Origin of the sequence: Tenacibaculum sp. AHE14PA (assembly GCF_019278465.1) — a bacterium.
GTDB lineage: Bacteria > Bacteroidota > Bacteroidia > Flavobacteriales > Flavobacteriaceae > Polaribacter > Polaribacter bernardetii.
This window is the reverse complement of the sequence record NZ_CP058983.1, coordinates 576,714-634,384: the sequence shown is the minus strand read 5'-3', so window position 1 is coordinate 634,384 and position 57,671 is coordinate 576,714. Positions and strand designations below refer to the sequence as shown.

Sequence of the window (57,671 nt, the reverse complement as noted above, 5' to 3'; positions counted from 1 at the left end):
GTATACGGAATTGCAATTTCAGGTTTTGGTACTTGTGCTTTGTTAAATTATCAACAAGAAAAATCATTAGCAAATTTATGGTTATGGCTAGGTGCTATCTTGTTTATAGTATCCGATAGTTTAATTGCTTTAAATAACTTTTACAGTCCAATGTATTTCTTAGATTTTTTAATAGTTGTTTTGTATATTGTATCTCAATATTTTATATGTAAAGCGTTAATTTTAAAATAGATGTAAATGTCTCCCAGAGTTATTGAGCTTATATTAAGAACATTTTTTTTTGTTGTTTCCGCAATATATTTATATGTAGTTTTTATGGGGATAGATATTTTATAGCCATTTTTAATATCGTTACCAGTAATTTTTCTAGGTTCTCTCTATGTGTTAAAAGTTAAAAAGAAAGATATTTTAGTAGTAATAGCTTTTGTTTTAACGATATTAGGAAGTGTTTTTAGCACTTTTAAAGAGTTTTACTTGTTAGCAGTAGTTTTATTCTTTATAGAGCACTTGCTATTTATAAAGCTAATAATAAGTTATATAAAACCTAAAGAAAGAGGTTTAGTGCCTTTGTATATCTTGTTGTTTTTAGCTTTTTTTATACTACTATTTTTAATGATTTATGGAGAGGCAGAAAGAGATATAGGTTATATAGTAGTTCTTGTTTATGGTTTTACAGCGTTTTCTTTAGGCGCATTAGCTTTTGCTAATTTTTTATACAAAATGAACAAAGCTAATTTTTTACTTCTTTTAGGTTTTTTTATGAGTATTGCTTCAGATTCGGTGTATGCAATTGATTTACTCGATGAAAAAAATTCATATTATTTGTTTTTAGCGGAGTTGCTGTATTGGTTTTCTTATTATGTTATTTATACAGGATTTACTAATAAAAATAAAAAAGCAATAAAACAATAATTGTTAAAAATTAGATGTCTTCTTTTTTAAGGTTTGAGTATGTATAAGTTATGAGAAATCCCTTATTAAAGGATTTTTTTTCTGTTTACAAATATTAGTATAATTGCAGAAAAAAGAGTTACTGTAGCGCTTATAAATAAAATCCCGCCATCATTATTATGTTCAATACCTAGCTTTGTTAAATGAGCAGTAATTGCTCCGCTCATTAAACCTATTGTTAATACAGCACCTAACCATAAGTGTTTAGGTGTAAATAGTAATACAACGGCGACAAACTCTAATATGCCAGTTATTATTCTCATAAAAGCTTCATTTTTACCAGCTAACTTGGTAAATAACTCAATACTCTCTTGTGCACCGGTAAACTTAAAAAACAATGTTTGTATCATAATAATACTAATAAGTAGTTTTAATAAAAAAGGAAAATATTTTTTCATTTATATTAAGTTTATGTTATAGACGGTCAGTATTTTAACGCCTTACATTTATATAAAAACTCTTTTTTTTGAAGTTATTATACCCTTAGTATTTGAGTTTGATTTGTAGTAAAAATTAATAATAATATTCTAGAGAGACTATATCATAGGGAGTTAATTAAATTGAATATAGGAGCTATAAAAAGTGTATTAACAAGAAAAAACTTCTTATTTTTGCCGTCTTTTTAAAGAAAATCAATGTATACTGTTATTGATAAAAAGTGAAATTTAGAGTTGTTTTTTTATAAAATTCTATAAAACATGATAAGAAAAAGGATACTGTTAGTATTGTTGATATTGTTTTTTATTGTTTCAGTTACAGATATATTTGCTGTGATAACTCAAAATAAAACAATGGAAATTATATTTAAGCCATTGTTGATGCTTTCACTTATAGCTATATACTTTCTTTCTACTAGAAAAGTTAATTTATGGTTAGTGGCAGGTTTGTTTTTTGCATTTTTAGGTGATGTTCTTTTATTAGATCAAAAAAAATATTTTGTATTTGGTATTGCATGTTTTTTAGTTACACATGTGCTGTATATAAAACTGACAATAGATTTGATAAAGAATATATCCTTTACAAGAATAGTATTTTCGTTAATACCATATATATTATATTTTCTAGCTATAATGTATGTTGTTTATGATAATTTAAAAGATATGTTGGTTCCGGTAGTAGAGTTCGGATTAGTAATATCAATCTTCGGATCAGTTGCTTTTATAAATTATCAAAAACAAAAAACAAAAGCCAATTTTCTTTTGCTATTAAGTGCAACTTTTTTTGTAATTTCAGATGGTTTTATTGTTTTAAATATTTATAATGAGTACAGTAAAATACTTGACTTTTTTGTAATCCTGTTATATATAACAGCTCAATATTTAATAGTAAGAGCAATTATATTAAAAGATAAATATGTAGAGGCTATAAAGTGATATTTTATAAAAATGAGAAAAATAATAATTTTACTTGTTGTATTTTGTAGTGCAGCATGTAAGCCAGAAAGAGTGTCGTTAAAATTTTTAAATGAATTTGTAGTTAAAGACTCATTGAGGTTTAAAAATACAATAATAGGCGGTATTTCAGGAATTGACTTTAATAATAACCAATATTACATGGTTGTTGATGATGCTAAGAATCCTAGAGTTTTAATAGGGAACATATTTGTGAAAAACGATTCAATAAAATCAGTAGATTTTAAGAATGTAATTCAAATAGACACTACAAGTCAGTTTTATAAAAATAACATATTAGATATAGAATCTGTTTTCGTTGAAAACCATCAAATTAATTTGGTAAGCGAAGGGTCAATAAATAAGGGTAAAAATCCTAGTGTTTTTAAGATAGATAGTTTAGGTAAGTTTATAGAAAGTGCTAAAATTCCGGCATATTTCTATGCTGGTTCTAAAGCAAAACCAAAGCACAACGGAACTTTTGAAGGTTCTTCGAAAAGTTACGATAAAAAAGGTTTTTGGGTAGCTATGGAAGCCCCACTTGAAGCAGACGGAGAGGAGTCAACATTTTACGAAACACAATCGCCCATAAGAATTACTTATTTTGATAAGAAAACAACATCAGCAACAAAGCAATTTACTTATCAATTAGAAAAAATAGACAAACCAGCAAAAGGAAAGGTGAACCTAAATGGTGTAACAGCTATTTTAGAATATACCGAAAATAGTTTTTTCGTTGTAGAAAGAATTTATCAAAGTGGTTATGGGTCTTTTGGTAATACGGTTAGGATTTTTAAAGCAACCATTAACGAAAAAACAACAAATACATTAACACTTCAATCTTTAAAAGAAGAAAAGTATATTACTCTTAAAAAAGAATTATTATTCGATTTTACAGATATTAAAGAAGTATTAACAGATAAAATTATTGATAATATTGAAGGAATTACTTTTGGTCCGGTACTATCAAACGGAAACCGATCTTTAATTTTGGTATCGGATGATAATTTTCAAATATATGGCAAGCAACTCAATCAGTTTTTATTACTAGAAATTGAAGAGAAATAATGTACTTTAGCAGTAGTAATTATTAAAGATGATAAGTAAACTTAAACAAAAATCTATTCAGAAAATTTACGATAATAGTATTGTAAAAAATACAACAAAGATTTATAATGCCAACAAAGTAAGTAAGGTGGTAATTTTACTAGATAATGAATCTTTAGAAAATGTAATGGTGGCTAATTTGATAAATAAATTACCATTTAAGAAAGAGAATATTGTTGTATTAATTTTTAGAGAATATTCAAAGAAACAAGAAACATCTTCTAAATTTTTTACAGATAATGATTTTGGCTATAAAGCGAGTTTAAAATCAGACAATTTAAAAAACTTCGTTAAAAACGATTATGATTTACTTATTAACTACGTAAAAACGCCAAATTTATATACCAATATAATAACTTTGTTATCTAAAGCATCTCTAAAAACAGGTTTTGCAGGAATTGATGATAGGTTGTATGATCTTGTTATTTCTGATAAAGGATTAAATGAGGCTGTTTTAAATCAGGAATTAAAAAAATATTTAACAATATTAAATAAAATATAATGCAAAAATTTGTTGGTACAGGAGTCGCTTTAGTAACCCCTTTTAACGAAGATTTAAGTGTAGATTTTAACGCACTTAAAAAGTTAGTGAAATTTAATATCGATAACGGTACAAATTACTTAGTTATTAATGGAACCACGGCAGAAAGTGGAACTATTACAGTAAAAGAAAAAGAAGAGATAATTAAAGTAATTGTAAGTGAAAACAACGGTGTGTTACCTTTAGTTTTAGGTGTTGGTAGTAATAACACACAAACAGTTATAGACGAATTAAATTCTTTAGATTTATCTAATATCGATGCTATTTTATCGGTAGCGCCATATTACAGTAAACCAACACAAGAAGGTTTTTATCAGCATTTTAAAGCTATTTCTGCAGTAAGCACTAAGCCAATTATTTTATATAATGTGCCTGGTAGAACTGCTAAAAATATGGAACCGGCTACTATTTTAAGATTAGCAAATGATTTTAAAAATATAATAGGTGTTAAAGAAGCAGCAGGAAGTCAGCAACAATATTTAGAATTATTAAAAGATAAACCAGAAGATTTTTTAATTATTTCGGGTGATGATGATTTAGCTTTAGGAGTTGTTTTAGCTGGTGGAGCAGGAGTAATATCTGTTATAGGACAAGGATTGCCAAAAGAGTTTTCAAAGATGATTCAGTTAGGTTTGGTAGGAGAAAATAAAAAAGCATACAAAATTCATTATCAATTAATGGATATTGTAAACTATATCTTCGAAGAGAATAACCCTGCAGGAATTAAATCAGTATTAATGAAACAAGGAATTTGTTTAGATGAGGTTCGTTTACCATTAGTAAAAGCAACGGAAGAATTACAAACAAAAATATCTGATTTTATAGACAATCTATAATTTGTCTAAACAAAAATATCATTTATAAGAGGCTACAGTGTTTTAATTGTAGTCTTTTTTTAGCATCTTTGTTTAATAGTTTTCTTATCTAAATTAAGTTCTGGTAAGAAATATAATTTCAAAAAAGTAAAAATATGTTATCAAAGTCAATAGAAGCTGCTTTAAATAAGCAAATAAAAGTAGAAGCAGAGTCATCACAAATATATTTATCAATGGCATGTTGGGCAGAAACTCAAGGTTTTGAAGGAGTTTCTCAATTTATGTATGCACATTCAGACGAAGAGCGTATGCACATGTTAAAGATGGTAAAGTTTGTAAATGAAAGAGGCGGGCATGCACGAGTTTCTGACTTAGCAGCGCCACCAGCAGAATTTGGTTCTTTTAAAGATATGTTTCAAACCTTATTTGATCACGAAGTAATGGTTTCAGAATCTATTAATGATTTGGTGCATATTACGTTACAAGAAAGAGATTATGCAACACATAACTTCTTGCAATGGTATGTATCTGAACAAATAGAAGAAGAAGCCTTGGCAAGAAATATTTTAGATAAAATTAATTTAATTGGCGATGATAAAGGAGGTTTATATTTATTTGATAATGATATAAAGCAAATAGTGGCGCAAGGTGCTGCTAACACTGCTGAATAAGATTAACAAACATTTAGGTATTTATACCTGTTATTATAACAGATTTTATGGTTTATTGCAATACTCTACTTAGAGTTAAAAAACGTTTTAATAATCCATAATTAATCACTAATTTTGCCAAATGCAAAAAATTAAAAATTTAGCGTATTTAGTTGTAGCACTAATAATGTTACAATCTTGTAGTTCATATCACAAAACCTTAAATAAGGGAAGTGTTGAGGAGCAATACAAAATGGCCGTAAAAATGTACGAAACACAAAAGTACAGTAAAGCCTTACGTTTGTTCGAGAAAGTAACACCTTCATTTCGTGGTAAACCACAAATGGAACGTATACAATTTATGGTTTCTCAATCTAATTTTAATGAGAAAAACTATAGTATAGCAGGATATTACTTTAATAGATTTACAAGAAATTATCCTAAAAGTTCTAAAAGAGAAGAAGCAGCTTTTTTATCAGCATTAAGCTATTATAAAGCAGCGCCAAGTTTTAGTTTAGATCCAACAGATACAAATAAAGCCTTAGAATCTTTTCAAGGATTTATTGATAGGTATCCAGATTCTGATAAATTAGACGAAGCAAATAAGTATTATGCTGAGTTGCGTAATAAATTAGAGAAAAAAGCATTTGAAATTGCAAAAACATATTACAAAACAGCTGCTTATGATTCTAGAAATTATAGAGCAGCAATTGTTGCTTTCGATAACTTATTATCAGACTATTTAGGAACTAAATATAAAGAAGAGGCATTATATTTTCGTTTAAAAGCAGCACATGATTTTGTGTTAAAAAGTACGCAACGTAGAAAAGCTGAAAGAATTAAAGCTGCTATAAAAGCGTATGATAAGTTAAAGAGAAGCTTCCCTAAATCTAAATTTATGGGAGATTCAAATGAAATGTTAGCAACATTAAACAAGGAACAAGAACAATTAGTTAAAAGTTAAAAAATGGATTATAAAGAAACGAAAGCGGCATTAAGTACTATTACTTATAACAAAGAAGCTATCGAAGCTCCAACAGAAAACATTTACGAAGCTATTTCTATCATAGCAAAAAGAGCGAATCAAATTAATTCTGATTTAAAGAAAGAATTAGTTGATAAGTTAGATGAGTTTGCTACTTATAACGATAGCTTAGAAGAAGTGTTTGAAAACAAAGAACAAATTGAAGTTTCTAAATTTTACGAGCGTTTGCCAAAGCCTCATGCTATAGCATTAGACGAATGGCTAAACGGTAAAGTATATCACAGAACTCCAGACGTAGAATAATATGTCTGTATTAAGCGGTAAAAAAGTATTACTTGGTGTTACCGCTGGTATTGCCGCGTACAAAACAGCGAACTTAGTTCGTTTATTTATAAAATCTGGCGCAGAAGTTACGGTAGTAATGACTCCTGCGTCTAAAGATTTTATTACTCCACTTACACTTTCCACATTATCTAAAAACCCGGTTCATTCTACTTTTTACGAAAAAGAAGATGAAAACGAGTTATGGAACAATCATGTTGATTTAGGTCTTTGGGCAGATATTATGATTGTTGCTCCTGCCACCGCAAATACCTTGTCTAAAATGACAAACGGTACTTGTGATAACTTATTGTTAGCAACATATTTATCAGCAAAATGTCCAGTTTATTTTGCACCAGCAATGGATTTAGATATGTATCAACACCCATCAACTAAAAAGAGTCTAGATAGTTTACAAGACTTTGGAAATATATTAATTCCAGCTACTTCAGGTGAATTAGCAAGCGGATTGGTTGGAGAAGGTCGTATGGCAGAGCCAGAAGATATTGTTTCTTTTATAGAAAAAGATATTGTTTCTAAATTACCACTTCGAGGAAAAAAAATATTACTCACTGCAGGTCCAACTTATGAGGCAATTGATCCTGTTCGTTTTATAGGAAATCATTCTTCAGGTAAAATGGGATTTGAAATAGCAAAAGCAGCTGCTAATTTAGGAGCCGAAGTTTTTTTAATTTCAGGGCCATCACATCAAAAAGTAAATCATTCTTTTATTCATAGAGTTGATGTAAAATCTGCAGAAGAAATGTATAATGCTTGTCATAAATATTACGGTGAAGCAGATATTGCTATTTTATCGGCAGCTGTAGCAGATTATCGACCAAAAAATGTGGCTACACAGAAAATAAAAAAGAAAGATTCATCGTTAGTAATAGAGTTAGAACCTACAAAAGACATTTTAAAATCTTTAGGCGAAACTAAAAAGAATCAGTTATTAGTAGGTTTTGCTTTAGAAACAGAAAATGAAGTAGAAAATGCTAAAGGCAAAATAGTAAAAAAGAATTTAGATTTAATTATCTTAAATTCACTGCAAGATAAAGGGGCAGGTTTTGCAACTGATACAAATAAAATTACAGTTATTGATGCAGAATTTAATGAGAAATCATTCGAGTTAAAATCTAAAAAAGCAGTAGCGGTAGATATTATAAACGAGATTATAAGCAAAGTTAGTTAAAATAACGATCGTCTTCTCGAGTATTATTGAAAAGTAGAATGTTTTACTTTGAAGATATAAACGCAGTTTATCGAAAGATTTAATAGATATCTACTGTACTCGAACTGACAAATAAAATTATATTAAATGCGTAAGTTTTTCTTTTTAGTTTTTATTTTATCATCAGTTTTTACAATACAGTCGCAAGAGCTTAATGCTTTAGTTACTATAAATACAGATAAAGTTCAGAGTAGTAATAAGCAGGTTTATGAAACCCTTGAAAAATCATTAACTGAATTTATTAATGAAAAACAGTGGACAAACAAAAGTTTTAAACAACAAGAACGTATTAATTGCGCTTTTACAATTATTGTAAACGAGCAAAATGGCAATAATTTTAGAGCAAGTATTCAGGTACAATCTACAAGACCTGTTTACGGTTCTAGCTATGCAACACCTGTATTAAACCTTAATGATACTAATTTTAATTTTCGTTACAACGAATTTGATCCGTTAAATTTTAACCCTAATACTTACGAATCAAATTTAATATCAGTCATTGCTTTTTATGCATATACAATTATTGGTGTAGATGCAGATACGTTTGCTTTAAAAGGAGGAACAGATTACCTGAAAGCAGCAGAAAATGTAATCTTACAAGCACAATCTAATGGCGAATTAGGTTGGCAAAATCAAGTAGGAAAACAAAACCGTTTTGCGTTGATAGATAATTTATTGTCATCTAAATTTAGTTCGTTGCGTTCTATTTATTACGATTATCATAGAAACGGATTTGATAACTTCTTAAATACTAAAGAAGTTGCTAAAGAAACTATAGAGAAAAATGTAATAGCGTTAGATAAGCTATACAATATAGCAATAGGCAATTATATGGTACGTGTTTTTTTAGATGCAAAAAGTGATGAAATAGCAAGTGTTTTTTCTGACGGGAAGCCTACTAAAAACACACAGCAAATGTTAAGTGTTTTATCGAAAATAGCACCTACCTATAAAGGTAAGTGGAAGAAAATTAAGTAGGTAAAAAACTAGAATAGTTTCTATAACAGTTCTTTCAATTAGTATGTTATATGTGATTTCAACTGGAATTATAAATAATGGCTTGGGTAAAACAAGAAGTTTTTTACTAGCTTTTGTGCTTTTATCAATTATAATTGATAACGTATTCTCAAGAAGAAAAAAACAATAAACTTCCGTTCTTTTTAAAGTGCTATAATTCAATCAAAATTTGTATTTTTATTCTTTTAAAGAATAGAATTTGCTTATACAATTATCCATACATAATTACGCGTTAATCAATCAGTTATCGATTGATTTTACAAAAGGTTTATCAATCATAACAGGTGAAACCGGAGCAGGGAAATCCATTTTATTAGGAGCCTTGGGCTTGGTAATGGGAAACCGTGCAGATTTATCATCTTTAAAAAACACTGAAAAAAAGTGTGTTATTGAAGCTAAATTTGCTGTTGAAGGTTATGATTTACAACGTTTATTCGAAAAACTAGATGTAGATTATGAAACCGAAACGATTATTCGAAGAGAAATTCTTCCTTCTGGTAAGTCGAGAGCTTTTGTAAATGATACACCTGTAAACTTATCGGTTTTAACAGCTTTAAAAACAAAACTGATTGATATTCACTCTCAACATCAAACATCACAACTTTCCGATGTTAGTTTTCAGTTTTCTGTGCTAGACGCCTTGGCTAAAAACCAACCAAAAATAGCATCTTATAAAAGAGGGTTAAAAAAGTATTCAGCATTAAATAAAGAGCTTAAAATTCTTCAGCAAGAAACTGAAAAATCCAACGAACAGCATGAGTATAATTTGCATTTATTTAACGAGTTAGAAGAAGCAAATTTAAAAAGTGATGAGCAAGAAGCCTTAGAAGAAAAATTAGAGCGATTAAATAACATAGAAGAAATAAAACTGAGTTTATCAGAATCTTTAGAGATATCAGTAAATGAAGAAATAGGATTACAAAATTTATTGTATTCGCTAGAAAATAGTTTGCAAAAAATAAAAGGATATTCTAAAAAATATGAAGAAATTTCTAACAGAGTTACAAGTATTAAATTAGAGTTAGATGATGTTGTTTCTGAACTAGAAAATGAGAATGAAGCGGTAGATTTTAATCCGAATGAAATAGAAGAATTAAATGATAGATTGCAATTAATTTACAACCTTCAGAAAAAACACTCGGTAGATTCGATTAAAGATTTACAGGCTATCCACGAAACATTATCAGAAAAAGTATCGCAAGTAGCCAATGCAGGAACGTTAATTGAAGCAAAAAATGCTGAGATAAATGAAGTTTCTAAAAAGTTAGATGAAGTTGCAGTGATGATAACAAAATCTAGAAACAAGGCAATTCCGAAATTACAAAAAGCCTTAGAGTTTTTGTTAACAGAATTAGGGATGCCAAATGCACGTTTTTCTATAAAAATAACAGCATCAAAAGAGTATTTTACAAACGGAAAAGATGTATTAGATTTTTTATTCTCTGCAAATAAAGGTGGTAATTTCGGAGAGCTTAAAAAAGTAGCTTCTGGTGGAGAATTATCTAGAATAATGTTATCAATCAAAAAAATATTATCAGAAAACATACAATTACCAACCATTATTTTTGACGAAATAGATACTGGAGTTTCAGGTGAAGTTTCAAACAAAATAGCAAAAATAATGCAAGATATGAGTACAAGTATGCAGGTAATTACTATTACACATTTACCACAAATAGCAGCGAAAGGATTACAGCATTATAAAGTTTATAAAGGCGAAGAAAAAGGCGTTACAACATCTAATTTAAAGTTGTTGTCTAATGATGAAAGAGTAATAGAAATAGCAGAAATGTTAAGCGGAAAAGACATTTCTGAAAGCGCTTTAACACACGCCAAAGAGTTATTGAATTAAAATTATGAGCGAAAACAATGCAGAAAACTTATTTTTTGAAGCAGATCAATTAATAGAAGAAAATAAAATTATTGAGGCAAAAGAAGTTTTAAGAGATTTATTAAATGAATATCCAGATTACGGTAGGGCACATAATCATTTAGGTTGGTTGTACAGTGTGAAATTTAACAATCATCCAAAAGCCAAAAACCACTTAGAATTGGCTATAAAATTCGCTCCAAATCATCAAGGAGTTTATACGAATTATGCCTATTTACTTATAGAAATGAATCTTTTTGATCAAATGCTAGTTTTCGGGAAAAAAGCAATTGATAATAATATTGCAGACAAGGGAACTATTTATAATAAAATGGGACAAGCATATGAGTTAAAAGGGGAATTAATGAATGCTTTTAAACAATATAAACTATCTGTAAAATCAGCTATTAATAACCAGTTTATAGATGAAGTATATGCATCTGTAAATAGGGTTAAAAGTAAAATGAGTATTTTACAAAAGTTAAAACTTATTAACGATTAAACATATAATTATGTACAATTTATTAAAAGGTAAAAAAGGAATTATTTTTGGCGCATTAGATGAAAACTCTATTGCTTGGAAAGTAGCTGAACGTGCACATGAAGAAGGAGCAGAGTTTGTATTAACCAATGCACCGATTGCAATGCGTATGGGGAATATTAAAGAATTAGCAGCCAAAACAGGATCAGAAATTATACCTGCTGATGCTACTTCTATGGAAGATTTAACAAATTTAGTTGAAAAGTCTATGGAAATTTTAGGAGGTAAAATCGATTTCGTTTTACACTCAATCGGTATGTCGGTAAATGTTCGTAAAGGACGTCATTATACCGATTCTAAATATGATTTTACTAGCAAAGGTTGGGATGTTTCTGCGGTGTCTTTTCACAAAGTAATGAATGTTTTATACAACAAAGAAGCTATGAATGAATGGGGAAGCATTGTTGCGTTAACCTACATGGCGGCGCAAAGAGTTTTTCCTGATTATAACGATATGGCCGATAATAAAGCCTATTTAGAGTCGATTGCCCGTAGTTTTGGATACTTCTTTGGTCGTGACCAAAAAGTTCGTGTTAATACGATTTCTCAATCACCAACACCAACTACTGCTGGACAAGGAGTAAAAGGGTTTGACGGATTTATTTCATACGCCGAAAAAATGTCTCCACTAGGTAATGCAACCGCATTAGAATGTGCAGATTATACGATTTCGATGTTTTCTGATTTAACTAAAAAAGTAACTTTACAGAATTTATTTCATGATGGCGGATTCTCTAATATGGGAGTGAGTGAAGCCGTAATGGAAAAATTCGAGTAATATTAGGTAAAGTGATAAAGAATAAAAAATGCAAGTCGTTAGATTTGCATTTTTTATTGATAAAATTATTAAAATGAATACAATTTTAGATATTGAAAAAGAGTTGGCTCCTTTAAGAAAACAGTTAAAAGAGCATACTTTATATACATCCTTAAAAACGATAGAGGATGTAAAGATATTTATGGAGTCACATGTTTTTGCGGTATGGGATTTTATGTCGTTGTTAAAAGCTTTACAAGAAAAATTAACATGTACTACCTTGCCTTGGCTTCCTGTAGTAAATCCTAAAACAGCAAGATTTATTAATGAAATAGTTTTAGGGGAAGAAACAGATGTAAATGAATTAGGAGAACCTAAAAGTCATTTCGAAATGTATATTGATGCTATGAAGCAAGCAGAAGCAAGTACAGTTGAAATAGCTAGTTTTATAAATAGCATTATAGAGCATAATACTATTGATGAATCTTTAAACAAGTGTTTAGTTTTAAAAGAAGTAAAGGAGTTTGTGTCATTTTCTTTTAACGTAATTAACACTCAAGAACCTCATATTATAGCGGCTAGTTTTACTTTTGGAAGAGAAGATGTGATTCCGGATATGTTTTTAGAAATTATTAAGAATACAGAAGATAACTCAACTTTAAACTACAATAAACTAACCTATTATTTAAAAAGACATATAGAGTTAGATGGAGACGAACATGGGCCATTATCTTTAAGGATGATAGAAGAATTATGCGGTAATGATGCACAAAAGTGGAATGATGTTTTATATTATGCTAAAGAATCTTTAAGGAAAAGAATTAATCTTTGGGACGGAATATCAAGGCAAATAATAAACAATACTGTGAACTAATGAAACTAAATTTCTCCATAATAATTCCGGTTTACAATCGTCCGCAAGAAATAGATGAATTGTTAGAAAGTCTTACAAAACAAGATTTTTCTGATGATTTTGAAGTTGTTATTATAGAAGATGGCTCAGAAGATTCGTCGGAGAATATTGTAGAGAAATATAAAAATCAACTTGATTTAAAATATTTTTTTAAAGAAAATAGCGGAGCAGGAGCAAGTAGGAATTACGGAATGCAACAAGCTACCGGAAACTACTTTATAATTTTAGATAGTGACGTTATCGTTCCGCCTCAATATGTATCAGAAGTAAAAAAAGCCTTAGAAAATAATTTTACAGATGCTTTTGGTGGTCCAGATGCCGCGCATAAAAGTTTTACCGATTTACAGAAAGCAATTAATTATTCGATGACGTCGGTTTTAACTACAGGCGGAATTAGAGGTAAGAAAAAAGGTGTTGGTAAGTTTCAGCCACGAAGTTTTAATTTAGGTTTATCGCGGAAAGCTTTCGGAAAAACAAATGGGTTCTCTAAAATGAAAACCGGTGAAGATATCGATTTAACATTTCGTTTATGGGAAAACGGATTAGAAACACAGTTAATTGAAAAAGCCTTTGTATATCATAAACGTAGAAGCACGATACTTCAGTTTTTTAAACAAATTTATTCATTCGGAACAGCAAGGCCAATTTTAAATAAAAAGTATCCAGAAACAGCTAAAATCACGTATTGGTTTCCGAGTTTATTTATTATCGGATTTGATATGAGTGCTCTTTTTGCAATTTTTGGCTATTGGTATTTTATTGCTTTCTACGGATTTTACTTTACGCTACTGTTTATAGATGCATTAATTGAGAATAAAAATATAAAAGTAGCTTTTTTAAGTATTATCACTTCTTTTACACAGTTTATTGGTTACGGTTTGGGTTTTTTAGAATCGAAGTTTTTTCCTGAAAAATAAAATTACATCATTCCGAATTTATTTCGGAATCCCATAAAGGTTGACAATTAATCATGATGTCAAGCTGAAACAAGTTTAGCTTGACGGGAAATGTATCGTCATTACGAGGAAGAATGACGAAGTAATCTTACCTCTCAAAAAGAGATTGCTTCACTTCGTTCGCAATGACGATCAGAATTTACTACATCATTTTGAGTTTATCTGGGGTAACTATAAAGCTAGATAAAAAGTTCAGACAGACGATGATTACTTCGTCATTACGAGGAAGAATGACGAAGTAATCTTACCTCTCAAAAAGAGATTGCTTCACTTCGTTCGCAATGACGATCAGAATTTACTACATCATTTTGAGTTTATCTGGGGTAACTATAAAGCTAGATAAAAAGTTCAGACAGACGATGATTACTTCGTCATTACAAGAAAGAATGACGAAGTAATTTTGCTTCATAAAAAAGAGACTACTTCGCTTGGTTCACAATGAAGCTGATATTAAATAATATCTAAAATACTTTCTGGTGGGCGCCCAATAACAGCTTTATCTCCATTAATAACAATAGGACGTTCTATTAGTTTAGGATTAGCAATCATGGCTTGTATAATTTCAGCATCAGACAATTCTTTTCCTTTAAACTCTTCTTTCCAAACTTTTTCATTCTTACGAACTAATTGAATAGGAGTGATGTTTAATAAGTTAATAATCGTTTTTAATTCGGTCTCTGTAGGAATATTCTCTAAGTATTTTATAACTTCAAATTCCTTACCTGAATTTTCTAAAATTTCTAATCCGCAACGCGATTTACTACACCTGTTATTGTGAAATATTTTTATCATTTTGTTTTAAGTTTTATCAGTTCGAGTAATTTTCGATTTCAAGAGAAAATTATATCGAGAACTATTTTATGAATTATCTTTTTGTCCGTTTAACATTAAATACGATTTTAAAAACGGATTTATGTTTCCGTCCATCACCGCATCTACATTTCCCGTTTCGTGTCCTGTACGCACATCTTTTACTAATTTATAAGGATGCATTACGTAATTACGAATCTGACTTCCCCATTCGGTTTTAAGCTTACCAGCTTCAATATTTTCTCTTGTAGCCAAACGTTTTTGCAATTCAATTTCATACAATTGCGACTTTAGCATCTTTAAAGCGGTGGCTCTATTATCATGTTGCGAACGCGAGTTAGAACACTGAATTTGAATTCCGCTTGGTTTATGAGTCAACTGAACCTTGGTTTCCACTTTGTTTACATTTTGCCCACCAGCACCACTAGAACGAGCGGTAACAATTTCGATATCAGCAGGATTTATTTCTATTTCAATGGTATCATCAGCAACAGGAAACACATATACAGAGCCGAATGTGGTGTGTCGTTTTCCGTTACTATCAAAAGGAGAAATACGAACCAATCGATGTACGCCATTTTCACCTTTTAACCATCCGAAGGCATAATCACCATCAATCTCAATAGTAACTGTTTTTACGCCCGCAACATCACCAGCCTGGTAATTAAGTGTTTTTAATTTAAAACCTTGCTTTTCTGCCCACATGGTGTACATACGCATTAACATTTCTACCCAATCACAACTTTCGGTACCACCAGCACCAGCAGTAATTTGAATGGTTGCACTTAAATTATCACCTTCTTCAGAAAGCATATTTTTAAACTCAATATCTTCTAAAAATGCAGCCGTTTTTTCAAACTGTTCTATTACTTCGGTTTCATCAACAGCATCTTCTTTATAAAAATCATATAAAACAGTAAGATCATCATTCATTGAAATAACCGAATTGTAATCGCTTACCCATTTCTTTTTAAAACGGAGCGATTTCATTAAAACTTCGGCTTCTTTAGGATTGTTCCAAAAATCAGGATTAACAGTTTTTTCTTCTTCATTATTAATTTCAATCAACTTCTTGTCAATCTCTAAATATCCTTTTAACTTGCCAATTCGTTCAGTAATATTTTTAAGCTGTTCGTGTGTAATCATACAACAAAAATACATTTTAAAATCGTAGATAAAAATGGAAATAAACTTAATAAGCGATACTGTTACCAAGCCAGCAAAATTAATGATGAAGGCAATGATGAATGCAGAAGTTGGTGATGATGTTTTTGGTGCTGACCCGACGGTAAACGCATTGCAAGAAAAGGTAGCTAAACTTTTTAATATGGAGGCTGCTTTGTTTTTTCCTTCGGGAACAATGGCAAATCAAACAGCTATTAAAATTCATACACAACCTGGCGATAGAATGTTTTGTGATAAATGGGCACATGTGTATAATTATGAAGGTGGTGGAGCCGCTTTTAACTCAGGAGTAACCTCTCATTTAATCGATGGGCATAGAGGTATGTTTACCGCAAACCAATTAAAAGAAGCCGTATCAGGAAGAGCAGATATTCATGCACCATACAGTCGTTTGGTTTGTATAGAAAACACCACAAATAAAGGAGGAGGTGCTTGTTGGGATTTTGAAGAATTAAAAAAGATTCAGAAAGTAGCTAAAAAGAATGAATTAGCTTTTCATTTAGATGGCGCGCGTTTATTTAATGCTTTAGTGGCTAAAAACGAAACTCCTGCTCAGTATGGCGAATTATTTGATACGATTTCTATTTGTTTGTCTAAAGGATTAGGAGCTCCTGTAGGTTCTATTTTAATAGGAAGTAAAAAGGATATGGAAAAAGCTTTACGTGTGCGTAAATTATTTGGTGGGGGAATGCGACAAGCTGGTTTTTTAGCAGCTGCAGCAATTTATGCGTTAGATAATAATGTAAATCGTTTAGCAGAGGATCATCAAAAAGCGCAACAGATAGGAACTGTTTTAGAAGGATGTTCTTATGTTACAAAAGTAGAACCTATTGAAACTAATATTATTATCTTTTATGTAGATGACAAGATTGATCCGATGGATTTTATCAATAAAATGGCATCAAAAGGTATTCTATTAATCTCTATGGGGGAAGGGAAAATACGAGTTGTTACGCATTTAAATTTAACAAATGAAATGCTGACTATTTTACTAAAAGAACTTAAAAGTTTTTAGAAAAAGATTCTAATAAAAGGAGAGAAAGCATTTGCATAAATGCTTTTATCTTCTTTATATAATACATCGTACTGAATACCAAAAGTAACTTTACCGGTAATGTAAGCTGCCCCAATATTTAAAGAAGGATAGCTGTAGTTATCTTTAACGGTACCAATTTTTTTACTAACATAAGATTGTAAAAGCTCACCAGAAAATTCTATTTGAGGTATTGGTCTATATAAAGCAATAACACTTGCAGAATACATATTTGCACTATAGTCACTACTTTTATTATATAGGTAACCAATACTACCACCAAAAGAGAACTCTTCGTTAAAATCATAAACCGCACTTGGCGATATAGAAAGTGTAGTCGTATTGCTACCAAAACTAAAACCAAAACTACCACCAAAACGTGTGTTGTTCCAAAAATCAGATTCTTGAGAGAATAAACTTATTGATAATAAAAATAAAGAAAGAGTAATAAATTTTTTCATGAAAGTATTTAATATAGTTCGCGTAAAAATAAGAAATTTAATTGGTTAAAATGAAAAAGAGATTGTAATGAAACAATCTCTTTTTTAAGTACTTAATTCAAGTCTTCTAGTTTAGATAACTCTTTATGATTTTTGTTTAATTTACGTAATAGAATACCGTAAATTAACTGGTAAAACAACCAAAGTAATACTAACATTATTAAAGACATAATAGCTGTAACTGCAATAAAAACTAGCATTTTTGAATTGGTAAACTCTGGATGAGATTTAACAGTTGCAACAGCAACAGCAACAGCAATTACAAATAAATACGATAAGTTAAACAAAACGTAATACTTAACTGTTTTTCTCGTATTTACAATTTTTGTCATTAATTCTTTGGTAGAGTCTGTAACTGATATACGTTTATAATTTAAGTAAAACTTCATCAAAAAATAAAACAATATGATGTAAGCTACTATTTGAGAATAAAAAACAAATTGACCTAAACCTATTTTTTCATATTCCTTATTGGCTTCATCCATATCAACGAAAAAATACATGGAGTTTAAGAGTATAAACTCTAATACTCCAATAATAAAAATCCATTTTACGATTGATGATGATCTTGAATGTGCCATTTTATAGATATCAACTTTAGAAACCGTATCTGTTTCTTGAGGCTGGTTATCCCATGCTTTTTTATATTTATCTAAATCCATTATTATGGGTTTAATACTTTTTTTAACTTATCCTTTGCTCTGTTCATCTTCACACGAGCATTTACTTCACTAATACCTAAAGTTACAGATATCTCTTTGTAAGGTTTATCTTCTAGATATAAAAATATTAGTGCTTTGTCAATGTCATTTAATTTTCTAATGGCATTGTAAAGTGCTTTTAATTGTAATTCTTCTGTTTCATCATAGTCAACGGCTTTAATTTTAAAAGCATAGTCGGTAATATCTTGTGTTTTTACAGTTCTAGTAGATTTTCTGTATAAAGAAATTGCGGTGTTTAAAGCCACTCTATACATCCATGTACTAAATTTAGCATCTCCTCTAAACTTACTGTAGTTTTTCCATAGTTGAATTGTTACCTCCTGAAACAAATCGTTATGAGCATCTTGGTTTGTAGTATAAAGCCTACAAATTTTATGCACAATGTTTTGATTGGCTTCAAAATCAGATAAAAATTTATTTTCTAACTCTTTATTCACTAAGTTTAGTATGGTTGATTGGTTATAAGTAGCTCAAAAATACGAATTGTTACAGTTCATCCTAAAAAAAATACAGTTCAGTTGTTTTTAGTTTTAAAAACGATAGATCAGCAGCATATTTGTAGTGTAATTAACCAATAAAAAAGAAGAATCATGAAATTCTTAACTACAACATTAATATTAATTCAACTCTTTATAGTGGCCGAATTAACAGCTCAGAATAAAGAAATACAAGTAACAGTTGTAAATGCGACTTCAGACTTAGGTAAAATAAGTTATGCTTTATATACTAAAGACAATTTCAGGAAAAAACCAATAAAAGCAGCATCAACGATAATAAAAGAAGGTAAAAGTACGGTTGTTTTTAAAGACGTACCATTAGGAGAATATGCTGTTATTTGTTTTCACGATAAAAATAATAATGGTAAAATGGATTTTAAATCGAACGGAATGCCATTAGAAGATTACGGTTCATCAAACAATGTAATTAATCCATATGGGCCGCCACAATATGAACAAGCAAAATTTACGGTTGCTGATAAAAATGTATCTTTAAAAATTAAATTTTAGTAATAAGATAGCAATGGAAAAATATACATCCAATACATTTATAAGTTTGAAAAAAGATTTTTTAGTTTGTTTAAAACTTACGATCATTTTTGGTGTAATTTTTACAATTATAAATCAGCAATTTACTATTAAAGGAGCTGCAGTTGTATTTTTGTTTTCAGCAATGTATTCTTTTATATTGGGCTTAGGAAACGGAATAATTAATAATTATTTAAATACTAGATGGAACTGGGCTACACAAACGAACGAAAGAGTTTGGGCTGGAGTAATTGCAACCATTTGTTACACTATTATAGCGGTTTTATTAATTCATTACATACAATATGTACTAATTTTTAAGCATGATTTTTCTGGTTTTTTTGATGGGAAGTTATTTTGGTCTCATTTATTTGCTATTATAATTTCTTTAGGAATTGCAAGCTTTTTTCATGCACGTAGCTTTATGATTAATTGGAAAGCTTCGTTAAAACAAGAAACTACTCAACACGAAATTGTAGCGAAAACAGAAAGCGCAAAGTTTGAAACTTTAAAAAGTCAGTTAGATCCACATTTTTTATTTAATAGTTTAAACGTTTTAACCTCTTTAATAGACGAAAATCCAAAGCAAGCAGAAAGGTTTACCACCAAATTATCAAAAGTATATCGTTATGTTTTAGAGCAGCGAAATAAAGAATTAATTCCGTTAGAAGAAGAATTAAGGTTTGCAAAAACATATATGGAGTTGTTACAAATGCGATTTGAAGATGCTGTGCAATTTAATATTCCAACCACGGTAAGTAACTCAGATTTAAAAATAGTGCCATTGTCTTTACAATTATTACTCGAAAATGCAGTAAAGCACAATGTAGTTTCATCAAAAAAACCTTTACAAATTCACATTTTTGAAGAAGATGGTTTTTTACAAATTCAAAATACGGTTAATCCTAAAGAAGCAATAGGTAAAAGCACAAAAGTAGGGTTAAGAAATATTGCAGATCGTTATGGTTTAATAACTGATGAACGGGTAGAAATTAAAAATAATAATAAAACATTTACAGTGAGTTTACCGCTGTTAACAAAAACAAATAATATGTCATACAATTCAAAAAATATAGAAAACAGCAAGTATGTAAGAGCTGTAGAAAAGGTAGAGAAATTAAAAGAATTTTATCAAAACTTAGCCTCTTACTGTATTGTAATTCCTTTTTTAATATTTATAAATTTAAGATTTTCACCAGGTTTTCATTGGTTTTGGTTTCCGATTTTTGGATGGGGAGTAGGCTTAACGTTTCATTTTTTAGAAGTAAATAATTACAATATTTTCTTAGGAAAAAATTGGGAAGAGCGTAAGATTAAAGAAATGATGAAGGACGATAAAAATTATAAGTAAGATGGAAGATAAATATATAGCAGAGCAAAAGTATACACAAGCAAAAAAAAGAGTAAAAAAAATTAAAGGGTTTTATACACACTTAGCAATATACTGTATTATTATACCTGTAATAATTTTTGTAAACTTAAAATTCGAACCACATTTTCATTGGTTTTGGTTTTCTGCATTAGGGTGGGGAACAGGTCTTTTTTGCCATTGGTTAAATGTTTTTGGGTTTAACAAAACAGGTTTAACAAAAAACTGGGAAGAACGAAAGATTAAAGAATTAATGAACGAAGATAAAAACTATAAATAAGATGGAAAGAGATTATTCTGAAGAGCAAAAATACATACTTGCAAAAAAGCGAGTAGAAAAAATTAAAGGATTTTATATTCATCTAGCAGTTTTTATTGTTATAAATATTTTCATATCAGCAGTTATTGTATTCGGCTTAATGAACGATGGTACCTATAATTTTATAGAAGCGGTTACGCATTTTGGCACGTATTCTACTTGGTTGTTTTGGGGAATAGGACTGTTTTTTCATTGGTTAGGAGTTTTTGGTTCTAATTTATTCTTCGGAAAAGATTGGGAGAAAAAAAAGATAGAACAATATATGGACGATAATAAATTTTAATTATGGAATCGGAAACAAATTATTTACAAGCAGAAAAAAAAGTAAAAAGGATCAAGAATTTTTATAACCATTTGCAAATATTTGTAATTATGATGGTTGTATTAGCGGTTTTTTCGAATACAATATTTAGTTTTTTTGAAAACCATATTCATAATGCAGGAACTTTAAAGTGGATACGAGCTAATATGTGGATAAACTCTTTATTATGGGCTTTTGGTGTTTTAATTCACGGTTTGTATGTTTTTAAAAGTAAAATAACTTTTCTCGATACCTGGGAAAACAAAAAAGTAAAGGAGTTTATGAATGAAAAAAAATAAAATTATGGAAACTAATAATTACTCAGAAAAATACCTAGTAGCTCAAAAAAAAGTTGAAGAACTTAAACAATTTTACAAACATTTATCTGTATATATACTTGTAAATTTGTTTTTTATAGCACGCCGAATTTATAAAGATATTAAATTAGGTGATTCATTTAAAGAAGCTTTTTTTGATATAGATAATTATCGTTTTTTCTTGTGGTGGGGAATTATTTTGGTACTACACGGTGTAAAAGTGTATAGCAAACAAAACCTGTTTAGTAAAAACTGGGAAGAGCGAAAAATAAAAGAATACATGGATGAAAAATAATAAATAAGAACTATGAATGTTATTATTATTGAAGATGAAAAGCCAGCAGCAAGACGTTTAAACAGAATGTTGTCTGTATTAGAAATAGAAGTAAAAACGATGTTGCATTCTGTAGAAGAATCTATTAATTGGTTTCAGAATAACGAGCATCCAGATTTAATTTTTTTAGATATTCAATTATCAGACGGGTTATCTTTTGAGATTTTTGAAGAAGTTGAAGTTAAATCGGCCATTATTTTTACAACAGCTTACGATGAATATGCATTAAAAGCATTTAAATTAAATTCAATTGATTATTTGTTAAAACCACTCGATGAAGACGAACTAAAGGTTGCAGTAGATAAATTTAAAGAAAATCAAACCCAAAAATCTGAAGTAAAAGTTAATATTGATGATATTCGTAAACTCCTGATAAATCCGGTTGATAGAAAATTTAAAAAACGATTTACAATTAAGGTTGGCCAGCATATAAAGATCATACATATTGATGAAATTGAGTGTTTTTATTCAGAAAATAAAGCAACTTATATACACACAAACTCTAATCGAAATTATTTAATAGACGATTCATTAGAGCATTGGCAAGAGCAATTAAATCCAGAACATTTTTTTAGAGTAAATAGAACTTTTATTGTGCATATAAATGCCATAAAAGATATTGTTTCATATACAAACTCACGCTTGCAATTAGTATTACATTCTTATACTGATGCCGAAATAATAGTAAGCAGAGAGCGTGTAAAGGAATTTAAAAATTGGATTGATTAAAAAATTAGTTATAAAAAGTAACTCACATTAGCTAAGAGTTAAGCATAATGTGAGCTACTGTATTTATTAAAAAGAGGTTGTTTTTATTTTAAGTCAAACCTATCAGCATTCATTACTTTAGTCCAAGCTTTTATAAAGTCGTTAACAAATTTTTCTTTATTATCATCTTGTGCATAAACCTCAGCATATGATCTAAGAATAGAATTAGAACCAAAAACTAGATCCATACGAGTGGCTGTCCAAATAGTTTTACCTGTTTTACGATCACAAATTTCATACAAATTATCGTTTACAGGTTTCCATGTATAATTCATATCAGTTAAATTAACAAAAAAGTCATTAGTTAATCTACCAATAGTATTTGTAAATACACCATGTTTGGTATTGTTGTAATTTGTATCTAACATTCTCATACCTCCAACAAGCACTGTCATTTCAGGAGCTGTTAGTCCCATCAGTTGTGTTCTGTCTAACATCAATTCTTCAGGCGAAACCACATAATCTTTTTTACTCCAGTTTCTGTAACCATCAGCTAAAGGTTCTAAAGGTTTAAAAGAATCTATATCTGTCATTTCATTTGTTGCATCTCCACGACCAGGCGAAAAAGGAACAGTTTTATTAAAACCTGCAGCTTTGGCAGCTTTTTCTATCCCAAGATTACCTGCTAAAACAATTGTATCAGCGATGCTAATATTAAACTGAGAAGCAATAGGTTCTAAAACAGCTAATACACGAGCCAAACGTTTTGGCTCATTTCCTTCCCAATCTTTTTGAGGAGCTAAACGAATACGTGCACCGTTAGCACCACCTCTTTTATCTGATTGTCTAAATGTACGAGCGCTATCCCAAGCAGTCGTTACCATTTCTGAAATAGTTAAACCTGATTCTTCAATTTTTTTCTTTACAGCATTTACATCATAATTAGTATTTCCTGCGGGAATTGGGTCTTGCCAAAGCATGTCTTCTTTAGGTAAGTCTGTACCAAAATAATTTGCGCTAGGCCCCATATCTCTGTGTGTTAGTTTAAACCAAGCACGTGCAAATGTTTCGGAAAAGTATTTTTGATCTTTCTTGAATTTCAAAGAGATCTCCTTGTAAATAGGATCTACTTTCATAGCCATATCTGCATCGGTCATCATTGGATTATGACGAATAGTAGCATCATCAATATCTTTTGGTTTATCTTCTTTTTTAATAGTTACAGGTTCCCATTGCCAAGCACCAGCAGGACTTTTAACAGATTCCCATTCATGATTAAACAGCATTTGAAAAAAACCATCATCCCATTTTGTAGGGTGTGTAGTCCAGGCTCCTTCCAAACCACTTGTTACCGTATAACGACCTTTTCCTGATTTGTTTGGGTTGTGCCAACCAAAACCTTGTTCTTCTACATTTGCACTTTCAGGATCTGGGCCTAAAATACTAGCATCACCATTACCATGTGTTTTACCAACAGTATGCCCCCCAGCTGTTAAAGCAACTGTTTCTTCATCATTCATTGCCATACGTGCGAATGTTTCACGTACGTGGGCGGCTGTTTTTAAAGGATCTGGTTTTCCATTAACACCTTCAGGGTTTACATAAATTAATCCCATTTGTACAGCAGCTAAAGGATTTTCCATCGTTTTGGGTTCATCTACATTTTCATAGCGTTCATCACTTGGTGCTAGCCATTCTTTTTCTGCTCCCCAATAGGTATCTTTTTCTGGTTGCCAAATGTCTTCACGGCCAAAACTAAAACCAAAAGTTTTTAACCCCATGTTTTCATAAGCAATAGTACCTGCCAAAATAATTAAATCGGCCCAGCTAATTTTATTACCATATTTTTTCTTGATAGGCCATAACAATCGTCTTGCTTTGTCTAAACTAGCATTATCTGGCCAAGAATTTAAAGGAGCAAAACGTTGGTTACCAGATCCACCGCCACCACGACCATCAGATATTCGGTAAGAACCAGCAGAGTGCCAAGATAAGCGGATAAATAAACCTCCGTAATGCCCCCAATCTGCAGGCCACCATTCTTGACTGTCTGTCATTAAAATATGCATATCTTTTTTTAAAGACTCAATATCTAGTTTTTTTAGTTCTTCATGATAGTTAAAATCTTCTCCTAAAGGATTTGTCTTTGTATCATGTTGATGTAAAATATCAAGATTTAGTGCGTTAGGCCACCAATCGGTAACAGCTGATTTTGTAGTTGTATTACCTCCATGCATTATTGGGCATTTACCAGAAGATGTAACTTTAACACTTTCTTTTTGTTCTTTATGCATGGGGCATTTGCTTTCATTATTTAATGAGTTTGAATCGTTTTCTTTTTCCATCTATGAAAGTATTTATGAAGTTAATATATTATTGATACCCAAATTTAATAAACTATTATTTATAAAGCTTTATTAGTCAGTGTAATAATTTATTTAATTATAGAGTTATTTTATAGGAAAGTTTATTTTTATTAGTATAAGCTTTTGTTAGAGATTTTAAAAAAATAAAAAAAACAAAGAAAGTGTGTACGAAGATGTAAAGATTAAACAGATAAATATAAAATACTGTTTGTTATTTAGAGAAATTATAAGAAAATAAACTCTAATTATTTAACAAGCAACGACTGCTTTGCTTTTATAAAATCAAAAATCAGATAACTAATAAATTTACCAACTTGATTTATAGCAGAAGGATCTTGAACAATAGTAGGCGAACCTTCACAAATATGAATATAACTTGCATTGGTGTTTTTAGCAAAATAATAAACAAACTCTCTTGCTTGTTGCGATGTGAATCCAGAGGGAGTCATAGCACTACTAGGAAAATTTTGGATACAATCTAAGTCAATCTCAATACCAAAAGACTTTTCTTTAATAAAGTTTTTAGCACGCAACAACTCATTTTCAAACGGAATTGATTTGTAAACTTGTAATTCTTCATAAGTATTATAATCAATACTTATGTTGCTATGAATATAATCGAAAACATATTGTGGAGTGTAGTTTTCATGCAAGCCAAACATAAAATATTTTTCTAAATATTGATGTTCTATAGCATACGAAAACCCGTTACCGCTATGACGTTCTTCTAAACGACGTAAATCGGTATGTGCATCTAAATTAATAACATTTATAGGTTGATTTTTTCCTTCGGATAAACCTTTTAAATTTCCGTAAGCGTTATTATGCCCGCCACCAATTACAATCGGAATTTTATCAACTTCAATAATTATCTTAATAACAGATGATAATTCTTTATCAATCGCTTTTACAAGCAAATCTCCTTTTTCTCTATCAGATCCATCAAAATTTAAAACTTCATTTAAAAAGTCTAAATAGCCTAAAACAAGAATATCTTTTCCGTTAATAAATTGATTCTCTTGCGTATTTAAGAACGATTTTAAAGCTGGTTTAAAAGCAGTATGCGCGCCACCTTTTCCGTAATTCATTTTTACACCAATATCTTCTGGTACGCCAATAATAACAAATTTAGCAGTAACCTTTTTAAGGTTTTCAAGAGTAGAAATTACTTTTACAGATTGCCCTATTTTTGTTTCTCCTTCACGAGGATTTACAAAATCATTAATGTTTTTTTGCGTAAATAACTGTAACATATTAAATTGATTTACCGTTAATAAATACCGTATCAATTAATACAGAACCAAAGTTATAAGGAATAGCACCGTAACTTAAAATTTCTTTTGTAACGATAAAATTAGCTTTCTTACCTTTTGTAATACTTCCAACTTTATCAGATAAATTCATAGCATAAGCACCATTTATAGTACCTGCATTTATAGCTTCTTCGGGTGTCATTTTCATTTTAATACAAGCAGTAGCAACTACAAAATTCATATTACCAGAAGGTGTAGAACCTGGATTGAAATCAGTTGCCAAAGCTAGTGGTAATCCTGCATTTATAATATCTCTAGCTGGAGTGTACGGAATACTTAAAAAATAAGAACAAGACGGTAATGCTACAGGCATTGTACTTGTTCCTTTTAAGGCATAAATATCATCTGTACTCATAACCTCTAAATGATCTACAGATAAAGCATTGTGTTTTACACTTACCTGAACTCCGCCTATAGTTGTAAACTGGTTCACGTGTACTTTTGGTATTAATCCATGTTTTTTACCTGCTTCTAAAATTCTATCTGTATCTTTTACAGAGAAATAACCAGTTTCACAAAAAGCATCTATAAAATCAGCCAATTTTTCTTTAGCTATTTTGGGTAACATTTCATTAATAATTAAATCGATGTAGCCATTTTTATCATCTTTGTATTCTTTTGGAAAAGCGTGTGCTCCTAAAAATGTAGCTTTGATGGGTAAGTTGTAGTTTTCGCGTAACCTTTTAATAACGCGTAACATTTTTAATTCAGCATTAACAGTTAATCCGTAGCCTGATTTAATTTCAACAGCGCCAGTACCAAGTTTCATAACCTCTTCTAATCGAACTGCTGATTGCTCATACAAATCTTCTATTGAAGTTTCTTGAAGTTTCTTGGCTGAATTTAAAATTCCGCCACCATTATTAGCTATTTCCTCATAGGTTAATCCGTTAATTCTGTCAACAAATTCTTGTTCTCTATTACCAGCATATACGATATGAGTATGAGAGTCACACCAAGTAGGAAGAATCATTTTACCCGTGCAATCGATAGTTTTGTCTGCTTTAGCAGATAAATTAGTCATCATACCAAAATCCAGAATTCTATCATCTTTAATTAATAGAAAAGCATTTTTTAAAGTAGGTAAAATACTCATTTCTTTTCCAGAAACTTTCTTAATATTAGCTTCTCTAACCTGAATTAATTCTTTGATGTTTATGAATAATGTTGTCATTATCGTTTTATGAAATTTGTTACACAAACTTACGGTAAAAACAATAAAAGCTATAGTTTTTAAATGAGAATACTTTTAAACAACCGTAAAAATTTGATGTTTTTAGTTTTTTAAAAGGTGTGTTTTTTCTTTTAATAAACGAATAAATACGGTAGTAAAAAAGATGAAAAATAACCAATCATTTACTCCGTAAATAGCAAAGAAAGCACCTGCCATTAGGTCTTTTTCAAAAACATTAGAAATGGTATTGTTAAGTATCCAATTTATCCAAATACAACCATAAATAAATTTTTCAATAGCAAAAACACCTACTAACCATTTTACTTTGGTGTAATTTTTTGCGATACTCATATATGCCAATCCCCAAATAAGTATCATTAAAAGTCCAAAATTAGACATTACAACCGGATCAGCTTCGTTAATAACAGTATTCGTGAAAAATTTCGAAAAAATAAGGACTGTTGCGTTCATTAATCCTGCAACAATAAATCCCTTTTTAATTGTAGTATTGTTTATTGTCATAATGTGTAGTTTATGGAAAGTAAATATCTATAATAATTTATACAAAACACCTAAATCTACCCAATTCGTGTTCCGTTTTTAATTTTCCTATCCGGAGAAATAAGCGTTATTTCATGCTGTTCGCCAACAGCACCTAATACCAAACATTCGCTCATTATGTTGGCAATTTGTTTTTTAGGAAAGTTAATAACAGCTACTATTTGGTTGCCTATTAATTCTTCTGGAGCGTATAGTTTTGTAATTTGAGCAGAAGTTTTTTTTATACCAAATTCGCCAAAATCTATTTGCATTTTATAAGCAGGATTTTTTACTTCTTTAAAAACTTCGGCAGAAAGTATTGTTCCTACACGCATTTCTACTTTTGTAAAATCATCCCAAGTTAAAGTATTGTCTTTCATAAATATTTATTATTACAGGTAGCATTTTAACCAAACATCCATTATGGGTTTTCATAGTTTTTATTTAGTAATCTATTGGCAGCAGTAAATGGCGTTGTTTTTCCGTTTTCTAACTTTTTAAACTCTTCTTTTAGTAAAATTTTTATTTCAGAATTGTTATAAAAATTACTTTTTAACTGCTGATTGATTGTTTCTAATAACCAGTATTTATTTTGATCAATTCTTTTTTGTTGAAAATAAAAAGTATTAATTGCTGAGGTTATATATTCGTTAATCATTTTATAAACGTCAGCAATACCTTTATTATGTAGCGCACTTGCTAATAAAACTTTAGGTTGCCAACCACTATTTTTTGGTGGATATAAATGTAGTGCTCTGTTGAACTCAACTTTTGCGATTTTTGCATTTTTCTCGTTACCACTATCTGCTTTATTAATAACAATGGCATCAGCCATTTCTATAATTCCTCGTTTAATACCTTGTAATTCGTCACCTGCACCGGCAAGTTTTAATAATAAAAAGAAATCGGTCATAGAATGTACGGCAGTTTCAGACTGCCCAACGCCAACGGTTTCTATAATAATAGTATCAAAACCAGCAGCTTCACACAAAATAATAGATTCACGTGTTTTTTGAGCAACACCACCTAATGAAGTTCCTGACGGAGAAGGTCTTATAAATGCATTTTTATCGGTAACCAATTCTTCCATTCTAGTTTTATCACCTAAAATACTACCTCTATTAATAGAGCTACTTGGGTCTACAGCTAAAACAGCTACTTTTTTACCTAGCGAAGTTAAGTGCTTACCAAAAGCCTCAATAAATGTACTTTTTCCAACTCCAGGAACACCCGTAATACCAATTCTTACCGATTTGTTTGCATGTGGTAAACAAGCTTCTAAAATTTCATTAGCCTGTTGTTGGTGTTTAGTATTGGTGCTTTCAACCAAAGTAATTGCTCTGCTTAAAAAAGGAATACTTCCTGCTAGTATTTCACGAATATATTTAGGAGTGTCAGCCTTTTTTCTTCTACTTATTTTTATTTTTTCAGCAGCTGATTTACTAGTCGTTTCTGGTTGAGAAACGCCATCTTTTTCAGAAAGAGCAGATTTGTTGATATTAGCCATATTTTAGTAAAAACGAAATAATAAGGTAAATTTAGAAATAAAAATTCAGCAAAATGCAACGAAGCTTAAAAAGTATCGTCTTTAGTATAAGAAATCAATAATGAAGTCGACCAAACAGTTACATCAATCAATTATAAATGCGTGTAAAAACAACGATGCAAAAGCACAAATGCAGTTGTATGATTTGTATTGCGAAGCGATGCTTACTATTGCAAATCGTTATGTAAAAGATACATTTATAGCAGAAGATATTATGCAAGAAGCTTTTATAAAGGCTTTTAAAAATATGAAAATGTATAAAGAGGAAGTTGCATTCGGAGCTTGGTTAAAACGTATTGTAATTAATCAAAGTATTGATTGGTTAAAAAAGAAAAAGCTTGAGTTTGTCGCTATAAATGAAGAAGCAACAAAAATAACAGCAGATGATAATTGGGAAGTAGAAACCGTTATTTCATACCAAGAAATTATAAACTGCATTCAAAAATTAAAAGATAAATACAGCGTAGTACTAACCTTGTTTTTGCTAGAAGGTTATGATCATGGTGAAATTTCCGAAATATTAGGAATTTCAGAATCAACATCTAGAACTCATTTGTTAAGAGGTAAAAAGAAAGTGCAAGAACAATTAAAAGCAGTATATAATGTCTAAAGATATTAGAGAAATATTAAAAAATAATAGTGAAGATAACGCAAAGTTATCAACAAATCATAGGCAACGTTTTCAACAAAAAATGATGGACGAATTGCATGATAAATCATCAGGAAAAAAATCATTTCAATGGTTATATGCAGCGGCATCAATTGTAATATTGTTAGGGATAGGAATAACATTTTATCCATCAGAAAATATAAATACACCAATTAATAGCACCCCAAATACTATTAGTTTAGGTACTATTTCACCAGAATTAAAAACAATAGAATCGTATTATATAAATACGATAAATTACGAACTAAGTCAGTTAGAATTAACTGATGATACTAAAGACTTTTTTGATGGTTATTTTGCTAAAATAGGCGAGCTAACCAACGAATATAAATCGTTAACCGAAGAGCTCAATAAAAAAGGAATTAACGATAATACGATCAATGCATTGATTGGGAACCTGCAATTGCGTTTACAGCTGTTAAAACGTATGCAAAAACAATTAAATGAACTTAAAAATCCAATTCAAAATGACATTCAAACAATTTAAAATAAGTACTTTTTTATTACTCGCAACAAGTGTTGTGTTTGCTCAGAAATACGATAAGAAATTTAGCGAAAACTTTAAAACAAATAAAGATGTAATCGTTAATATTAATGCATCTAATGCGGATGTAAATGTAACTACGTGGAATAAAAATGAAGTTTCTGTAGAGGCTGTTATAGAAATAGAAGGATTAGATAAAGCTGAAGCTAAAAAGTATTTTGAAAACTGGAAATTTGAAGCTTTAGGTAATAAAAGTAAAGTGCAAATTAATGCTAAAAGCAATAGTTTTCATTCTTTAAATACGGATGATATAATATTTTTTAATTCGTCAAAAAACAATAACATTTATCATTATAATACTAATGGATCGAATGTTATTGTATTGCCAGAGATGCCTGAATTACCAGAAATGCCCGATATGTCGGAGATTGAAATCCCTGAAATCAACTTTGAAGAAATAGTATCTGATTTAGATTATATGGAGTTCGATTTTGATAAGTATGCCAAAGATGGTGAAAATTATTTTTTTCAGTGGAAAGATGGTGTTAACGGTATTACTATAAAGTCAAAAAAAGAATGGGAGAAGTTTAAGAAAAGTGAAAAATATAAGAAGTTTAAAGAGAGTATTAAAAAAAGTAAAGAAACAATGAGAAAAAGTCGTTTAACGATGCTGAAAAGCAGAGAAACGTCGAGTAAACACAGAGCTATAGCTGAGAAATCTAGAAATAAAGCTCGTAAAAATGCTATAGAGATGTTACAGAAATCTCGTTTATCAGAAAAAGAATACTCGAAAGAAATTAAAGAAGCATTAAGGAAAGCTAAGGAATCACTTAAAAACACCAAATTAGATTTTGTTTTTTTAAATAAATCAGGAGCAGTTACAGTAAACGGAAAAAAAGTAAAAGTCACTAAGAAGATTACTATAAAAGTACCTAAAAATGCAACTTTCGATTTAAATACACGCCATTGTAAAGTGAAATTACCAAAAACAAAAGCTTCAGGAAAAGTAAGTTATGGTACTTTTAACGCAGATGTTTTAAGCGGAGGTGAATTAAATATATCATATTCACCAGTAACAATAAATTCACTAAATACTACTAAATTATTTTTAAATAATGTAACCGATGCTCATATAGTATCGGTTGCTAACGCTACATTAAATACTAATTCATCAAAATTAATTATAGATCACGTTTATGAAGAAGTTTCAATAAAAAATGAATTTGGAGAATTATTGATAAATAAAATTGATTCAAAAATGAATAACTTAATGGTCTTCTTAAATTATTCAAACAGTACAATAAATATATCAGACATAGATACCACAATAGATGTTAGCACTAAAAACGGGAAATTTGAATTTGATGAAAAGTTAGGGAAGTTAAATAAAGCAACTAAAGATTCAGAGGGATTTATTAGATATAAACGAGCATCAACAACGTCTATTAATAAATTTATTGTAGTATCTAATTACGGCGATATTAAACTGAAATAAGTTTTATATTTTAACTAAAACTTCACTAAAATTCCATTTCATTATTCCTTATAAAGTGCCTATCTTTAGCATCTGTAAATAGCCACTTTTTCGATGAAATTATATAAAGAAAATCAATTAAAAGTATACAACTCTTTATCAAAAACTAAAGAGCCTTTTAAAACTGTAAACGACGGATATGTAGGTATGTACGTTTGTGGTCCTACCGTATATAGCAATGCCCATTTAGGAAACGTACGTACATTTATGTTTTTTGATGTGGTATATCGTTATTTATTACATTTAGGTTATAAAGTGCGTTATGTGCGTAATATTACCGATGCTGGGCATTTAGAAAATGATGCAGATGAAGGAGAAGATAGAATTTCTAAAAAAGCACGTTTAGAAGAAATCGAACCAATGGAAGTGGTGCAGAAGTATACTGTAGACTTTCATGATGTTTTAAAAAATTACAATTTTTTACCGCCAAGTATCGAGCCTACGGCAACAGGTCATATTGTTGAACAAATTGAAATGATTAAAGAAATCATGGAAAAAGGGTTGGCGTACGAAGTAAACGGATCAGTGTATTTTGATGTTTTAAAGTACAACGAAACTGGTAATTACGGAATCCTTTCTGGTAGAAAAATAGAAGATGCTATTCATAATACAAGAACCTTAGACGGACAGTCAGATAAGAAAAACCCACAAGATTTTGCCCTTTGGAAAAAAGCCGATGAGCGCCATATTATGCGTTGGCCTTCTCCTTGGAGTGATGGTTTTCCTGGTTGGCATTTAGAATGTTCGGTAATGAGTACAAAATACTTAGGAGAGCAATTTGATATTCATGGTGGAGGAATGGATTTAAAATTTCCACATCACGAATGTGAAATAGCACAATCACAAACTTGTAGTGGTGTCACTCCAGTAAATTACTGGATGCATACCAATATGTTGTTGTTAAATAGCCAGAAAATGGCAAAATCAACAGGTAATTTTATTTTACCAAACGAAATTTTATCTGGTGAAAATGAAATATTACCAAAAGCATTTTCAGCAAGTGTGGTACGTTTCTTTAATATGCAAGCGAACTACAGAAGTATTCTTGATTTTTCTGGCGAAGCTTTAGAAGCATCAGAAAAAGGACATACCAAATTAATGGATGCTGTAAATTTCTTAGATAAGATTGAAGCAGGAAACACTTCAACTTTCGATGTTCAGAAATGGAAGCAAGAATGTTATGCAGCCATGAACGACGATTTTAACACGCCTGTATTAATTTCTCATTTATTTGAAGCCGTTAAAACTGTAAATCAGATAAAAGAACAAAACGCTAGTTTAACTTCGGATGATTTAGAAGAGCTAATAGTAACAATGAAAGCGTTTGTTTTTGATGTTTTAGGATTGATGAACGAAGTTTCTGAAGGAAATAATTCTGATAAATTAAACGGAGTAGTAGAGATGCTTATTCAAATGCGAAAAGAAGCACGAGAAGATAAAAATTGGGCACTTTCTGATGAAATTCGCGATAGATTATTAGCATTAGGAATTCAGCTAAAAGACGGAAAAGAAGGAACGAGTTTTTCTGTTAATTAATTGAAAAAAATACTCACATATCCGTTTATACTATTGGTGCGATTTTATCAAACAGCCATTTCACCATTTACACCAGCAACATGTAGGTATTCACCAACATGCTCTAGTTACACAATTGAAGCATTGCAAAAACACGGATTGTTTTATGGCGGTTGGTTGGCAACAAAAAGAATCTTTAGCTGTCATCCATGGGGTGGAAGTGGTTACGATCCAGTGCCTGAAAAAAAGAAATAATAATTGTTACCTCGAGTATTATTTTTAATAAAAATATTTTTTGTTGAAAAAAGAAACGTAGTTTACAAGAGGTTTTAGTAAGAATATATTAATAAATAGGTCTCGACTGCGCTCGACCTGACATATAATAATAATAAATGAATTTTTTATCTATAGTATGGGATTTAGATCCTGAAATTATAAAAATTGGTAGTCTAGGTATTCGTTGGTACAGTTTAATGTTTATCGCAGCCTTTGTATTGGGACTTCGTTTAATGAAGAAAATTTATATAAATGATAAAATTCCTGTTGAAAAACTAGATCCTTTATTTATGTATGTATTCATTTCTATGTTAGTAGGAATGCGTTTAGGAGATGTTTTCTTTTATAGCTGGGATTATTACCAGAATCATTTATTAGAAATATTTTTACCAATAAAAGAAAGTGTAAATAGTACGTTGTTCGGATTTATTGAAGGATGGAAATTTACAGGATTTACTGGGTTTGCAAGTCACGGAGCAGCAATTGGTATTCCTTTAGCATTATATTTTTATGCAAAAAAACATTTAAATAAACCATGGTTATTTATTTTAGATAGAGTAGGTATTATTGTTGCCTTAGCAGGATTTTTTATCCGTTTAGGAAACTTTTTTAATTCAGAGATCTATGGAAAACCAACAGGAAGCAGTTTCGGAGTTATTTTTAAAAGAGTTGGAGAAACCGTGCCGTGTCATCCAACACAATTATATGAAGCATTTAGTTATTTAGCATTGTTTTTTGCATTGTGGCATTTCTATTGGAAAACAGATAAGAAGAACCAATCAGGGTTTTTATTCGGATTGTTTATGGTGGTTTTGTGGTCGTTACGTTTCTTTATAGAATTTTTAAAGAAAGCACAAGTAGATGGAAGAGAAGACTGGGTATTTAACTCATTAAACACAGGGCAGGTATTAAGTATACCGCTTGTTTTAATAGGTTTTTGGTTGATGTTTAGAAAAACGAAATAAGTTAGATTTTAGATACAAAAAAGCTCCAAGTTTAAACTTGGAGCTTTTTTATTTATATTTTTTTTGATTTAAAGAGGTATATTACTTGTAAGCTTATCAGTTGATTTTTTTAAGTTTTAAATACTCATTAAACTTCAATGTGTATACTAAAATTTTATCATTGAAATAACTATATTTATTTTCAGATATTTTTTTCTCATTGTATTGAGGCATATCCAAATACTGAAAAAGAGTTAAAATCAATTTTTCTTTTATTTTATCTTTGATAAAATTAGGGCTTACAATTTCAACTTTAAGTTTTTGGTTATACCTTAAAGCAATCTTTAGACATTCGTTAAGGTGTTCGTCTCCAAATGAGTAACCTATTATGTAAATTTTATTACCGTTCAAGCAATCGCGGTCAAATGAAGAATGTAGTTGCTTGAATGGAGTAACCATTGATTTTTGGGCCTTTTGATAACCAGTAATAATGTTTGTTAGGTAAACAGGTTTTCCTTTTTCGATTTCTACATTAGATATTTCGTCATTATCAGGTAATTCAGGGCATCCTGTAAATACAATTTCAGGGTTGGGTAACTGACCATTGTCATATGGTAAAACTTTCCAGAAAATTGAACCATGGAGGTTGTAATGTACGTTGCTTTCAGAGTCATTAGTAATTCTAAGGACATCTGCTCTAATTCCATTCATGTCCTCAATTGTATCAGTTGTATCAAAGCCTTCGAAGCAATCAATACCAATATCATCTAATAATACTTTGAAAACCCTGTCATAATTTAGAGTATAAAGCCTTAAAGTGTTCTCTTTTGCATTTTCTTTCATCCAATTCTTAAAAAGTTGACTTTCATCTGATTTTGTGTCAATTACAGAATGTGATTTTGTATGATAAGAATAATTTGATATTCTAGAAGTTATATTGGTTAATATTGATGATAGTAAATGAAGTAAAAAGAACTGGTTCGGGTTTTCATCTTTATAGGAGGGGTGCGAGAAATCATAGTTTATTCCATCTGGAATTTGGATTTTATAACCATGTTGCCTCTTTCCATTGGTTATAGCAAAATTTAATATAGTTTTAATACTATCATCATTTTTAATGAAGCATCTAATTAGTGATGGAGTCTGTTTTTTGCGATTGTATTCAGAAAAGTAAATCGCTAGTTCTTCAATAACATTTATTATGGTCTCGAAATTGACTTCTGTTTGAGAATAACCATTTTCCAATAATTTTTGATTAATATATTCCGTTATAGTTGTTTCAGAACCTCGAATCGGAAATGAATATTTTTTAATTAATTTTGAGAGTTCAGAAGTAAGAGGACCACCCCAGTCAATTGCAGCACCTGCACCAAATAGGAATATTTCTTTATTTTTTTTCATTTTATGATAAAGCTAATTGTAATGATATAACGTTAGCGAAATTTAATGCATAATAAGTAGAGAAGCAAGTTTACACTTAGCCCATAAAAAAATCCCAAAGATTAGTTTGGGATTTTTTATTTCTAGTATTCTATTTTGTCATTCTTTTCGCTCCATTTTTCAAAAGGCTCTAAGGCAATTTTTCTTCCTACTTGTTCAAACGGAATGCTACGTTTTTCGTATGGTAACGGAATTTCTTTATAAATAAATTCGTCATCAAAACCAATATTAGCAGCATCTTGTTGGTTACTTCCGTAGTATACCTTATCTGGTCTAGCCCAATAAATTGCACCTAAACACATAGGGCAAGGTTCGCAAGAAGTATATACGATACAACCATCTAATTGAAAAGAACCTAAATTTTTACAGGCATCTCTAATAGCGGTAACTTCAGCATGTGCTGTAGGATCGTTTGTAGAAGTAACTTTATTATTACCACGACCAACAATTTCTCCGTCTTTTACAACGATACAACCAAATGGTCCGCCTTCGTTATTACTCATTCCTTTTAAAGCTGCTTTTACAGCTTCACTCATATATTCTTCGTGTTTGTTCATCTATTTTATTTTTAAAAAAAGGATTACAAAATTAGGTTTTTCTTTTGTGTGGTTCGTTAAATAAATTAAAAATTATTAAGAATAATGATTGTTATAAACGCTTGTGATTAATATTTACTTTTATATGACTCTAGAATAGGCTGTCATGACATTTTTTTTGAATGGCTTTATTTAAGATGATAACTTTGTTAAGATATTATTAAAAACTATCAAACCATGAAGAAATCATTTAAATTTACTTTAAAAACGTTACTCTTACTAAGTATAGTGTTTTTAAATTCTTGTGATAAGAAAAAACAAGAATCAGAAAAAAAAGCAACAGCTGTTGCTTATAATAAAATTGTATTAGAAAACTTATGTGAAAGCGATTGGTTTCCACATTCACAAACTCCTGCACCAGAAGAAGGAAAAGGAAGCCCGTTTGATGTAGATACGAGTACCAATGCTATTTTTCATCAATGGTCTTGGCAAAAATTTTTATGGTTGACAAAGCCAGAATATCAAATAGAAAAACTTTTGGTTAAAGTAGATGGAAAAGATGTGCCTTTATATATAGGGGAAACATTACCACTGTTTTTAAATCCCAAAAAAATGCATCAGGTAGACTCTCATTTAGGAAGTGTAAAGTCAATTCCAGGAGCATCCGTAGTTTTAGAAGATACAGCACAAGCAGGTTCTTCGGGTATTTTAAGAACTAATCCAGCATATAATCCTGCAAATAATAAAGAGGAAACAGTATTTTATTCAATCCATATTTCACCAACGTTTAAAATAGCTGCAGAAAAATTTAAAGACTCAATTTTAAATGGTTCGTTGGCGAAAGATAACTTAGCATCTTTTCCTGTAGGTTCCTTAGAGTTAAAAGTTTCATGGACTACAGTAACAGCCATTCCTAAAAATAAACGTGTCAATTATTTTACTACGGTAGGAGCTGTTGATGACGGCAAAGGAAATTTTGTTAATACAGAAGTTGCTTTGTTAGGAATGCATGTTGTTGGCGTGGTAGAAAATCACCCGGAATTTATTTGGGCAACTTTCGAACAAGATGATTTAGCTCCGTTTTATAATAGAAAAGATAATGAAGCAAGTTCTTCTTCAGATAAACTATTATTTGCAAAAGGAAACACTACTGGTATTGGAGGTATTTATTGGGATACAATTACACAACAGCCATCAAAATTGTATAAAGCATACGATTTATTTAAATACGGTGTACCAAGAGATAGTGAAGGTAACTTTATGAAAACTTGCCAACAAGAACCTATTAATTTTAAAAATATTAAAAATATAAACACATGTGTTAAAAAGAGCTTAAACGACGTTTGGGGTAATTATTTCTATAACGGCTCTATTTGGGTAGATACTGATGGTTTGAATACACAAGCTCAAGCACAATTGTTAGTTGACTTAGGAGGGGTAATAGGTAATGCAACTCCAGGTTCATCAGCAAGAGGTTCTTTAAATAATGCAAATGTAACTATGGAAACTTTTACGCAAACATTTAATAGTAGTCTTAAAAGCATTAAAGTAGATAATTTAGCAAATTGTTTTAGCTGCCATAATGCTGTGAGTTATACAAATAATAAGTCGCCAATATATATAAGTCATGCATTTGATGCTTATATAAAGAGAGCTGAAGGAAAAACACATGATGAAGTAGAAATGTTAAAAGCGAAGCAAGAAGTACAAGAATTTATAAATAATAGGCTGAATTAATTTAAAAAATTAACTATAAAAAAACCGAAACTGTTAGGTTTCGGTTTTTTTATGATTACAAAAGTAAGTTTTTATTTTAATCCACCAGTCATGTTTTCAGGTTTTACCCATTCATCATATTCTTCAGGTGTTACGTAGCCTAAACGTACTGCTTCAATTTTTAAAGTTGTGCCGTTTGCGTGTGCTGTATTTGCTATTTCTGCAGCTTTATAATATCCTATTTTAGTATTTAAAGCAGTAACTAGCATTAAAGAATTGTTTACCAACTCCGTAATTCTATCGTGATTTGGCTCAATACCAGCAGCACAATTTACATCGAAAGATACACAAGCATCTCCAATTAACTGAGCAGACTGTAATACGTTAGCTGCCATCATTGGTTTAAATACATTTAATTCGTAATGTCCTTGCGTACCACCAACAGTTACAGCAACATCGTTACCCATAACTTGTGCACAAACCATTGTGATTGCTTCTGCTTGGGTTGGATTTACTTTTCCTGGCATAATAGAAGAACCTGGTTCGTTTGCAGGAATAATTAATTCACCAATTCCAGAACGTGGCCCTGAAGCCATCATACGAATATCGTTTGCTATTTTATTAATAGAAACCGCTAATTGCTTTAAAGATCCGTGTGTTTCAACAAATGCATCATGAGCAGCTAAAGCTTCAAATTTATTTTCAGCAGTAATAAATGGTAAACCTGTAAATTCAGCAATATATTTTGCCACTAATACGTCGTAACCAGCAGGTGTGTTTAAACCCGTTCCTACTGCAGTTCCTCCTAAAGCCAATTGCGATAAATGCTCTAAAGAGTTTCTTAATGCTTTTAAACCAAAGTTTAATTGTGCAACATAACCAGAAAATTCTTGCCCTAAGGTTAAGGGAGTAGCATCCATTAAGTGCGTACGTCCAATTTTTACAACATCCTTAAAAGCTTCTGATTTTGCTTGTAAAGTATCACGTAATTGTTCTACACCAGGAATGGTTACTTCTACAATTTTCTTGTAAGCAGCAATGTGCATACCTGTAGGAAAGGTGTCGTTTGATGATTGTGATTTGTTTACATCATCATTTGGTTGAATAGTTTTTTCGCCTTCACCAATTATTTTTCCAGCAATTTCATGAGCCCTGTTAGCGATTACCTCGTTACAGTTCATGTTAGATTGCGTACCAGAACCTGTTTGCCAGATTACTAACGGAAATTGATTGTCGTGTTTACCTGTTAAGATTTCGTCACAAACTTGTGCAATTAAATCTCTTTTTTCATCAGTTAAAACACCTAATTCAGCATTTGTATAGGCAGCAGCTTTTTTAAGATAAGCAAAACCATATACTATTTCTAATGGCATAGAGCCAGCAGCACCTATTTTAAAGTTGTTACGAGAGCGTTCTGTTTGTGCTCCCCAATATTTATCAGCAGGAACTTCAACATTTCCCATTGTGTCTTTTTCGATTCTGTACTTTGTCATTTTAAAATGATTTAAAAGAATATAAATTAACGATAGTCAAAATTACAAATTCTAATAGTTTTAGTAGGTGATTTTTATCAGATTTTATTGCTTTCAAAGAAAAATAGTTATAATTTTGTCGCACAACAATTATTAATAGGAAACAAATGTTAGATTTTTCAGAATTTTCAGGATTGGTATTATTCATGTTTATTTTTACAACCGGATTTTGGTTGTTAATTTTCTTATTAACATTTGTAGTTCCTTATTGGATTGGTGGAACAATCTGGGAAAATATAAAGTTAAAGAGAGAAGCAAAAAAAGCTGCTGAAGGTAAGTAGTTTTTAAATTGATATAAAATAAGCTCGTTCATGTATTTGAACGAGCTTTTTTTGTTTCTGGGCGTTTAAACAGGCTTTTCGTTATATCTTTTTTATAGTTACAAAAAACAAGGTTTACTTTTTAATTAACTATGGCAGTCTAAGAATTTGATTAGTTTGCTTCGTTCCTTGCAATGACGCATATTCTATTAAGCTTTAAAAAAGGATACCACTGCAATCCTTAACGCGTGTACTTTTTATGAGGAAGAGATTGCTTCGTTCCTCGCAATGACGGATATATATTAAGCTTTAAAAAAGGATGCCACTGCAATCCTTAACGCGTGTACTTTTTATGAGGAAGAGTTTGCTTCGTTCCTTGCAATGACGCATATTTATTAAGCTTTAAAAAAGGTTGCCACTGCAATCCTTAACTCGTGTACTTTTTATGAGGAAGAGATTGCTTCGTTCCTCGCATTGACGGATATTTATTAAGCTTTAAAAAAGGATGCCACTGCAATCCTTATCGCGTGTGTGCTTTTTGTGTGAAAGAGATTGCTTCGTTCCTCGCATTGACGGATATTTATTAAGCTTTAAAAAAGGATGCCACTGCAATCCTTAACGCGTGTGTATTTTTTATGAGGAAGAGATTGCCTCGTTCCTCGCAATGACGGAGATTTATAAAGTTTTTAAAAAGGATGTCTCTGCAATCCTTAACACATTTATGCTTTTTGTATGGGAGATATTGCTTCGTTTCTCGCAATGACGTGTAGCCATTATATGTATGTTTTTTTAAAAAAATATAGGAAATAAAAAAGCTCGTTGAATAAGAACGAGCTTTTTGGTATATATTAGATAATCGCGTTAGGGATTGAATGGTTTGCTTGAGCTCTTTTAGTTTGTGTGTTTATAGAACATACTAACTAAAAAGCGAGTAATGAAAGCCCGCTCGAACGCCCAAATTTTAGCCGTTAAAATCTCCTCCACCATTTTCTTGACCACCACCTTCAGGTCTTTCTCTTTTTTTCTTCTGATTAAAACGATATGTAAAACTTAATGAAATTTGACGCTCTCTCCACTGAAATTCTCCATTTGAAATTGTTGAAGGATTTTCTCTACCACCATAATATGTAGTACTTTCTCGTTTACGAGAGTTAAATAAATCACTTACATTTAAAACAACCGATGCTTTGTCTTTTAAGATGTCTTTACTAAATGCTAGGTTTGCCATAAACATACCTTCTCTGTCGCTTTGTGCATTTGTTTGTGGGCCACGGTACATAATACGTGTTTGCCAATCTATCTTAGCAGGTAACGTTATACGTGCATTAAAACGGGCAAACCAACTGTCTTGGTTTACTTCTGCTAGATTGGTAGTAACTTGCGAATTGTCTTGCGCTGTGTAAGTGTATGAAAAAGCATCTGTGTTAAACTTAAAGTAGTTGAAACTAGCAGATAAACGCACCTTTTTTGTTGGATTGTAATTACTTGTAAATTCAAACCCGTAACGATCTTCGCTATTTAAATTTAAAGGCTGACTAACAAATACATTGGTTCCGTTTCTTTCTTCGATTATTGAAACTCTCTCAATTTTATCGGTAGAAATTTGATAATATATAGAAGCTCCTAAATTAAATTTTCTGATTTTAGTGTTATAACCTAAATCGAAAGAACTGGTAAATGTTGGGTTTAAATCAGGATTTCCTCTAAACACACTTGTCGCAGAACTTCGGCTTTCAAAAGGGTTTAAAAACCAGTGACGTGGTCTTCTTAAACGCCTGCTATACCCTAAAGTTACATTTTCATTGTCGTTTAATTCGTAACCAAGGTTTACAGTAGGAAACCATTCTGTATAATTTTTGTCTGAATTTTTATTTTGTGTGTCTGATTGTAAATCGATATCGATATCTGTAATTTCAGCACGTAAACCTAAAAGGTATGAAAACTTATTTATTTTACTACCATACTGAGTGTAAAAGGCATATACGTTTTGCTTAAAAGTTAAATCGTTAGAAGGGTTAAAATCTATATTAGGGTCTAAAATATTTACTCTAAAATCTGAATTTAAATCTTGATAAGTAGCTTTGTGTCCAGCTTCAAACTGACTGTTTTCTCCGATTGGTAACACATAATCTACCTGAACTAACTTTTCTTTAGAGCTAGTGATTTGTGAATTGTCTTCAGACGGAATTCCGTTTACACTAATAGGTGAATTTTCGGTTTCATTACTGTCTCCGTATTGTAAATCGATCGTTAATTTCTCACCATTATCATTTAACCTGTTAGTATAATTTATAGAGTATTGCTTGTCTACTCCATCTTCATCTTCGTTTTCGACTCTAATTTCTTCAAGTAAAACCTGATTAGGGTCGTTAAATAAAAACCTGTCTGTTAGGTTGGTTGCAATATCATTTCCTTCAGATTTTCTATATACAAAATTACCTGTAATAGAGCTGTTATCGTTAATGTAATATTCTAAACCAATTGAAGCATTGAAGTTTTTGCTTTTTCTATCAAAGGTTCTGTCCTCGGTTTGTGTGCTGTCTAAAACGCCGTTTGTTAAATAAGAAAACTCGGTTTGTGAATTACCAGGACCTTTTCTGTACGAATAACCAAGATTAGAAAATAAGTTAATTTTCTTTGTTCGGTAATTCAGGTTTGGAGCAACTCGTAACATATCTGGATTACCAGCGGTAAGGTTTACAGAACCATTAAAACCGGTTATTTTACCTTTTCTTAGAATAATATTTAAAATACCTGCAGTTCCTTCAGCATCATAACGTGCCGATGGCGAGGTAATTACTTCTACCTTTTCAATAGCATCAGCAGGAAGATTTCTTAAAGCATCTGTACCTGTTAAACCAACAAGTGCCGAAGGTTTTCCGTCAATTAAAATACGTACGTTTTCACTACCACGTAAACTAACCGCTCCTTGTGCATCTACATTAACAGAGGGAACATTGTCTAATACATCAGAAGCTGAACCACCTTTTACAGTCATATCTTTACCAACATTGTATATTTTTTTATCTAAACGTATTTCTACGGTAGATTTTTCGGCAATAATTTCTACTTCATCTAAGGTTTCTGCATCTTCAGAAAGCGTAATTGTACCTAAGTTGATGTTTTCTGTTATTTGTCTTTGTTGAAGGTTTTTAGTTTTAAACCCTATAAACTCCACTTTTAAAGCATACTCCCCAGAAGGAACTGTAATAGAAAAATTTCCGTTTAAATCTGTAATTCCTCCAGAAACTTGTTTGTTTTGAAGATGAGTTAATACTAAAGTAGCATACTCTAAAGGTTGTTTAGAACTGGCTTCTATAACTTTACCTGTTAAGGTAACTTTAGAATTTTTTTTACGAGTAGGTTTTTGTGCAAATGCAGAAACAGCGATTAGTAATGCAAAAAGAAATGTTATTTTTTTCATTGAGTAGTTTATTGTTTAAAGAGATAAGACTGCGAAGTTCTTTAAAGGTTTAATCTTGCTTAGTTAAAGGATTGTTAAATAAAACCTAAAGTTAAAATCAAGGTAAAATGTAAAATTTGTAGATTAGGAGCAAGAAAAAATAAGGCTTATTTTAATTGGAGACATTGTAATTAATTTATAAGGTTTAATTATAATAATCAATTTTAATTTTTTAATAAAAGAGTAATGAAGCGTAGAAAGTTTATAGAACGATTATCTGTTACTAGTTTAGGTTTAGTAGCGGTATCATCAACCATAATGGCATGTAATAAAACGGTTAAAGAAGAAAGAGGTTCTACAACGGTTTTACAGCCTATACGACCAGTAGTAATTGCAACATGGAATACGCCATTGGCGGTTGAAACTGCAGCCAAAATTTTGCAAAACGGAGGGGCAGCATTAGACGCTGTTGAACAAGGTTGTAGAATTGAAGAAGCAAATGAAAAAGGACAATCTGTAGGGAAAGGTGGGCTACCTGATAGAGAAGGAAATGTAACTTTAGATGCCTGCATTATGGATGAAAAAGGGAATTACGGAGCAGTTTTAGGTGTTAAAAATATAAAGCATGTAATTTCTGTAGCAAGAAAAGTAATGGAAGATACGCCACATGTAATGTTAGTGGCAGAAGGAGCAGAGCAGTTTGCCGTTTCTAAAGGATTTGAAAGAGAAGACTTGTTAACAGATTCTTCTAAGAAAGCTTGGGAACAATGGAAAGTGAAATCGGAATACAAGCCGATTATCAATATAGAAAATCACGATACTATTGGTCTGTTAGCGATTGATAAAAACGGAGATATTTCTGGTGCTTGTACCACAAGTGGATTGGCATATAAAATGGCTGGTAGAGTGGGAGATTCTCCAATTATTGGTGGTGGATTGTTTGTTGATAATGAAATAGGAGGAGCTTCGGCTACTGGTTTAGGAGAGGAAGTATTAAAAACGGTAGGTAGTTTTTTAATAGTTGAATTAATGCGACAAGGAAAATCGCCACAAGAAGCCTGCGAAATTGCTATTGGTAGAATTGTAAATAAACCAGGGAAAGATTTTAAGAATTTTCAGGTAGGTTATATTGCTGTGAATAAACAAGGAGAAACGGGTGCTTACTCAATTCACGAATGGTTTAGTTATAACTTGTATAAGGAGGGTGAAAATAAAAATATTAAATCAGATTATTTTAATAAACAGAAAGCATAAAAAAAACCGAAACTGTTAAGTTTCGGTTTTTTTTATTTCTAAACAATACTTTTTGCTTATTTTTTCTTTTTTGCTTTTTGCTGAGCAGCTTGTTGTTCTTGTGCTTGTTTCATAGCATTATCTAAACGCTCACGGAACTTACTTTTAGCTTTTTCAGGCTTCTTTTTGTTTTCTTCAATCTTTGCATGAATCTTATCTTCATCAATTACGTAATGCTTAATAATTAACATAATAATGATGGTTAATAAGTTAGATATAAAGTAGTATAAACTTAATCCACTTGCATAGTTGTTAAAGAAAAACAACATCATAATAGGAGAGAAGTAAATCATATACTTCATCATTTTTTGCATATCAGGCATTCCTTCTTGCGTAGGAGCTTGCATATTTGCTTGCTGACTTTGGTTCATTCTCATGTAAAAGAAAATAGCAACCGAAGCTAATATTGGAAATAAACTTATATGGTTTCCGTAAAAAGGAATATTAAAAGGTAATTGATAAATTAAATCATATGATGATAAATCATTCGCCCATAAGAAGCTTTTTTGTCTGAACTCTATATTGGTAGGGAAAAACTTAAATAAAGCAAAGAATACAGGCATTTGCATTAATGCAGGAATACAACCCGACATCATGTTTACACCAGCTTTTCGTTGCACCGCCATTGTTTCTTGCTGACGTTTCATTGCATTTTCTTTACCAGGATATTTTTTGTTGATTTCTTCCATTTCTGGACGAATCACTTTCATTTTTGCACTCGATAAATACGATTTATAAAGTACTGGAGACATGATAATACGAACAACAATTGTCATTAATATAATAATCAATCCGAAGTTACCAATAAATCCTTTTAACAGGTTAAATACAGGGTAGAATACAGTACGGTTTAAGAATCCGAAAATTCCCCAACCTAAATCTGAAATCTCATCTAAACCAGTACCTTCATAAGACTCTAATAAATTATAATCTGTTGGTCCGTAAAACCATTGCATATTATAATTTAACTCTCCGTTAGTTAATGCTAAAGGCGTTTTTAAACCATATGATTTTGTGAAAACACTATCTTTTTCTTCGCCATCAAAATCAACAGATTTTAAACTAGCTTCGTTAAAAGGTGTATCAGAAGATAAAATTGAAGAAAAGAAATGTTGTTTATAAGCAACCCAATTTACATCACTAACCGTTTCATCGTCGTTCATTTGTAAATAATCAACTTCATCATCAGCTTTATAATAATAGTAAGAGTACATGTTTTCGGTTTTTAAACTTTTTTCATGTCTAAAACCTTTTAAACTCCAATCTAAATTAATTGCTTGGGAGCTGTTTATTACTGAATTTAACCCTTGAGAACGAACAGCAAAATCTACACGGTAATCGTCTTTTTTAATTTCATAACGATATTCTAAAAATTTAGTTTCAGACACTTTCAGTTTCATAGAAAGTATTTGAGTATCTCCGTTTTTAGTTAAAGTAGGCGTAAATAATAAATCTTTTGTATTTAAAATACGGTTATCGGTTGTTCCGAAATTAATATTAAAAGATGCATTATTATCTTTTACTAAATATAAAGGAAGCGAATCGTATGTTTTAAAGTTTTTAATTAAAGCTTCAGTAATTTGTCCACCTTTATTATCAATAGTTAATTTAATAAGGTCGTTCTCTATAGAAGTACTTCCCTTTTTACTAGTTGAAGCTCCGTATGCAAAAGCACCTAATTTGTTTTTTAAAGCAACTTGCTGTAAAGAGTCATTTAAGACAGTTGTTTCTGCTAAATTGTTTTGAGTAGTTGCTGTTTCAGAAACTTGTTCTGTTTTCGTTGTTTCAGGAGTTACTTCTGGCTCACGAGTGTTCATCCACCATAGTAATATTCCTCCTAATAAAAGCATTCCTATAAAGGAATTTAAATCAAATTTTTTTTGTTCCATTGATATGAATTATAATGTCAACTTGTCATTTTTTGTTTTTCTCATTATTGAAAAACCCGACAAATGTAGCGAAACCTTATATATTTTATGAGGTTTTACTGTGATTAATTTTGATAAGATTAATAGTTCAAATAGTATTCCGTTTTGATAAAAAAAATCCTGTAACTAAAAATTACAGGATTTTAAATTTATTTTTTTGATTGCTGTAAAGCCGCTTTTATAAAACTCACAAATAGTGGGTGTGGATTTAACACCGTACTTTTATATTCTGGATGATATTGTACACCAACAAACCAAGGGTGTGTAGGGATTTCAACTATTTCTACCAAGCCTGTTTTAGGGTTGGTTCCTGTAGCTTTCATTCCTGCATTTTCTAGTTGCTCCTTATAATCGTTGTTATATTCAAATCTATGACGATGGCGCTCACTAATTAATTTCGATTTATAGGCTTTAAATACTTTAGAATCTTCGATGATTTCACAATCCCAAGCACCTAAACGCATGGTTCCTCCTTTTTGAGTAACGTCTTTTTGAGTTTCCATTAAGTTAATAACAGGATGTGTAGTATCTTTATTCATTTCTGTAGATTCTGCATCTTTTAAACCTAAAACATTACGAGAATATTCAATAACAGCCATTTGCATCCCTAAACAAATTCCTAAAAAAGGAATATTATTTTCACGAACATATTGTACAGCAGCTATTTTACCTTCAGTTCCTCGATCTCCAAAACCAGGCGCTACTAAAACACCATTTAATCCGGCTAACTTTAAAGGCGCATTTTCAGGAGTCAATTCTTCAGAATGAACCCAACGTACATTTACTTTTGTTTTGTTGGTAGCACCGGCATGAATAAAAGACTCGGTAATCGATTTATAAGAATCGTGTAATTCAACATATTTACCTACCAAACCAATTTCTATGGTAGAAGTAGGGTTCTTATGACGTTCTAAAAACTGATTCCATGCTTTTAATTTAGGTTGCTTACGAGTAGATAAGTTTAATTTATCTAAAACCACATAATCTAAACCTTCTTTAAACATTAGGTTTGGAACATCATAAATAGTTTCAGCATCTAAAGACTGAATTACATCTTGTTTTTTGACATTACAAAATAAAGCTAGCTTATTTTTAATAGTATCGCTAATCTCGTGTTCAGAACGGCATACCAATATATCTGGACTAATACCACTCTGCATTAATGTTTTTACAGAGTGTTGTGTAGGTTTTGTTTTTAATTCACCCGCAGCAGCTAAGTAAGGCACTAGTGTTAAGTGAACAACAATAACGTTGTCATTTCCTAATTCCCATTGTAATTGGCGAACAGCTTCTATATAAGGTAGTGATTCAATATCACCCACGGTTCCACCAATTTCAGTAATCACAATATCATAATCTCCTGTATTTCCTAAAATTTGGACTCGGTGCTTAATTTCATCTGTAATATGCGGAATTATTTGAACAGTTTTTCCTAAAAATTCTCCTTTACGCTCTTTATTTATTACTGATTGATATATTCTACCAGTAGTAACATTGTTAGCCTGTGAAGTTGGTATGTTTAAAAATCGCTCGTAGTGGCCAAGATCTAAATCTGTTTCAGCACCATCATCAGTAACATAACATTCACCGTGTTCATACGGGTTTAATGTTCCTGGGTCGATATTTATATATGGGTCTAATTTTTGGATGGTTACAGAGAAACCTCTTTGCTGTAATAGCTTAGCTAAAGATGCGGCAATAATTCCTTTTCCTAGTGATGAAGTTACGCCTCCTGTTACAAAAACGTATTTAGTGTTGTTCATGGTGTTGTTAGGTTTAGGCAAAAGTAAGAAGTCTAACTATTCGAACAAATAAAAAAGTGATAAAAGATATATAAAAATTCACTATTTTTGCCAAGTGAAAAAATATTAGAAAAAAGTAAAACTAGTATTTGTTAAACAAAAAAACTGTTGTATATTTGCCCACGCTTTTAGCAGACGGAATTTCATAAAAGCAACGTATAATTAAAGACCATTTTTAAAAATATAAATAATGCCGAAAAGAACTTACCAACCATCGAAAAGAAAAAGAAGAAACAAACACGGTTTCAGAGAAAGAATGGCATCTGCTAACGGACGTAAAGTACTAGCAAGAAGAAGAGCAAAGGGAAGAAAGAACTTAAGTGTATCTTCAGCTCCAAGACCAAAAAAATAATGATTAATTATCATTAATATATTAGGTGTTACTATTTTTTAGTAACACCTTTTTTTGTATATAAACATTTTTTATTTTTGTCAACAACACAACACAACAAACAAAATGCCTAAAAATCAAAACCTTAAATCTATTTTAATAATCGGATCGGGACCAATTGTTATTGGACAAGCCTGTGAGTTTGATTATTCTGGAACACAAGCTTTACGTTCTTTACGTGAAGACGGAATTGAAACTGTTTTAATCAATTCAAATCCTGCAACAATCATGACCGACCCAACAATGGCCGATCATGTATATCTCTTGCCTTTAAACACAAAGTCAATAATAAAAATTTTAAAAGAGCATCCGCAAATTGATGCCGTTTTACCAACAATGGGTGGTCAAACAGCGTTGAATTTATGTATTGAAGCTGATGAAAAAGGAATTTGGGAAGATTTTGGTGTAGAGATTATAGGAGTTAATATTGATGCTATTAATATTACCGAAGATCGTGAGAAGTTTAGAAACTTAATGCTAGATATTGGAGTTCCGATGGCACCACAAGCTACAGCAACCTCTTTCTTAAAAGGAAAAGAGATAGCACAAGAGTTTGGTTTTCCTTTAATTATTAGAGCATCTTTTACTTTAGGTGGTGAAGGAGCGTCTTTTGTATATAAAGAAGAAGATTTTGATGCTTTGTTAACCCGAGGATTAGAAGTTTCTCCTATTCATGAGGTAATGATTGATAAAGCACTTATCGGTTGGAAAGAATATGAGTTAGAGTTATTAAGAGATGCAAATGATAATGTAGTTATTATATGTTCTATTGAAAATATGGATCCTATTGGAATTCATACAGGAGATTCTATTACCGTAGCTCCTGCAATGACACTTTCTGATAAAACTTTTCAAAAAATGCGTGATATGGCAATTCATATGATGCGTAATATTGGTGATTTTGCAGGTGGATGTAATGTGCAGTTTGCGATTTCTCCTGATGAAAAGGAAGATATAATAGCAATTGAAATTAACCCACGTGTATCACGTTCATCCGCTTTAGCGAGTAAAGCAACTGGTTACCCAATTGCAAAAATTGCAGCGAAGTTAGCATTAGGATATCATTTAGATGAGTTAGATAATCAAATTACAAAATCTACTTCTGCTTTATTTGAGCCAACATTAGATTATGTAATCGTAAAGATTCCACGTTGGAATTTCGATAAATTCGAAGGTTCTGACAGAACTTTAGGGTTACAAATGAAATCTGTAGGTGAAGTAATGGGAATTGGGCGTTCGTTTCAAGAAGCATTGCACAAAGCAACTCAATCATTAGAGATTAAACGTAATGGTTTAGGTGCTGATGGAAAAGAAAATAAAAATTACGAAGAAATTATAGAGAAGTTAACACATGCTTCTTGGGATCGTGTTTTTATTATTTATGATGCCATTAAAATGGGAATTCCGTTGAGTAAAATCCACGAAATTACGCAGATTGATATGTGGTTCTTAAAGCAATATGAAGAATTATACGAAATAGAAAAAGAAATTTCTAAATACAGTGTTGATACGCTTGATAGAGATTTGTTATTAGAAGCAAAGCAGAAAGGATATGGAGATCGTCAGATTGCACATATGCTACGATGTTTAGAAAGTGAAGTATATAAAAAGAGAGAAGAGTTAAATATTAATAGAGTTTATAAGTTAGTAGATACTTGTGCTGCTGAATTCAAAGCAAAAACTCCGTATTATTATTCAACTTTCGAAAGTGATATTGTAACCAAAGAAGGCGTTACGATAATCGCAAATGAAAGTGAAGTTACACCAAAAAAGAAAATTATAGTTTTAGGTTCAGGACCAAACCGAATAGGGCAAGGAATTGAATTTGATTACTGTTGTGTGCACGGAATTTTAGCTGCAGCCGAATGTGGTTACGAAACGATTATGATTAACTGTAATCCAGAAACGGTTTCTACCGATTTTGATACGGCAGATAAATTATACTTCGAGCCTGTTTTTTGGGAGCATATTTATGATATCATTAAACATGAAAAACCAGAAGGAGTTATTGTTCAGTTAGGTGGGCAAACTGCTTTAAAGTTAGCAGAGAAATTAACCAAATATGGTGTTAAAATACTAGGAACTTCTTTCGAAGCTTTAGATTTAGCAGAAGATAGGGGGAGTTTTTCTGACTTATTAAAAAATAATAATATTCCGTATCCAGAATTCGGAATAGCAGAAACTGCAGATGAGGCCTTAGCTTTAGCAGATAAATTGGACTTTCCAATCCTAGTAAGACCATCTTATGTTTTAGGTGGGCAAGGAATGAAAATTGTTATCAACAAAGAAGAATTAATAGAGCATGTTGTAGATTTATTAAGAAGAATGCCTGGTAATAAATTATTATTAGATCATTATTTAGATGGAGCAATTGAAGCAGAAGCAGATGCAATTTGTGACGGTGAAAACGTGCAGATTATCGGAATAATGGAGCATATTGAGCCTTGTGGAGTGCACTCTGGAGATTCTAATGCAACTTTGCCAGTGTTTAACTTGGGTGATTTAGTATTACAACAAATAAAAGATCACACAAAAACAATTGCTTTAGAGCTTAAAACAGTTGGTTTAATAAACGTTCAGTTTGCAATTAAAAACGATATTGTTTATATTATAGAGGCAAATCCGCGTGCATCTCGTACAGTTCCTTTTATTGCGAAAGCCTATAAAGAACCGTATGTAAACTATGCAACCAAGGTAATGTTAGGAGAGAAAAAAGTAACGGACTTTACTTTTAATCCGCAGTTAGAAGGTTATGCGATAAAGCAACCTGTATTTTCATTTAATAAGTTTCCGAATGTTAATAAGCAGTTAGGACCAGAAATGAAATCAACAGGAGAAAGTATTTTATTTATTGATGATTTAAAAGACGATCAATTTTACGATTTATATTCAAGACGTAAAATGTATTTGACAAAGTAGATTTTAAAAATATTTATTAAGGGCCTATCAATATTTATTGATAGGCTTTTTTTTTAACAAAAAATTAACCTGTTGTATATGCAACTAAAATACTTGTTTCTAGTAATTTCGCAGCAATTAAAGAATATGTATGGGTATTGAAAATACATTAGCTCCTTGGTTAGGAAAAACGACCAAAATGATTGAAAACCATGTTCATGACTTGTTTTTTGAACATAATATTTCATTGACAAAAATACAATGGGTATTCTTAAAAAAAGTACAAGAAAAAAACGGAGTACCACAACAGGAATTAGCTTTTTTAACAGGTAGAGATAAAACATCGCTAACGCGATTAGTAAATACGATGGAAAAAAAAGGTTTAGTTGCTAGAATTCCCTCTAAATTAGATAGACGTATTAATAATATTTATATCACTAAAAAGGGTGATGTTTTATTTAAAGAAACCTTGCCTATAATGGCGCAATTTGTAACCTCATTACAAGAAAATATATCAGAAGAAGAAATTGCACAAACAATTAATGTGATTAAAAAAATACAAGAAAACTTAAATATAAAATCAGCTAAAAGTTGTAGTAACAGCTAAACAAATAAACCATGAGAAAACTAATTATTGTAGGAGCAGGAGTTGCAGTACTCGGATTGTCATTTATAATCTCCAATATTTTAAAAGACAGTAAGGAACTTCCTGTACAGAAAGTTACAAAGGTAGAAAAAACTGTTTTTGTAAAAGAAGTTAAAAATGGTGATGTTGCTATAAATATTATTGCCAACGGGAATTTGCAAGCTAAGAATAAAGTGGATATTTATTCGGAGGTGCAAGGAATTTTAAAACCTACATCAAAACCATTTAAAGCCGGTATATCATATAGCAAAGGACAAACATTATTGCATATTAATAGTCAAGAGTTTTATGCTTCAATTCAATCTCAAAGGAGCTCATTACAAAATTTAATAGCTTCTATTATGCCAGATTTACGACTAGACTATCCAAATTCTTTTGAAAAATGGAATACCTATTTAAAAAACTATGATATAAATAAAACAGTACAACCACTTCCTGAGGCAAACTCAGACAAAGAGAAGTATTTCGTAACTGGTAAGAATATATATACAACGTATTATAATGTTAAAAATTTAGAGTCGAGGTTAGGAAAATACAATCTTAGAGCTCCTTTTAGTGGTGTAGTTACAGAAGCTTTGGTTACTAATGGAACTTTGGTAAGGGTTGGTCAGAAAATGGGTGAATTTATAGATACTTCAGTTTTTGAATTGGCTTTGTCTGTAAACGGAAGCTTTGCTGATATTTTAAAAGTTGGTAAAACGGTGGAACTTCAAAATTTAGAAAAGAATAAAATGTGGTCAGGTAAAGTTGCCCGAATTAACGGGAAATTAGATCAAGCTACACAAACAGTTCAAGTTTTTATCGAGGTAAAAGGAAAAGAGTTAAGAGAAGGTATGTATTTAGAAGCAAACGTACCTGTAAAAACAATGACAGAAGCTATTGAGATAAATAGAAAGCTATTGGTTGAAAATAAAGCGGTGTATGTTGTAAAGAACAACGTGTTAGATTTAATAAATATCAATGCGGTGCATTTTAATGAAAATACGGTGGTTATAAAAGGATTGCAAAATGGTGCTCAATTAATCAATAAACCGGTTGCAGGTGCGTATGCAGGTATGCCTGTTAAGATATTTACAAAAACTACTAACACTGCAAAAAAATAAGATATGAAAAAAGTAATTGCATATTTTATAAAATACCCAGTGGCGGTAAATATCATTATTATTGCCTTTGTCGTATTAGGAACCTTTGGTTTTTCTTCTTTAAAATCATCATTTTTTCCACTAACGGATGCTAAATTTATCAATATAAATGTAGCATATCCAGGAGCTTCTCCGCAAGAGATGGAAGAAGGAGTGGTTTTGAAAATTGAAGACAATTTAAAAGGATTGGTAGGTGTAGATCGAGTAACATCTACATCATCAGAAAACTCAGCTAGTATTTCAGTAGAAATATTAAAAGGTTATGATATTAATGTAGTTTTAGCTGATGTTAAAAACGCGGTAGATAAAGTACCTAACTTTCCATCAGGAATGGAACCTGCGGTGGTTGCTAAAATAGAAAACATTGCAGAAACGATTAGTTTTGTGGTTACAGGAGATAAAATCCCTTTAAAATCATTAAAAAATATCGCAAGAGATATAGAAAATGATATCCGTAGAATAGACGGAATTTCTCAGATTTCTGTTTCAGGGTATCCAGCAGAAGAAATTGAAATAGCTGTTAAAGAAAATGATTTAAGAGCATACGATTTAACATTTGATGATGTTGCAAGAGCAGTTTCTACGGCAAATATATTAACCTCAGGAGGTTCTGTAAAAACAGTTGCAGAAGAGTATTTAATTCGAGCAAAAAATCGCTCTTATTATGGTGATGAGCTAGATAATTTGGTTGTAAAAGCAGATGCTTCCGGAACAATAATCAGATTAAAAGAGGTTGCAACGGTAAAAGATATTTGGAATGAAACACCGAATAGAAATTTTTACAACGGAAACTTAGCGGTAAGAATTCAGGTAAGTAATACCAATAATGAAGATTTATTAACTTCAGCTAAAAAAATAAATGAATATATAGCCAAGTTTAATAAAGAACATGACAATATAAAGATTGAAATTACAAGAGATTCATCAATCACATTAAATCAGCGTACCGAGTTATTGTTTAAAAACGCATGGCAAGGAATGTTGTTGGTAATGTTATTTTTATCGCTTTTTTTACGTCCTAGATTGGCATTTTGGGTAGCAGCAGGATTACCAGTAGCATTTTTCGGAATGTTTATGTTGGCAGGATACTTTAATATTACCATTAACGTATTATCATTATTTGGGATGATTATCGTTATTGGTATTTTGGTAGATGACGGAATTGTAATTGCTGAAAATATTTATCATCATTATGAAATGGGGAAAAACCCTATTAGAGCTGCCATTGATGGTACGATGGAAGTTGTTCCGCCAATTATATCGGCAATTACTACTACAGTTTTAGCCTTTTCAGTATTCTTTTTCTTAGAAGGAAATATAGGAGAGTTTTTTGGAGAAGTAGCTACCGTAGTTGCACTTACCTTAATTCTTTCGTTGGTAGAAGCTTTAATTATTTTGCCTGCACACGTTGCACATTCAAAAGCATTAGATAGAAATCAGAAATTGTATGCATTTAATAAATATGCCGAAGATTTTATGGATTTTATGCGAGATAAATTATATGCGCCAGCATTGCGATTTGTTTTAGATAATAAGTTCTTCGGACTGATAATTCCGGTTGCTTTATTTATAATAACAATTGGTGCATTTCAAGGAGGAATCATAAAAGGAACTTTTTTTCCGTCGATAGCGAGTGATAGAGTATCGGTAAATTTAACCATGCCGCAAGGAACTAACGAAAAAATTACGGATAGTATTATTTCTGTTATAGAAGCAAAAACATGGGAAGTTGAAAAAGAATTTACAGAGAAATATGCAATTACAGATGAGCCAGTTGTTGAAAATATTTTAAAACAAATAGGACCAGGATCGGCAAAAGCATCCTTAAGAATAAATTTATTACCAGGAGAAACAAGAACTTTTGGCTCGAGAGAAATTACAAATGAAATACGTAAAAGAGTTGGAGAGATTTACGGCGTAGAATCGTTAACTTTTGGTTCGGGAGGTAATTTTGGTGGAAGTCCGGTTTCAGTGTCATTATTAAGTAACAACATCGCTGAGTTAAAAGCGGCTAAAACCGAATTAAAATCAGAATTAAGTAAAAATCAGAATTTAAAAGATGTTACAGATAACGATCCACAGGGAATCAAAGAAATTAATATACAGTTAAAAGACAATGCGTATTTATTAGGCTTGAATTTAAATGAGGTAATGTCGCAAATAAGAAGTGGTTTTTTTGGTAGACAAGCACAGCGTTTTCAAAGGGGACAAGACGAAATAAAAGTTTGGGTTCGTTATGATAAAAATGAACGTTCGTCGATTAAAAATTTAGACGATATGCGAATTTCTACTCCTACAGGTAGTAGAGTTCCGTTATCGGAAATAGCGACTTATAAAATAGAGCGAGGAGAAATATCTATAAATCACATAGAAGGGCAGCGTGAAATAAAAGTAGATGCTGATATGAAAGATGCTCAAGGAAGTGCTACAGATGTTTTAGATGATATTAAAGCAAGGATAATGCCTGAAATTAAAGCTAAATATCCATCTGTAACAGCCTTGTACGAAGGGCAGAATAGAGAAGCAGCAAAAGTTTCGAGTTCAGCAGCATTGGTAGGACCTGTAATTTTATTGCTAATTTATATTGTAATTGTATTTACGTTTAGATCTTACGGACAACCATTTATGTTGTTAATTATGGTACCATTTAGTTTAATTGGTGTTGCATGGGGGCATTGGTTTCATGGTTTTGCTGTAAATATATTATCACTTCTAGGAATCATTGCCTTAGTAGGGATTATGGTTAATGATGGCTTGGTATTGATAAGTAAATTTAATAGTTATTTAAAGGAAGGAATGAGTTTTGATGAAGCAATATTCGCTGCAGGAAAATCTAGATTCAGAGCTATATTTTTAACGACTATAACTACAGTTGCTGGTTTAGCGCCTTTAATTTTAGAAACAAGTCGTCAAGCACAATTTTTAATTCCGATGGCAATATCTATTGCATACGGAATTATGATAGCTACTTTTTTAACCTTATTAACTTTACCAGTTTTATTATCAATCGCTAATTACTCTAAAGTATATACATTGTGGTTATGGGAAGGTAAAAAACCAAATAGAGAATCGGTAGAAAGAGCTATTAAAGAAATGGAATCTGAAAAAGCTGAAGAAGCATAGTAAAAGAATATAAAGATGAAAACAACTTATTTAATTATCGTATTGCTGTTTGTAAATGTTTCATTTTATGGACAAGAAATACTATCGAAGGAAAAAGCGGTAGAAGTAACGCTAGAGAATAACTACGATATACGAGTTACTAAAAACAACTTAGCAACAGCTAAAAACAGTAAGAGTATCTATAATAGCGGTTATTTGCCAACAGTTACAGCAAATGCAGGGGCTACCTATAGCAGTAATGATACTGATAATGAGTTTCAGGATGGTACTGTAAATTCAGTTACAGGCGCAGAATCTAAAGCATACAACGCATCTGTAGGCTTAAATTATACTATTTTTAATGGCTTTAACAGGCAAAACACGTTTAAACGCTTAAAGGAATCTTATAATTTAACCGAATTACAAGCCCGACAAATAATTGAAAATACATTAACTACGCTGTTTTTGGCATACTACGAGGTAGGAAGATTAACTGAAAATGAAACAACACAAAAAGAAACGCTAAGCATTTCTAAAAACCGATTAAAAAG

At 31.0% G+C, this 57,671-nt stretch carries 57 protein-coding genes (2 of these 57 cut by a window edge); 39 read left to right on the top strand and 18 right to left on the bottom strand.

Features of this window, described 5'->3' with window-relative positions; all coding sequences use genetic code 11:
- Both H0I30_RS02860 and H0I30_RS02855 read left to right on the top strand, forming a co-directional pair.
- Positions 1-231: the final stretch of a lysoplasmalogenase gene (locus tag H0I30_RS02860; RefSeq protein ID WP_218772808.1), read on the top strand. Its footprint begins 420 nt before the window's first position; only the last 231 of its 651 coding nucleotides appear in the window; its start codon lies beyond the left edge, outside the window; its stop codon occupies positions 229-231.
- Positions 232-345: 114 nt separating this feature from the next.
- Entirely contained in the window at positions 346-912 is a 567-nt protein-coding gene (locus H0I30_RS02855; protein WP_370624109.1) for a lysoplasmalogenase family protein, read from the top strand.
- A gap of 65 nt (positions 913-977) precedes the next feature.
- Here H0I30_RS02855 and H0I30_RS02850 read toward each other — a convergent pair whose 3' ends face one another.
- Positions 978-1,349, bottom strand: a complete 372-nt coding sequence (locus H0I30_RS02850) for a DoxX family protein (protein WP_218772806.1) — start codon at positions 1,347-1,349, stop codon at positions 978-980.
- A gap of 393 nt (positions 1,350-1,742) precedes the next feature.
- Between H0I30_RS02850 and H0I30_RS02845 the strand changes: the two genes are divergently transcribed.
- From H0I30_RS02845 to H0I30_RS02780, 14 genes are all read left to right on the top strand, one after another.
- Entirely contained in the window at positions 1,743-2,324 is a 582-nt protein-coding gene (locus tag H0I30_RS02845) for a lysoplasmalogenase (RefSeq protein ID WP_218772805.1), read from the top strand.
- A gap of 12 nt (positions 2,325-2,336) precedes the next feature.
- Positions 2,337-3,410 carry an esterase-like activity of phytase family protein gene (locus tag H0I30_RS02840; RefSeq protein WP_218772804.1) on the top strand — a complete coding sequence of 358 codons (1,074 nt, stop codon included), beginning with the start codon at positions 2,337-2,339 and terminating at the stop codon, positions 3,408-3,410.
- 28 nt (positions 3,411-3,438) lie between these two features.
- Positions 3,439-3,951 carry a hypothetical protein gene (locus tag H0I30_RS02835; protein ID WP_218772803.1) on the top strand — a complete coding sequence of 171 codons (513 nt, stop codon included), beginning with the start codon at positions 3,439-3,441 and terminating at the stop codon, positions 3,949-3,951.
- Entirely contained in the window at positions 3,951-4,826 is an 876-nt protein-coding gene (dapA, locus tag H0I30_RS02830; RefSeq protein WP_218772802.1) for a 4-hydroxy-tetrahydrodipicolinate synthase, read from the top strand. Before H0I30_RS02835 ends, dapA begins: the two co-directional genes overlap by 1 nt.
- A 134-nt stretch (positions 4,827-4,960) precedes the next feature.
- On the top strand, positions 4,961-5,476 hold the full coding sequence (locus H0I30_RS02825; protein WP_218772801.1) for a ferritin: 516 nt from the start codon (positions 4,961-4,963) through the stop codon (positions 5,474-5,476).
- A gap of 121 nt (positions 5,477-5,597) precedes the next feature.
- Positions 5,598-6,419 carry an outer membrane protein assembly factor BamD gene (locus H0I30_RS02820; RefSeq protein ID WP_218772800.1) on the top strand — a complete coding sequence of 274 codons (822 nt, stop codon included), beginning with the start codon at positions 5,598-5,600 and terminating at the stop codon, positions 6,417-6,419.
- A gap of 3 nt (positions 6,420-6,422) precedes the next feature.
- Complete coding sequence (locus tag H0I30_RS02815) at positions 6,423-6,743, top strand: DNA-directed RNA polymerase subunit omega (RefSeq protein WP_218772799.1); 321 nt, start codon at positions 6,423-6,425, stop codon at positions 6,741-6,743.
- 1 nt (position 6,744) lies between these two features.
- The gene (gene coaBC / locus H0I30_RS02810) at positions 6,745-7,953 is read left to right on the top strand and encodes a bifunctional phosphopantothenoylcysteine decarboxylase/phosphopantothenate--cysteine ligase CoaBC (RefSeq protein ID WP_218772798.1); all 1,209 of its coding nucleotides are present in this window, start codon (positions 6,745-6,747) and stop codon (positions 7,951-7,953) included.
- Positions 7,954-8,079: 126 nt separating this feature from the next.
- Entirely contained in the window at positions 8,080-8,970 is an 891-nt protein-coding gene (locus H0I30_RS02805) for a DUF4835 family protein (protein WP_218772797.1), read from the top strand.
- Positions 8,971-9,208: 238 nt separating this feature from the next.
- Entirely contained in the window at positions 9,209-10,861 is a 1,653-nt protein-coding gene (gene recN, locus H0I30_RS02800) for a DNA repair protein RecN (RefSeq protein WP_218772796.1), read from the top strand.
- A 4-nt stretch (positions 10,862-10,865) separates the two neighbouring features.
- A complete protein-coding gene (locus tag H0I30_RS02795) occupies positions 10,866-11,381 on the top strand; it encodes a hypothetical protein (RefSeq protein ID WP_218772795.1) in 516 nt (171 codons plus the stop codon).
- Positions 11,382-11,391: 10 nt separating this feature from the next.
- The gene (locus H0I30_RS02790) at positions 11,392-12,198 is read left to right on the top strand and encodes an enoyl-ACP reductase (protein ID WP_218772794.1); all 807 of its coding nucleotides are present in this window, start codon (positions 11,392-11,394) and stop codon (positions 12,196-12,198) included.
- A gap of 73 nt (positions 12,199-12,271) precedes the next feature.
- The gene (locus tag H0I30_RS02785) at positions 12,272-13,051 is read left to right on the top strand and encodes a DUF3050 domain-containing protein (protein WP_218772793.1); all 780 of its coding nucleotides are present in this window, start codon (positions 12,272-12,274) and stop codon (positions 13,049-13,051) included.
- Positions 13,051-14,007: a glycosyltransferase family 2 protein gene (locus H0I30_RS02780; protein ID WP_218772792.1), complete on the top strand. Its 957-nt coding sequence runs from the start codon at positions 13,051-13,053 to the stop codon at positions 14,005-14,007. The genes H0I30_RS02785 and H0I30_RS02780 overlap by 1 nt, the downstream gene beginning before the upstream one ends.
- A gap of 489 nt (positions 14,008-14,496) precedes the next feature.
- On the opposite strand, the gene arsC is transcribed toward H0I30_RS02780, so the two are convergent.
- Both arsC and prfB read right to left on the bottom strand, forming a co-directional pair.
- On the bottom strand, positions 14,497-14,838 hold the full coding sequence (gene arsC, locus H0I30_RS02775) for an arsenate reductase (glutaredoxin) (protein WP_218772791.1): 342 nt from the start codon (positions 14,836-14,838) through the stop codon (positions 14,497-14,499).
- Between the two features lie 66 nt (positions 14,839-14,904).
- Entirely contained in the window at positions 14,905-16,002 is a 1,098-nt protein-coding gene (gene prfB, locus H0I30_RS02770; RefSeq protein ID WP_218772790.1) for a peptide chain release factor 2, read from the bottom strand.
- A gap of 34 nt (positions 16,003-16,036) precedes the next feature.
- Between prfB and H0I30_RS02765 the strand changes: the two genes are divergently transcribed.
- Entirely contained in the window at positions 16,037-17,056 is a 1,020-nt protein-coding gene (locus H0I30_RS02765) for a low specificity L-threonine aldolase (RefSeq protein ID WP_218772789.1), read from the top strand.
- On the opposite strand, the gene H0I30_RS02760 is transcribed toward H0I30_RS02765, so the two are convergent.
- From H0I30_RS02760 to H0I30_RS02750, 3 genes are all read right to left on the bottom strand, one after another.
- Complete coding sequence (locus tag H0I30_RS02760; protein ID WP_218772788.1) at positions 17,053-17,535, bottom strand: hypothetical protein; 483 nt, start codon at positions 17,533-17,535, stop codon at positions 17,053-17,055. The two genes, H0I30_RS02765 and H0I30_RS02760, sit on opposite strands and share 4 nt — an antisense overlap.
- Positions 17,536-17,627: 92 nt before the next feature.
- Positions 17,628-18,236, bottom strand: a complete 609-nt coding sequence (locus H0I30_RS02755) for a hypothetical protein (protein ID WP_255554321.1) — start codon at positions 18,234-18,236, stop codon at positions 17,628-17,630.
- Between the two features lie 2 nt (positions 18,237-18,238).
- Positions 18,239-18,733, bottom strand: coding sequence for an RNA polymerase sigma factor (locus H0I30_RS02750; protein ID WP_218772787.1), 495 nt, complete (start codon positions 18,731-18,733; stop codon positions 18,239-18,241).
- Positions 18,734-18,886: 153 nt separating this feature from the next.
- Here H0I30_RS02750 and H0I30_RS02745 point away from each other — a divergent pair, with 153 nt between their 5' ends.
- Genes H0I30_RS02745 through H0I30_RS02715 form a run of 7 tightly spaced genes read left to right on the top strand, consistent with a single transcriptional unit; the run spans position 18,887 to position 22,690 of the window.
- A complete protein-coding gene (locus H0I30_RS02745; RefSeq protein ID WP_218772786.1) occupies positions 18,887-19,303 on the top strand; it encodes a DUF2141 domain-containing protein in 417 nt (138 codons plus the stop codon).
- Between the two features lie 46 nt (positions 19,304-19,349).
- The gene (locus tag H0I30_RS02740) at positions 19,350-20,672 is read left to right on the top strand and encodes a 2TM domain-containing protein (protein WP_338056311.1); all 1,323 of its coding nucleotides are present in this window, start codon (positions 19,350-19,352) and stop codon (positions 20,670-20,672) included.
- Between the two features lies 1 nt (position 20,673).
- Positions 20,674-20,970 carry a 2TM domain-containing protein gene (locus tag H0I30_RS02735; protein ID WP_218772784.1) on the top strand — a complete coding sequence of 99 codons (297 nt, stop codon included), beginning with the start codon at positions 20,674-20,676 and terminating at the stop codon, positions 20,968-20,970.
- 1 nt (position 20,971) lies between these two features.
- On the top strand, positions 20,972-21,292 hold the full coding sequence (locus tag H0I30_RS02730; protein WP_218772783.1) for a 2TM domain-containing protein: 321 nt from the start codon (positions 20,972-20,974) through the stop codon (positions 21,290-21,292).
- A gap of 2 nt (positions 21,293-21,294) precedes the next feature.
- Positions 21,295-21,609, top strand: coding sequence for a 2TM domain-containing protein (locus H0I30_RS02725; RefSeq protein ID WP_218772782.1), 315 nt, complete (start codon positions 21,295-21,297; stop codon positions 21,607-21,609).
- Positions 21,596-21,922: a 2TM domain-containing protein gene (locus tag H0I30_RS02720; protein ID WP_218772781.1), complete on the top strand. Its 327-nt coding sequence runs from the start codon at positions 21,596-21,598 to the stop codon at positions 21,920-21,922. The genes H0I30_RS02725 and H0I30_RS02720 overlap by 14 nt, the downstream gene beginning before the upstream one ends.
- Before the next feature lie 12 nt (positions 21,923-21,934).
- Positions 21,935-22,690, top strand: a complete 756-nt coding sequence (locus H0I30_RS02715) for a LytTR family DNA-binding domain-containing protein (protein WP_218772780.1) — start codon at positions 21,935-21,937, stop codon at positions 22,688-22,690.
- A gap of 83 nt (positions 22,691-22,773) precedes the next feature.
- Here H0I30_RS02715 and katG read toward each other — a convergent pair whose 3' ends face one another.
- The 6 genes from katG to meaB form a co-directional block, all read right to left on the bottom strand.
- Positions 22,774-25,014 (bottom strand): catalase/peroxidase HPI, encoded by a 2,241-nt coding sequence (gene katG, locus H0I30_RS02710; protein ID WP_218772779.1) that lies wholly within the window; start codon positions 25,012-25,014, stop codon positions 22,774-22,776.
- A gap of 266 nt (positions 25,015-25,280) precedes the next feature.
- On the bottom strand, positions 25,281-26,288 hold the full coding sequence (locus H0I30_RS02705) for a formimidoylglutamase (RefSeq protein WP_218772778.1): 1,008 nt from the start codon (positions 26,286-26,288) through the stop codon (positions 25,281-25,283).
- 1 nt (position 26,289) lies between these two features.
- Positions 26,290-27,522, bottom strand: coding sequence for an imidazolonepropionase (gene hutI, locus H0I30_RS02700; protein ID WP_218772777.1), 1,233 nt, complete (start codon positions 27,520-27,522; stop codon positions 26,290-26,292).
- A gap of 102 nt (positions 27,523-27,624) precedes the next feature.
- On the bottom strand, positions 27,625-28,044 hold the full coding sequence (locus H0I30_RS02695) for a hypothetical protein (RefSeq protein ID WP_218772776.1): 420 nt from the start codon (positions 28,042-28,044) through the stop codon (positions 27,625-27,627).
- A gap of 56 nt (positions 28,045-28,100) precedes the next feature.
- Positions 28,101-28,442, bottom strand: a complete 342-nt coding sequence (locus tag H0I30_RS02690) for a tRNA-binding protein (protein ID WP_218772775.1) — start codon at positions 28,440-28,442, stop codon at positions 28,101-28,103.
- 41 nt (positions 28,443-28,483) lie between these two features.
- Complete coding sequence (meaB, locus tag H0I30_RS02685; RefSeq protein ID WP_218772774.1) at positions 28,484-29,569, bottom strand: methylmalonyl Co-A mutase-associated GTPase MeaB; 1,086 nt, start codon at positions 29,567-29,569, stop codon at positions 28,484-28,486.
- Positions 29,570-29,669: 100 nt separating this feature from the next.
- On the opposite strand from meaB, the gene H0I30_RS02680 reads away from it, so the two are divergent.
- The 6 genes from H0I30_RS02680 to lgt all read left to right on the top strand — a co-directional run bounded on the left by H0I30_RS02680 (position 29,670) and on the right by lgt (position 35,052).
- Positions 29,670-30,218, top strand: coding sequence for an RNA polymerase sigma factor (locus tag H0I30_RS02680; protein ID WP_218772773.1), 549 nt, complete (start codon positions 29,670-29,672; stop codon positions 30,216-30,218).
- A complete protein-coding gene (locus H0I30_RS02675) occupies positions 30,211-30,765 on the top strand; it encodes a hypothetical protein (RefSeq protein ID WP_218772772.1) in 555 nt (184 codons plus the stop codon). The genes H0I30_RS02680 and H0I30_RS02675 overlap by 8 nt, the downstream gene beginning before the upstream one ends.
- Positions 30,746-32,257 carry a hypothetical protein gene (locus tag H0I30_RS02670; protein ID WP_218772771.1) on the top strand — a complete coding sequence of 504 codons (1,512 nt, stop codon included), beginning with the start codon at positions 30,746-30,748 and terminating at the stop codon, positions 32,255-32,257. The genes H0I30_RS02675 and H0I30_RS02670 overlap by 20 nt, the downstream gene beginning before the upstream one ends.
- 93 nt (positions 32,258-32,350) lie before the next feature.
- The gene (gene cysS, locus H0I30_RS02665; protein ID WP_218772770.1) at positions 32,351-33,832 is read left to right on the top strand and encodes a cysteine--tRNA ligase; all 1,482 of its coding nucleotides are present in this window, start codon (positions 32,351-32,353) and stop codon (positions 33,830-33,832) included.
- Positions 33,833-34,066, top strand: coding sequence for a membrane protein insertion efficiency factor YidD (yidD, locus tag H0I30_RS02660; protein ID WP_068705109.1), 234 nt, complete (start codon positions 33,833-33,835; stop codon positions 34,064-34,066).
- Positions 34,067-34,203: 137 nt separating this feature from the next.
- Complete coding sequence (lgt, locus tag H0I30_RS02655) at positions 34,204-35,052, top strand: prolipoprotein diacylglyceryl transferase (RefSeq protein ID WP_218772769.1); 849 nt, start codon at positions 34,204-34,206, stop codon at positions 35,050-35,052.
- 96 nt (positions 35,053-35,148) lie between these two features.
- On the opposite strand, the gene H0I30_RS02650 is transcribed toward lgt, so the two are convergent.
- Positions 35,149-36,432 carry an SIR2 family protein gene (locus tag H0I30_RS02650; RefSeq protein ID WP_218772768.1) on the bottom strand — a complete coding sequence of 428 codons (1,284 nt, stop codon included), beginning with the start codon at positions 36,430-36,432 and terminating at the stop codon, positions 35,149-35,151.
- A gap of 122 nt (positions 36,433-36,554) precedes the next feature.
- Positions 36,555-37,028 carry a nucleoside deaminase gene (locus tag H0I30_RS02645; protein WP_218772767.1) on the bottom strand — a complete coding sequence of 158 codons (474 nt, stop codon included), beginning with the start codon at positions 37,026-37,028 and terminating at the stop codon, positions 36,555-36,557.
- A gap of 216 nt (positions 37,029-37,244) precedes the next feature.
- Here H0I30_RS02645 and H0I30_RS02640 point away from each other — a divergent pair, with 216 nt between their 5' ends.
- Positions 37,245-38,744, top strand: coding sequence for a hypothetical protein (locus H0I30_RS02640; RefSeq protein ID WP_218772766.1), 1,500 nt, complete (start codon positions 37,245-37,247; stop codon positions 38,742-38,744).
- A 71-nt stretch (positions 38,745-38,815) separates the two neighbouring features.
- Here the strand turns inward: H0I30_RS02640 and fumC are convergent, their stop codons facing one another.
- A complete protein-coding gene (gene fumC / locus H0I30_RS02635) occupies positions 38,816-40,216 on the bottom strand; it encodes a class II fumarate hydratase (RefSeq protein WP_218772765.1) in 1,401 nt (466 codons plus the stop codon).
- A gap of 146 nt (positions 40,217-40,362) precedes the next feature.
- Here fumC and H0I30_RS02630 point away from each other — a divergent pair, with 146 nt between their 5' ends.
- Positions 40,363-40,536: a hypothetical protein gene (locus tag H0I30_RS02630; RefSeq protein WP_218772764.1), complete on the top strand. Its 174-nt coding sequence runs from the start codon at positions 40,363-40,365 to the stop codon at positions 40,534-40,536.
- A gap of 940 nt (positions 40,537-41,476) precedes the next feature.
- Here the strand turns inward: H0I30_RS02630 and H0I30_RS02625 are convergent.
- Positions 41,477-43,939, bottom strand: coding sequence for a TonB-dependent receptor domain-containing protein (locus tag H0I30_RS02625; RefSeq protein ID WP_218772763.1), 2,463 nt, complete (start codon positions 43,937-43,939; stop codon positions 41,477-41,479).
- Between the two features lie 225 nt (positions 43,940-44,164).
- Here H0I30_RS02625 and H0I30_RS02620 point away from each other — a divergent pair, with 225 nt between their 5' ends.
- Entirely contained in the window at positions 44,165-45,172 is a 1,008-nt protein-coding gene (locus H0I30_RS02620) for an isoaspartyl peptidase/L-asparaginase family protein (RefSeq protein WP_218772762.1), read from the top strand.
- A 56-nt stretch (positions 45,173-45,228) separates the two neighbouring features.
- Here the strand turns inward: H0I30_RS02620 and yidC are convergent, their stop codons facing one another.
- Both yidC and H0I30_RS02610 read right to left on the bottom strand, forming a co-directional pair.
- Positions 45,229-47,100 carry a membrane protein insertase YidC gene (yidC, locus tag H0I30_RS02615; RefSeq protein ID WP_218772761.1) on the bottom strand — a complete coding sequence of 624 codons (1,872 nt, stop codon included), beginning with the start codon at positions 47,098-47,100 and terminating at the stop codon, positions 45,229-45,231.
- Positions 47,101-47,288: 188 nt separating this feature from the next.
- Positions 47,289-48,902 (bottom strand): CTP synthase, encoded by a 1,614-nt coding sequence (locus tag H0I30_RS02610; protein ID WP_218772760.1) that lies wholly within the window; start codon positions 48,900-48,902, stop codon positions 47,289-47,291.
- A gap of 229 nt (positions 48,903-49,131) precedes the next feature.
- Here H0I30_RS02610 and rpmH point away from each other — a divergent pair, with 229 nt between their 5' ends.
- The 6 genes from rpmH to H0I30_RS02580 all read left to right on the top strand — a co-directional run.
- Positions 49,132-49,293 (top strand): 50S ribosomal protein L34, encoded by a 162-nt coding sequence (gene rpmH / locus H0I30_RS02605; RefSeq protein WP_058884776.1) that lies wholly within the window; start codon positions 49,132-49,134, stop codon positions 49,291-49,293.
- A 105-nt stretch (positions 49,294-49,398) separates the two neighbouring features.
- The gene (gene carB / locus H0I30_RS02600) at positions 49,399-52,251 is read left to right on the top strand and encodes a carbamoyl-phosphate synthase large subunit (protein ID WP_218772759.1); all 2,853 of its coding nucleotides are present in this window, start codon (positions 49,399-49,401) and stop codon (positions 52,249-52,251) included.
- 130 nt (positions 52,252-52,381) lie between these two features.
- A complete protein-coding gene (locus H0I30_RS02595; RefSeq protein WP_218772758.1) occupies positions 52,382-52,837 on the top strand; it encodes a MarR family winged helix-turn-helix transcriptional regulator in 456 nt (151 codons plus the stop codon).
- Between the two features lie 11 nt (positions 52,838-52,848).
- Positions 52,849-53,979: an efflux RND transporter periplasmic adaptor subunit gene (locus H0I30_RS02590; RefSeq protein WP_218772757.1), complete on the top strand. Its 1,131-nt coding sequence runs from the start codon at positions 52,849-52,851 to the stop codon at positions 53,977-53,979.
- A gap of 3 nt (positions 53,980-53,982) precedes the next feature.
- Positions 53,983-57,141 (top strand): efflux RND transporter permease subunit, encoded by a 3,159-nt coding sequence (locus H0I30_RS02585; RefSeq protein WP_218772756.1) that lies wholly within the window; start codon positions 53,983-53,985, stop codon positions 57,139-57,141.
- A gap of 15 nt (positions 57,142-57,156) precedes the next feature.
- On the top strand, positions 57,157-57,671 hold the 5' end (the start) of the coding sequence (locus tag H0I30_RS02580) for a TolC family protein (protein ID WP_218772755.1). Its footprint extends 808 nt past the window's final position; 515 of the gene's 1,323 nt are visible here — the first part of the coding sequence; it begins with the start codon at positions 57,157-57,159; the stop codon falls past the right edge of the window.

Coding starts and splice junctions, on each gene's coding strand:
- H0I30_RS02850 (WP_218772806.1), bottom strand. CDS start 1,349: ATGAAAAAATATTTTCCTTTTTTATTAAAACTACTTATTAGTATTATT.
- H0I30_RS02845 (WP_218772805.1), top strand. CDS start 1,743: ATGGAAATTATATTTAAGCCATTGTTGATGCTTTCACTTATAGCTATA.
- H0I30_RS02840 (WP_218772804.1), top strand. CDS start 2,337: ATGAGAAAAATAATAATTTTACTTGTTGTATTTTGTAGTGCAGCATGT.
- H0I30_RS02835 (WP_218772803.1), top strand. CDS start 3,439: ATGATAAGTAAACTTAAACAAAAATCTATTCAGAAAATTTACGATAAT.
- dapA (WP_218772802.1), top strand. CDS start 3,951: ATGCAAAAATTTGTTGGTACAGGAGTCGCTTTAGTAACCCCTTTTAAC.
- H0I30_RS02825 (WP_218772801.1), top strand. CDS start 4,961: ATGTTATCAAAGTCAATAGAAGCTGCTTTAAATAAGCAAATAAAAGTA.
- H0I30_RS02820 (WP_218772800.1), top strand. CDS start 5,598: ATGCAAAAAATTAAAAATTTAGCGTATTTAGTTGTAGCACTAATAATG.
- H0I30_RS02815 (WP_218772799.1), top strand. CDS start 6,423: ATGGATTATAAAGAAACGAAAGCGGCATTAAGTACTATTACTTATAAC.
- coaBC (WP_218772798.1), top strand. CDS start 6,745: ATGTCTGTATTAAGCGGTAAAAAAGTATTACTTGGTGTTACCGCTGGT.
- H0I30_RS02805 (WP_218772797.1), top strand. CDS start 8,080: ATGCGTAAGTTTTTCTTTTTAGTTTTTATTTTATCATCAGTTTTTACA.
- H0I30_RS02795 (WP_218772795.1), top strand. CDS start 10,866: ATGAGCGAAAACAATGCAGAAAACTTATTTTTTGAAGCAGATCAATTA.
- H0I30_RS02790 (WP_218772794.1), top strand. CDS start 11,392: ATGTACAATTTATTAAAAGGTAAAAAAGGAATTATTTTTGGCGCATTA.
- H0I30_RS02785 (WP_218772793.1), top strand. CDS start 12,272: ATGAATACAATTTTAGATATTGAAAAAGAGTTGGCTCCTTTAAGAAAA.
- H0I30_RS02780 (WP_218772792.1), top strand. CDS start 13,051: ATGAAACTAAATTTCTCCATAATAATTCCGGTTTACAATCGTCCGCAA.
- arsC (WP_218772791.1), bottom strand. CDS start 14,838: ATGATAAAAATATTTCACAATAACAGGTGTAGTAAATCGCGTTGCGGA.
- prfB (WP_218772790.1), bottom strand. CDS start 16,002: ATGATTACACACGAACAGCTTAAAAATATTACTGAACGAATTGGCAAG.
- H0I30_RS02765 (WP_218772789.1), top strand. CDS start 16,037: ATGGAAATAAACTTAATAAGCGATACTGTTACCAAGCCAGCAAAATTA.
- H0I30_RS02760 (WP_218772788.1), bottom strand. CDS start 17,535: ATGAAAAAATTTATTACTCTTTCTTTATTTTTATTATCAATAAGTTTA.
- H0I30_RS02755 (WP_255554321.1), bottom strand. CDS start 18,236: ATGGATTTAGATAAATATAAAAAAGCATGGGATAACCAGCCTCAAGAA.
- H0I30_RS02745 (WP_218772786.1), top strand. CDS start 18,887: ATGAAATTCTTAACTACAACATTAATATTAATTCAACTCTTTATAGTG.
- H0I30_RS02735 (WP_218772784.1), top strand. CDS start 20,674: ATGGAAGATAAATATATAGCAGAGCAAAAGTATACACAAGCAAAAAAA.
- H0I30_RS02730 (WP_218772783.1), top strand. CDS start 20,972: ATGGAAAGAGATTATTCTGAAGAGCAAAAATACATACTTGCAAAAAAG.
- H0I30_RS02725 (WP_218772782.1), top strand. CDS start 21,295: ATGGAATCGGAAACAAATTATTTACAAGCAGAAAAAAAAGTAAAAAGG.
- H0I30_RS02720 (WP_218772781.1), top strand. CDS start 21,596: ATGAAAAAAAATAAAATTATGGAAACTAATAATTACTCAGAAAAATAC.
- H0I30_RS02715 (WP_218772780.1), top strand. CDS start 21,935: ATGAATGTTATTATTATTGAAGATGAAAAGCCAGCAGCAAGACGTTTA.
- katG (WP_218772779.1), bottom strand. CDS start 25,014: ATGGAAAAAGAAAACGATTCAAACTCATTAAATAATGAAAGCAAATGC.
- H0I30_RS02705 (WP_218772778.1), bottom strand. CDS start 26,288: ATGTTACAGTTATTTACGCAAAAAAACATTAATGATTTTGTAAATCCT.
- hutI (WP_218772777.1), bottom strand. CDS start 27,522: ATGACAACATTATTCATAAACATCAAAGAATTAATTCAGGTTAGAGAA.
- H0I30_RS02695 (WP_218772776.1), bottom strand. CDS start 28,044: ATGACAATAAACAATACTACAATTAAAAAGGGATTTATTGTTGCAGGA.
- H0I30_RS02690 (WP_218772775.1), bottom strand. CDS start 28,442: ATGAAAGACAATACTTTAACTTGGGATGATTTTACAAAAGTAGAAATG.
- meaB (WP_218772774.1), bottom strand. CDS start 29,569: ATGGCTAATATCAACAAATCTGCTCTTTCTGAAAAAGATGGCGTTTCT.
- H0I30_RS02680 (WP_218772773.1), top strand. CDS start 29,670: ATGAAGTCGACCAAACAGTTACATCAATCAATTATAAATGCGTGTAAA.
- H0I30_RS02675 (WP_218772772.1), top strand. CDS start 30,211: ATGTCTAAAGATATTAGAGAAATATTAAAAAATAATAGTGAAGATAAC.
- H0I30_RS02670 (WP_218772771.1), top strand. CDS start 30,746: ATGACATTCAAACAATTTAAAATAAGTACTTTTTTATTACTCGCAACA.
- cysS (WP_218772770.1), top strand. CDS start 32,351: ATGAAATTATATAAAGAAAATCAATTAAAAGTATACAACTCTTTATCA.
- lgt (WP_218772769.1), top strand. CDS start 34,204: ATGAATTTTTTATCTATAGTATGGGATTTAGATCCTGAAATTATAAAA.
- H0I30_RS02650 (WP_218772768.1), bottom strand. CDS start 36,432: ATGAAAAAAAATAAAGAAATATTCCTATTTGGTGCAGGTGCTGCAATT.
- H0I30_RS02645 (WP_218772767.1), bottom strand. CDS start 37,028: ATGAACAAACACGAAGAATATATGAGTGAAGCTGTAAAAGCAGCTTTA.
- H0I30_RS02640 (WP_218772766.1), top strand. CDS start 37,245: ATGAAGAAATCATTTAAATTTACTTTAAAAACGTTACTCTTACTAAGT.
- fumC (WP_218772765.1), bottom strand. CDS start 40,216: ATGACAAAGTACAGAATCGAAAAAGACACAATGGGAAATGTTGAAGTT.
- H0I30_RS02630 (WP_218772764.1), top strand. CDS start 40,363: ATGTTAGATTTTTCAGAATTTTCAGGATTGGTATTATTCATGTTTATT.
- H0I30_RS02625 (WP_218772763.1), bottom strand. CDS start 43,939: ATGAAAAAAATAACATTTCTTTTTGCATTACTAATCGCTGTTTCTGCA.
- H0I30_RS02620 (WP_218772762.1), top strand. CDS start 44,165: ATGAAGCGTAGAAAGTTTATAGAACGATTATCTGTTACTAGTTTAGGT.
- yidC (WP_218772761.1), bottom strand. CDS start 47,100: ATGGAACAAAAAAAATTTGATTTAAATTCCTTTATAGGAATGCTTTTA.
- H0I30_RS02610 (WP_218772760.1), bottom strand. CDS start 48,902: ATGAACAACACTAAATACGTTTTTGTAACAGGAGGCGTAACTTCATCA.
- rpmH (WP_058884776.1), top strand. CDS start 49,132: ATGCCGAAAAGAACTTACCAACCATCGAAAAGAAAAAGAAGAAACAAA.
- carB (WP_218772759.1), top strand. CDS start 49,399: ATGCCTAAAAATCAAAACCTTAAATCTATTTTAATAATCGGATCGGGA.
- H0I30_RS02595 (WP_218772758.1), top strand. CDS start 52,382: ATGGGTATTGAAAATACATTAGCTCCTTGGTTAGGAAAAACGACCAAA.
- H0I30_RS02590 (WP_218772757.1), top strand. CDS start 52,849: ATGAGAAAACTAATTATTGTAGGAGCAGGAGTTGCAGTACTCGGATTG.
- H0I30_RS02585 (WP_218772756.1), top strand. CDS start 53,983: ATGAAAAAAGTAATTGCATATTTTATAAAATACCCAGTGGCGGTAAAT.